Origin of the sequence: Actinacidiphila sp. DG2A-62 (assembly GCF_035825295.1) — a bacterium.
In the GTDB taxonomy this organism is placed as follows: Bacteria; Actinomycetota; Actinomycetes; order Streptomycetales; family Streptomycetaceae; genus Actinacidiphila.
In genome coordinates, this window is the sequence record NZ_JAYMGI010000002.1 from 1,204,780 (window position 1) to 1,262,450 (window position 57,671).

Annotated in this window: 41 protein-coding genes and 1 pseudogene (2 of these 42 only partly in view); 7 read left to right on the forward strand and 35 right to left on the reverse strand. The window is 74.6% G+C overall.

Going from position 1 to position 57,671, the window contains the following annotated elements; all coding sequences use genetic code 11:
- The 7 genes and pseudogenes from pheT to infC form a co-directional block, all read right to left on the reverse strand.
- Positions 1–1,137, reverse strand: the beginning of a protein-coding gene (gene pheT / locus VSR01_RS05610) for a phenylalanine--tRNA ligase subunit beta (RefSeq protein ID WP_326448168.1). 1,362 nt of this gene lie to the left of the window's left edge; only the first 1,137 of its 2,499 coding nucleotides appear in the window; its start codon is at positions 1,135–1,137; the stop codon falls past the left edge of the window.
- A pseudogene (pheS, locus tag VSR01_RS05615) lies at positions 1,137–2,281 on the reverse strand (phenylalanine--tRNA ligase subunit alpha). The gene pheT and the pseudogene pheS overlap by 1 nt, the downstream one beginning before the upstream one ends.
- Positions 2,282–2,464: 183 nt before the next feature.
- A complete protein-coding gene (locus VSR01_RS05620) occupies positions 2,465–3,619 on the reverse strand; it encodes a sensor histidine kinase (protein ID WP_326448169.1) in 1,155 nt (384 codons plus the stop codon).
- Between the two features lie 40 nt (positions 3,620–3,659).
- Entirely contained in the window at positions 3,660–4,517 is an 858-nt protein-coding gene (locus VSR01_RS05625; protein WP_326448170.1) for a TrmH family RNA methyltransferase, read from the reverse strand.
- A 210-nt stretch (positions 4,518–4,727) separates the two neighbouring features.
- Positions 4,728–5,111, reverse strand: a complete 384-nt coding sequence (gene rplT / locus VSR01_RS05630; protein WP_326448171.1) for a 50S ribosomal protein L20 — start codon at positions 5,109–5,111, stop codon at positions 4,728–4,730.
- Positions 5,112–5,194: 83 nt separating this feature from the next.
- On the reverse strand, positions 5,195–5,389 hold the full coding sequence (gene rpmI / locus VSR01_RS05635; protein WP_326448172.1) for a 50S ribosomal protein L35: 195 nt from the start codon (positions 5,387–5,389) through the stop codon (positions 5,195–5,197).
- Between the two features lie 127 nt (positions 5,390–5,516).
- Positions 5,517–6,143, reverse strand: coding sequence for a translation initiation factor IF-3 (infC, locus tag VSR01_RS05640; protein ID WP_326453505.1), 627 nt, complete (start codon positions 6,141–6,143; stop codon positions 5,517–5,519).
- A gap of 353 nt (positions 6,144–6,496) precedes the next feature.
- Between infC and VSR01_RS05645 the strand changes: the two genes are divergently transcribed.
- Positions 6,497–6,895 carry a DUF1844 domain-containing protein gene (locus VSR01_RS05645; RefSeq protein WP_326448173.1) on the forward strand — a complete coding sequence of 133 codons (399 nt, stop codon included), beginning with the start codon at positions 6,497–6,499 and terminating at the stop codon, positions 6,893–6,895.
- 128 nt (positions 6,896–7,023) lie between these two features.
- Here the strand turns inward: VSR01_RS05645 and VSR01_RS05650 are convergent, their stop codons facing one another.
- Complete coding sequence (locus tag VSR01_RS05650) at positions 7,024–7,809, reverse strand: MIP family channel protein (protein ID WP_326448174.1); 786 nt, start codon at positions 7,807–7,809, stop codon at positions 7,024–7,026.
- Between the two features lie 200 nt (positions 7,810–8,009).
- Positions 8,010–8,834 carry an SseB family protein gene (locus tag VSR01_RS05655; RefSeq protein WP_326448175.1) on the reverse strand — a complete coding sequence of 275 codons (825 nt, stop codon included), beginning with the start codon at positions 8,832–8,834 and terminating at the stop codon, positions 8,010–8,012.
- Positions 8,835–9,129: 295 nt separating this feature from the next.
- Here VSR01_RS05655 and VSR01_RS05660 point away from each other — a divergent pair, with 295 nt between their 5' ends.
- Complete coding sequence (locus VSR01_RS05660) at positions 9,130–9,978, forward strand: oxidoreductase (protein WP_326448176.1); 849 nt, start codon at positions 9,130–9,132, stop codon at positions 9,976–9,978.
- A gap of 212 nt (positions 9,979–10,190) precedes the next feature.
- Positions 10,191–10,748 (forward strand): TetR/AcrR family transcriptional regulator, encoded by a 558-nt coding sequence (locus VSR01_RS05665; RefSeq protein ID WP_326453506.1) that lies wholly within the window; start codon positions 10,191–10,193, stop codon positions 10,746–10,748.
- Positions 10,749–10,841: 93 nt separating this feature from the next.
- Here VSR01_RS05665 and mycP read toward each other — a convergent pair whose 3' ends face one another.
- Positions 10,842–12,272, reverse strand: a complete 1,431-nt coding sequence (mycP, locus tag VSR01_RS05670; RefSeq protein ID WP_326448177.1) for a type VII secretion-associated serine protease mycosin — start codon at positions 12,270–12,272, stop codon at positions 10,842–10,844.
- Entirely contained in the window at positions 12,269–13,105 is an 837-nt protein-coding gene (locus VSR01_RS05675) for a hypothetical protein (protein ID WP_326448178.1), read from the reverse strand. Before VSR01_RS05675 ends, mycP begins: the two co-directional genes overlap by 4 nt.
- Positions 13,106–14,040: 935 nt before the next feature.
- Between VSR01_RS05675 and VSR01_RS05680 the strand changes: the two genes are divergently transcribed.
- Entirely contained in the window at positions 14,041–15,264 is a 1,224-nt protein-coding gene (locus tag VSR01_RS05680) for an amino acid deaminase/aldolase (RefSeq protein ID WP_326448179.1), read from the forward strand.
- A 170-nt stretch (positions 15,265–15,434) separates the two neighbouring features.
- Here the strand turns inward: VSR01_RS05680 and VSR01_RS05685 are convergent, their stop codons facing one another.
- The 3 genes from VSR01_RS05685 to VSR01_RS05695 all read right to left on the reverse strand — a co-directional run bounded on the left by VSR01_RS05685 (position 15,435) and on the right by VSR01_RS05695 (position 18,038).
- On the reverse strand, positions 15,435–16,256 hold the full coding sequence (locus VSR01_RS05685) for a hypothetical protein (RefSeq protein WP_326448180.1): 822 nt from the start codon (positions 16,254–16,256) through the stop codon (positions 15,435–15,437).
- Between the two features lie 34 nt (positions 16,257–16,290).
- Positions 16,291–16,479, reverse strand: a complete 189-nt coding sequence (locus VSR01_RS05690) for a DUF2510 domain-containing protein (RefSeq protein ID WP_326448181.1) — start codon at positions 16,477–16,479, stop codon at positions 16,291–16,293.
- Between the two features lie 689 nt (positions 16,480–17,168).
- The gene (locus VSR01_RS05695; RefSeq protein WP_326453507.1) at positions 17,169–18,038 is read right to left on the reverse strand and encodes a LysR family transcriptional regulator; all 870 of its coding nucleotides are present in this window, start codon (positions 18,036–18,038) and stop codon (positions 17,169–17,171) included.
- A gap of 230 nt (positions 18,039–18,268) precedes the next feature.
- Between VSR01_RS05695 and VSR01_RS05700 the strand changes: the two genes are divergently transcribed.
- Positions 18,269–19,399 carry a TDT family transporter gene (locus tag VSR01_RS05700; protein ID WP_326448182.1) on the forward strand — a complete coding sequence of 377 codons (1,131 nt, stop codon included), beginning with the start codon at positions 18,269–18,271 and terminating at the stop codon, positions 19,397–19,399.
- A gap of 48 nt (positions 19,400–19,447) precedes the next feature.
- On the opposite strand, the gene VSR01_RS05705 is transcribed toward VSR01_RS05700, so the two are convergent.
- Positions 19,448–20,161, reverse strand: a complete 714-nt coding sequence (locus tag VSR01_RS05705) for a helical backbone metal receptor (RefSeq protein WP_326453508.1) — start codon at positions 20,159–20,161, stop codon at positions 19,448–19,450.
- A 407-nt stretch (positions 20,162–20,568) separates the two neighbouring features.
- Between VSR01_RS05705 and VSR01_RS05710 the strand changes: the two genes are divergently transcribed.
- Positions 20,569–21,468, forward strand: a complete 900-nt coding sequence (locus VSR01_RS05710; protein WP_326453509.1) for a 5'-3' exonuclease — start codon at positions 20,569–20,571, stop codon at positions 21,466–21,468.
- A gap of 117 nt (positions 21,469–21,585) precedes the next feature.
- Here VSR01_RS05710 and VSR01_RS05715 read toward each other — a convergent pair whose 3' ends face one another.
- Positions 21,586–23,052 carry an MFS transporter gene (locus VSR01_RS05715; protein ID WP_326448183.1) on the reverse strand — a complete coding sequence of 489 codons (1,467 nt, stop codon included), beginning with the start codon at positions 23,050–23,052 and terminating at the stop codon, positions 21,586–21,588.
- Between the two features lie 109 nt (positions 23,053–23,161).
- Here VSR01_RS05715 and VSR01_RS05720 point away from each other — a divergent pair, with 109 nt between their 5' ends.
- A complete protein-coding gene (locus tag VSR01_RS05720; RefSeq protein ID WP_326448184.1) occupies positions 23,162–23,704 on the forward strand; it encodes a winged helix-turn-helix transcriptional regulator in 543 nt (180 codons plus the stop codon).
- 23 nt (positions 23,705–23,727) lie between these two features.
- Here VSR01_RS05720 and VSR01_RS05725 read toward each other — a convergent pair whose 3' ends face one another.
- The 19 genes from VSR01_RS05725 to VSR01_RS05815 form a co-directional block, all read right to left on the reverse strand.
- Positions 23,728–24,117 (reverse strand): DUF742 domain-containing protein, encoded by a 390-nt coding sequence (locus tag VSR01_RS05725; protein WP_326448185.1) that lies wholly within the window; start codon positions 24,115–24,117, stop codon positions 23,728–23,730.
- A complete protein-coding gene (locus VSR01_RS05730) occupies positions 24,114–24,524 on the reverse strand; it encodes a roadblock/LC7 domain-containing protein (protein ID WP_326448186.1) in 411 nt (136 codons plus the stop codon). The genes VSR01_RS05725 and VSR01_RS05730 overlap by 4 nt, the downstream gene beginning before the upstream one ends.
- Positions 24,521–26,275, reverse strand: a complete 1,755-nt coding sequence (locus VSR01_RS05735; protein ID WP_326448187.1) for an ATP-binding protein — start codon at positions 26,273–26,275, stop codon at positions 24,521–24,523. The genes VSR01_RS05730 and VSR01_RS05735 overlap by 4 nt, the downstream gene beginning before the upstream one ends.
- A 228-nt stretch (positions 26,276–26,503) precedes the next feature.
- Complete coding sequence (locus VSR01_RS05740; protein WP_442785648.1) at positions 26,504–30,676, reverse strand: carboxypeptidase regulatory-like domain-containing protein; 4,173 nt, start codon at positions 30,674–30,676, stop codon at positions 26,504–26,506.
- A gap of 339 nt (positions 30,677–31,015) precedes the next feature.
- A complete protein-coding gene (locus tag VSR01_RS05745) occupies positions 31,016–31,948 on the reverse strand; it encodes a LuxR C-terminal-related transcriptional regulator (RefSeq protein WP_326448189.1) in 933 nt (310 codons plus the stop codon).
- A gap of 230 nt (positions 31,949–32,178) precedes the next feature.
- Positions 32,179–33,879, reverse strand: a complete 1,701-nt coding sequence (locus VSR01_RS05750; RefSeq protein WP_326448190.1) for an MFS transporter — start codon at positions 33,877–33,879, stop codon at positions 32,179–32,181.
- 269 nt (positions 33,880–34,148) lie between these two features.
- Positions 34,149–35,393 (reverse strand): RNA polymerase sigma factor, encoded by a 1,245-nt coding sequence (locus tag VSR01_RS05755; RefSeq protein WP_326448191.1) that lies wholly within the window; start codon positions 35,391–35,393, stop codon positions 34,149–34,151.
- Entirely contained in the window at positions 35,390–35,728 is a 339-nt protein-coding gene (locus VSR01_RS05760; protein ID WP_326448192.1) for a YciI family protein, read from the reverse strand. Before VSR01_RS05760 ends, VSR01_RS05755 begins: the two co-directional genes overlap by 4 nt.
- Before the next feature lie 222 nt (positions 35,729–35,950).
- Complete coding sequence (locus tag VSR01_RS05765; RefSeq protein WP_326448193.1) at positions 35,951–37,471, reverse strand: M28 family peptidase; 1,521 nt, start codon at positions 37,469–37,471, stop codon at positions 35,951–35,953.
- 163 nt (positions 37,472–37,634) lie between these two features.
- A complete protein-coding gene (locus tag VSR01_RS05770; RefSeq protein WP_326448194.1) occupies positions 37,635–39,419 on the reverse strand; it encodes an ABC transporter ATP-binding protein in 1,785 nt (594 codons plus the stop codon).
- On the reverse strand, positions 39,416–41,317 hold the full coding sequence (locus tag VSR01_RS05775) for an ABC transporter ATP-binding protein (RefSeq protein WP_326448195.1): 1,902 nt from the start codon (positions 41,315–41,317) through the stop codon (positions 39,416–39,418). Before VSR01_RS05775 ends, VSR01_RS05770 begins: the two co-directional genes overlap by 4 nt.
- A 314-nt stretch (positions 41,318–41,631) precedes the next feature.
- Complete coding sequence (locus VSR01_RS05780) at positions 41,632–42,606, reverse strand: NADP-dependent oxidoreductase (protein ID WP_326448196.1); 975 nt, start codon at positions 42,604–42,606, stop codon at positions 41,632–41,634.
- A 97-nt stretch (positions 42,607–42,703) separates the two neighbouring features.
- A complete protein-coding gene (locus VSR01_RS05785; RefSeq protein ID WP_326448197.1) occupies positions 42,704–44,083 on the reverse strand; it encodes a hypothetical protein in 1,380 nt (459 codons plus the stop codon).
- 75 nt (positions 44,084–44,158) lie between these two features.
- Entirely contained in the window at positions 44,159–44,557 is a 399-nt protein-coding gene (locus tag VSR01_RS05790; RefSeq protein ID WP_326448198.1) for a VOC family protein, read from the reverse strand.
- 122 nt (positions 44,558–44,679) lie between these two features.
- A complete protein-coding gene (locus tag VSR01_RS05795; protein ID WP_326448199.1) occupies positions 44,680–47,097 on the reverse strand; it encodes a lantibiotic dehydratase in 2,418 nt (805 codons plus the stop codon).
- Entirely contained in the window at positions 47,097–48,554 is a 1,458-nt protein-coding gene (locus VSR01_RS05800) for a beta-ketoacyl reductase (RefSeq protein ID WP_326448200.1), read from the reverse strand. Before VSR01_RS05800 ends, VSR01_RS05795 begins: the two co-directional genes overlap by 1 nt.
- Positions 48,481–51,480, reverse strand: a complete 3,000-nt coding sequence (locus VSR01_RS05805; protein WP_326448201.1) for a type I polyketide synthase — start codon at positions 51,478–51,480, stop codon at positions 48,481–48,483. The genes VSR01_RS05800 and VSR01_RS05805 overlap by 74 nt, the downstream gene beginning before the upstream one ends.
- Positions 51,477–56,831 carry a non-ribosomal peptide synthetase gene (locus tag VSR01_RS05810; protein WP_326448202.1) on the reverse strand — a complete coding sequence of 1,785 codons (5,355 nt, stop codon included), beginning with the start codon at positions 56,829–56,831 and terminating at the stop codon, positions 51,477–51,479. Before VSR01_RS05810 ends, VSR01_RS05805 begins: the two co-directional genes overlap by 4 nt.
- A 118-nt stretch (positions 56,832–56,949) precedes the next feature.
- Positions 56,950–57,671, reverse strand: the 3' portion of a protein-coding gene (locus tag VSR01_RS05815) for a phytanoyl-CoA dioxygenase family protein (RefSeq protein ID WP_326448203.1). It continues 121 nt past the right edge of the window; only the last 722 of its 843 coding nucleotides appear in the window; its start codon lies beyond the right edge, outside the window; its stop codon occupies positions 56,950–56,952.

Here is a 57,671-nt window from a genome sequence, read left to right on the forward strand (position 1 = left end):
CGGGTCGGTGCCGCGCTCGAACCTGCGGGACGCCTCGGAGGCCAGCTTGTGGCGGCGCGCCGCGCGGGCGATGGCGACCGGCGCGAAGTGCGCGGCCTCGATGACGATCTCGGTGGTGCCGGAGTCGGCGCCCTGCTCGGCGATCTCGGTGTGGGCGCCGCCCATCACGCCGGCCAGGCCGATCGGCCCGGACTCGTCGGTGATGACCAGGTCCTCGCCGTCGAGCACCCGCTCGGCGCCGTCGAGTGTGGTGAGCTTCTCGCCGGGCTCGGCGCGACGGACCCCGATCGGCCCGTTGAGTCGGGAGCGGTCGTAGGCGTGCAGCGGCTGGCCGATCTCGAACATCACGAAGTTGGTGATGTCCACGGCCAGCGAGATCGGGCGCATGCCGACCTTCTGCAGCCGGCGCTGGAGCCAGATCGGCGAGCGGGCCTCGGGGTTGACGCCGGTGACGGTGCGCGCGGTGAAGCGGTCGCAGCCGATCGGGTCGGCGATCCGCACCGGGTAGCCGCCGGCGTTGGGCCCCGGCACGTCGATCAGCGCCGGGTCGCTGAGCGGCAGACCGTAGGCGATGGCGGTCTCGCGGGCGACGCCGCGCAGCGACAGGCAGTAGCCGCGGTCGGGCGTGACCGCGATGTCGAGCACCTCGTCGACGAGTTCGAGCAGGCCGATGGCGTCGGTGCCGGCCTCGTGCTCCGGCGGCAGCACGACGATGCCTTCATGATCGTCGCCCATGCCCAGTTCGCGGGCCGAGCAGATCATGCCGTGCGAGACCCTGCCGTAGGTCTTGCGCGCGGAGATCTGGAAGTCGCCGGGCAGCACGCCGCCGGGCAGGATCACCACGACCTTGTCGCCGACCGCGAAGTTGCGGGCGCCGCAGACGATCTCCTGCGGTTCGCCGGTCCCGTTGGCGTCGCCGACGTCGACGGTGCAGAAGCGGATCGGCTTCTTGAAGCCCTCCAGCTCTTCGATGGTCAGGACCTCGCCGACGACCAGCGGGCCCTTGAGGCCGGTGCCGAGCTGCTCGACGGTCTCGACCTCCAGGCCGGCGGAAATGAGCTTGGCCTGGACGTCGCGGCCGGTGGTGCCGGCGGGCAGGTCGACGTACTCCCGCAGCCAAGAAAGCGGGACCCGCATCAGATCTCCATCCCGAACGGAAGGGTGAACCGCACGTCACCCTCGACGATGTCTCGCATGTCCTCGACGTTGTGCCGGAACATCAGCATCCGCTCGATGCCGAAGCCGAACGCGAAGCCGCTGTACTTCTGGGGGTCCACGCCGCAGGCGACCAGCACCTTGGGGTTGACCATGCCGCAGCCGCCCAGTTCGATCCAGCCCTCGGAGGAGCAGGTGCGGCAGGGGCGGTCGGGGTTGCCGACGGAGTCGCCGCGGCAGACGTAGCAGAGCATGTCCATCTCGGCGGACGGCTCGGTGAAAGGGAAGTGGTTGGGGCGCAGCCGGGTCTGCATGCCCTCGCCGAACAGCGAGACCACCATGTGGTCCAGCGTGCCCTTCAGGTCCGCCATGGTCAGGCCCTCGTCCACGGCGAGCAGCTCGACCTGCATGAAGACCGGGGTGTGGGTGGCGTCCAGCTCGTCGGAGCGGTAGACGCGGCCGGGCGCGATCACGTAGACCGGCAGCTCGCGTTCGAGCAGCGAGCGGATCTGCACGCCGGAGGTGTGGGTGCGCAGCACCAGCCCGCTGTCCTCGGCGGCGGAGGGGTCCGTGCCGTCGGCGCCGTCGCCGGGCCGTACGAAGAAGGTGTCCTGCTCGCTGCGGACCGGGTTGTCACGGGAGATGTTGAGCGCGTCGAAGTTGAACCACTCGGCCTCGACCTCGGGCCCCTCGGCGACCTCGTAGCCCATGCCGACGAAGATGTCCTCGATGCGCTCGGACAGCGTGGTCAGCGGGTGCCGGGCGCCGGCCGGCCGACGGTCGTAGGGCAGCGTGACGTCCACGGCCTCCTCGACCAGCACCCGGGCGTCGCGCTCGGCCTCCAGCTCGGCCTGGCGGGCGGCGAGGGCCTGGTTGACGGCGCCGCGGGCCTGGCCGACCCGCTTGCCCGCCTCGGCCTTGGCCTGCGGGGGAGCGCGCCGATCTCGCGGTTGGCCAGCGCCAGCGGCGAGCCGCCGCCGGTGTGCGCGGTCTTCGCGTGGGCGAGCGCGTCCAGGTCGGCGGCGGCCGCGATCGCGGCGAGCGCGTCGTCGCGCATCCGCTCGATCCGTTCCGGCTGCAACGCCTCGACCTCCACAGGGTCGTACGACTTGTTCGGTGCCGACATCTCTTCCCGTTCCGATTGGGTGCTGCTGCGGGGCGCCTCCCGGCGGCGTGGCCGGGGGTGGAGGCTCTGCCCGGCCGGACACATGCCACGCACATGCCGGGGCACGAGTCTACTTGCGCCATGGGGACCGACTGTGTGCGCCCGCCGGGCGGCCGGACCGCGGACCGGGCGGCGGTGGCCGCCTCAGGCCATGAACGCGGGGGCCCCGACGGGCAGGATAAATCGGAACTCGGCGCCGCCGCCGGGCGCGCGGCCGACGGTGATGGTCCCGCCGTGGGCTTCGACGATGCCCTTGACGATGTACAGGCCCAGCCCGGTGCCGCCGCGCTTGCTGCCCCGCCAGAAGCGGGTGAAGACGCGGCCGATCGACTCCTCGGGGATGCCGGGGCCTTCGTCGCTCACGGTGACTGCCGTGCCCTCCGTCGTACGGTCGCCGCCCGCGGCCGGGGCGGGGGCCACCTCGATGGTGACAGTTCCCTCGCCGTGCCGCACGGCGTTTTCCAGCAGGTTGCCGAGGATCTGGTCGACCTTGTCGGGATCGGCCCACAGCGCCGGCAGCGGGTGCGCGACCTGGACCCGGAACCGGGACGCCGGCCTGGCCGCCACGTGGCCGTCGACGTGCCGCTGCACGGCGGCGGCCATGTCGACCGGCTGGCGGCGCACCTCCAGCCGGCCGGAGTCGATCCGGGAGATGTCGAGCAGTTCGGCGATCAGCCGGGTCACCCGGTTGGCGTCGGCGTCGACGGTCTCCAGCATCAGCTTCTTCTGGTCCTCGGTGAAGCGTTCCCACTTGGCCAGCAGCGTCGCGGTGAAGCCCTTGACCGAGGTGAGCGGGGAGCGCAGTTCGTGCGCGACGGTGGCGATCAGCTCGGCGTGGCTGCGCTCGGTGCGGCGCCGGGCCTCGGTGCCGCGCAGCGTCACCACCAGCCGGCGCACCGGGCCGCCGGGCCGCTCGCGGACGTAGCGGGCCGCGACCAGCACCTCCCGGCCGCCGGGCAGCAGCAGGTTGCGCTCGGGCTGGCCGGTGCGCACGGCGAGGCCGGCGTAGGGGTCGGTGAGCTGCCACCAGCGGCGGCCCTCCAGGTCCTCCAGCGGCAGGGCCCGTTCCAGCGGGGCGCCGAGCGCCTCGGCGGCGGGGACGGCGGTGATGCGCGCGGCGGCGGCGTTGAAGCAGATCACCCGGCCGTGCTCGTCGGCGACGACCAGGCCGTCGGGCAGGTCGTCGGGGTCGATGCCGAGTCCGGCGGAGTCGCCGCCGGGGTCCCGGGGCGCGAGGGCCGGGCGCGCGGGCGGAACCGTACGCGTGCCGCGCGTGCCGTTCTGCGGCATGAGGTCCATGGCCGCCACCCCCTCTCAGGGCCCCCGGGCCGCCACCCTACTAGCTGGAGCGCGGCGCGCGGCACCCTGCGGGGGCGCGCTGGGCGCGCGCGGAGGCGTACAGGCACACCGCGGCGGCGGTGGCGAGGTTGAGGCTCTCGGCGCGTCCGTGCAGGGGGACGCGGACCACCGCGTCGGCCAGCGCCCTGGTCTCCTCGGGCAGGCCCCACGCCTCGTTGCCGAAGACCCAGGCGGTGGGGCCGCCCATCGCGCCGGCGTCGAGTTCGGCGTCCAGGTCGCGGTCGCCCGCGCCGTCCGCGGCCAGCACCCGCACGCCCGCGGCGCGCAGCCCCGCGACCGCGTCGGCGGCCGTGACGCCGACCGCGACCGGCAGGTGGAAGAGGCTGCCCGCCGAGGCGCGGACGGCCTTGGGGTTGTACGGGTCGACCGAGGCGTCGGTGAGCACCACCGCGTCCGCGCCGGCCGCGTCCGCGCAGCGCAGCACGGTGCCGGCGTTGCCGGGGTCGCGGACGTGGGCGAGCACCGCGACCAGCCGGGGCCGGGCGGCGAGCACCTGGTCGAAGGGGGTGTCGAGGAAGCGGCAGACGCCGGCCAGGCCCTGCGGGGTGACGGTGTCGCAGATCTCCGCGACCACCTCGGGGGTGGCGGTCAGCACGGGGACGCCGGCGGCGCGGGCCGCCCCCACGATGTCGGCGTGCCGCTCGGTCGCCTCGGGCGTGGCGTACAGCTCGATCAGGGTGCGGCCGGCCGGGCCGCCGGGGTGCGCGACGGCCTCCCGTACCGCCTGCGGGCCCTCGACCAGGAAGCGTCGCTCCTTGCCGCGGAAGCTGCGCCGGGCCAGCCGGTGCGCGGCGGTCACGCGCGCCGAGCGCAGCGACGTCAGCTCGGGGGTGGCCATCGCCTTCATCCTTCTTCCTCGACGGTGCCTCGACGGCGCCTCGGCGGTTCCTCAACGCTTCGTCGGCGGTTCCGCGACCGTTCGTCGACGGCTGCCGGGCGTGCCCGCCGTCCCGCGGGCGTCTCCCGGACGGGTCCCGCGCGTGCGCGGGCCCGCGGTGGGCAGTCCCACCGCGGGCCCGGGTGTCGAACGCAGCGCGTGACGGCGGGGTCAGGCCGCCTTGGGGGCGTTCACGTCGGACGGCAGCGCCTTCTGGGCCACCTCGACGAGCGCCGCGAAGGCGTTCGCGTCGTTGACCGCCAGCTCGGCCAGGATCTTGCGGTCCACCTCGACGTTGGCGGCCTTCAGACCCTGGATGAAGCGGTTGTAGGTGATGCCGTTGGCGCGGGCGGCGGCGTTGATCCGCTGGATCCACAGCTGCCGGAAGTCGCCCTTGCGCTTCTTGCGGTCGTTGTAGTTGTAGACCAGGGAGTGGGTGACCTGCTCCTTGGCCTTGCGGTACAGGCGCGAACGCTGACCGCGGTAGCCGCTGGCCTGCTCCAGGACCGCCCGGCGCTTCTTCTGGGCGTTGACTGCCCGCTTGACGCGTGCCACGTGATAACTCCTTCTAAGGGACCGCGGGGATGTTCACGCGGCCCGAAAGCGAATGGGTCCCGCCCCGGTCGGGGGCGCGCAGGTCACTTGCCGAGAAGCTTCTTGATCTTCTTGGCGTCGGCCGGGGCGACCTGGACGGTGCCGCTCAGGGAACGCGTCTTGCTGGACGGCTTGTGCTCCAGGTAGTGGCGGACACCGGCGCGCTCACGCAGCACCTTGCCGGAGCCGGTGATCTTGAAGCGCTTGCTGGTACCGCTGTGCGTCTTGTTCTTCGGCATGGCGCCGTGGTCTCCTCGTCGCTGGCCCTCCCGGGCGCCGGTGGGCGCACGGGGAGCGTCAGTGCTGCGTTCGGTTCGGGGCGGGCCCGGGTGCGGGCCCGCGGTGCTGCGTCTTCGGTGCTGAGGGTCAGCCGGCGTCGGCCGGTGCCTCCGCGTCCGCCTCCACGTCGGCCTGCGCGTCACCCTGCCGGCCGGCCTTGCGGGCGGCCTGGGCCTCGCGGGCCTCGGCCATCGCCTCGGTCTTCTTCTTGTGCGGACCGAGGACCATGATCATGTTCCGGCCGTCCTGCTTGGGGTTCGACTCGATGAAGCCGAGCTCCTGGACGTCCTCCGCGAGCCGCTGCAGCAGCCGGTAGCCGAGCTCCGGCCGGGACTGCTCACGTCCGCGGAACATGATCGTGATCTTGACCTTGTCGCCCTGCTTGAGGAACCGGACGACGTGACCCTTCTTGGTGTCGTAGTCGTGCGGGTCGATCTTCGGCCGGAGCTTCATCTCCTTGATGACCGTGTGCGCCTGGTTCTTGCGCGCCTCACGGGCCTTCATGGCCGACTCGTACTTGAACTTCCCGTAGTCCATGAGCTTGCACACGGGCGGACGGGCGTTCGCCGCGACCTCGACCAGGTCGAGGTCGTACTCCTGCGCAAGCTCCAGGGCCTTGGCAAGCGGCACGATGCCGACCTGCTCGCCGCTGGGACCGACAAGTCGCACCTCGGGAACGCGAATCCGGTCGTTGATGCGGGGCTCGGCGCTGATGGGGCCTCCTCGGTTGCACCACGCGACTGACTGGCCGACAGCCGCGCTCGATTCTTGGTCTTCCTCCGACTCCGCACCCGGAACGCACAAAACGCCCCATGCGGATACAGACGGGGCTCCTCACAACCGGGAGCACCGCCGCGATATTCCGCGGGGCGCATCGGACGGCGCCGCGCCGGGGGTGCCGACGCCTGCCGTCTGACCGGGACCCATCGGCCGCGTGGCCGATAAGGTGGGAGATCGGAGCCTCCACTTGCAGGCCGGGCACGCGGGTGTCCGGCCGGTCGTTCACCCAGCATACCAGCGCGGGCCCCGAGGCCGTAATCGGCCGGACGGGGCATATCGTGTGTCGCATGAGCGAGACTCCCGCCCCCGCCTCCGGCCCCGCCTCCCGCCAGGACGGCGGCGCCGGTGCCGCACCCGGCTACGACGACATCACCCGTGACATCGCGGACGTGCCCGCGGTCGAGGTGATCACCACCGTGGCCGTGCACCTGATGAGCGCGGCGGCGGTGAACCTCGGCCTGGCCGAGGAGGGCGAGCAGCACAAGGACCTCGACGAGGCGCGCAAGCTCATCCAGGCGCTGGCCGGACTGGTCACCGCGAGCGCCACCGAGATCAGCTCCTTCCACGCGGCGCCGCTGCGGGACGGCCTGAAGTCGCTGCAGCTGGCCTTCCGCGAGGCGTCGGTGGTGCCGGACGAGCCGGGCCAGGGTCCGGGCGAGAAGTTCACCGGGCCGGTCTACGCGTAGGCCGGTCCATGCATAGGCCGGTCCACGCGGAGGCGGGGCCGGTCCGCACGGGCAGGGCCGGCCGGTGCGCGGCGCACCGCGCACGAACAAGAGCCGCCGGACGCCGTCGCGCGCCGCCGTCCGGACCGTCAGGCGTCGCCCTCCGCGCGGGCGGCGGTCTCGGCCTCGGCGGCGGCCGCGCGGGCGGCCCTGGCCGCGGCCAGCGCGGGGTGGGTCGTCTGGTGCACCAGCGCCGCGAGCGCGCCGCCGACCAGCGGGGCGACGAGGAACAGCCACAGCTGGGTCAGCGCGGGGCTGCCGGCGAAGAGCGCCGGGCCCAGGCTGCGCGCCGGGTTCACACCGGTGCCGGTGAGCGGGATGCCGACCAGGTGGATCACCACCAGGGCCATGCCGATGGGCAGCCCGTCGAAGCCGACCACGGCGATCCGGTGGGTGACCGCGAGCACCACGAAGACCAGCAGGAAGGTCAGGATCATCTCGGCCACGAAGGCGCCGAAGATACTGATGCCGACCGCCGAGCGGTAGCCGTAGCCGTTGGTGCCGAACGCGCCGTGCGTCTTCAGGCCCGGCACCTGCTTGGCCACGAGCAGCAGCAGCGCCGCGCCGACGATGCCGCCGAGGATCTGCGCGATCCAGTACTCGACGGCGGTGCGCAGGGTGATCCGGCGGGCGAGCAGCATGCCCATCGTCACCGCGGGGTTGACATGGCTGCCGGAGATGGGCCCGATGGCGTACGCGATCGCCAGCAGCACCAGGCCGAAGCCGAAGGCGATGCCGAGCGAGCCGATGTACTGGCCGGAGACCACGGCCGCGCCGACGGCGAAGAAGACCAGCAGCAGGGTGCCCAGGAACTCGCAGACGAACGCCCGCTGGTCGTCGGCCGTCCGGTTGTCGGTGATCGTGCGCATGTCCATCCGGACCTCCACGATGATCGTTTCCTTGCACTGGTCATTGTGGGCCTTGCGGATGAACCGCACATCTCGGCTGATATACGGACGAAAAGCCGTCAGGCGGGCGCAGAGGGGCTCGTACGCGGGGTGAGGGGACGGCCAGAGGGCGAGGGGGCGCGGCGGCGCTGGTTCCCCCGGACGCCGGCGGGCGGGTCCGGGACGCGTCAGCGGGTGAAGAGCGGGGCGCCCGGGAGCACGGCGGCGGCCGGGAGGAGGGCGAGGTCCAGGCCCTGGACGAGGACGGCGCGCAGCGTCTCGTCGGCGGCGAGCGCGCGGGCCACCGCCTGGCCGGTGGCCGCCGGGTCCGCGTCGTCAGCGAGCACCAGGGCGAGCGTGCCGTCGTTGCCGGGCCGCGCGGGCCCGAGGTGGGCGCGCACCACGCCGGGCTGCGCGGCCAGCGCGGTGCGCAGCGCGACGGCGACGGCCTCGCGCACGGCGGGGTCGGCGAGCGGGTCGCGCCCGGCGCCGCCCCGAGCGGCGGCACGCAGGTCCGCGCCGGTCAGTTCGTACGGGACCGGTCCCGCGAGGTCGATCAGCAGCGTGTCGGCCCGCTCGTGCGCGACGGCCTGGAGCGCCTGGTGCAAGGGCACGGCGACCGGGCGGGCGTCGGCGCGCCAGCGGGCGAGCGCCGCGCTGGAGGTGAAGGCCGGCAGCGCGCGGCGGCCGTCCGGCGCCTCGATCACCGGGACGGCCATGTCGCTGGACTTCTCCCGGCGCAGCCCGTCGGCGCCGGTCTCGGCCTCGCCGAGCACCGCGACGACCGGGACGAGCAGCCGGGCCCCCGTGAGCGCGGCGGCGACCTCCGCGGCGGCCGTCTCCGTCGCGGTCGCGGTCTCGGTCGCACTTCCGGCCGCCGCGCCGACACCGGACCCGGCGCCGGTCTCGGCGGCGCGCGCCCGGGCGTACCGCGCGAGGGCCGCGGCGAGCGCGGGGTCGGCGGAGCCGTCGTCGTCGGAGTAGCCGGGGTCCGGGATGTTCTTCAGCGCCACCCCGGAACCCTATCCGGCGCCCCGCCGCGCCGCCCCGGCCGGCCCGGCGGGCCGCGCGAGGCGCGCGAGGCGCGCACCCGCCGAGGGGGGCGACCACAAAATCGACGTTACGACGATAAAAATCGACACTGTGTAGACTTTCTGTGGGAGCGGCGGTCCCGCTCCCGGCGCCGCGGCTCCCCCGGCCGCGCCAGCCCCGGAACCGCCCGGCGCGAACCGCCTGGCGGGACCGACCGCCATGAGGCGCCGGACACGGACCGCCGGACCCGACCCACCTGAACCACCTGGAGGAGCAGTGCAGCAGCAGACCTGGCTCGTCACCGGCGTCAGCTCGGGCCTCGGGCGCGCCTTCGCCCGGGCCGCCCTGGACGCCGGGCACACCGTCATCGGCACGGTCCGCTCGGAGCGGGACCTGCGGGAGTTCGAGGCGCTGGAGCCCGGGCGCGCGCACGGCCGCGTCCTCGACGTCACGGACGCCGACGCCACGGCCCGCGTGGTCGCGGACGCGGAGGCGGGCGTCGGCCCGCTGGACGTGGTGGTCGCCAACGCCGGCTACGGCCTGGAGGGCACCTTCGAGGAGACCCCGCTGGCCGAGGTGCGGCGGCAGTTCGAGGTGAACGTGTTCGGGGCGATGGCCACTTTGCAGGCCGCGCTCCCCCGCATGCGCGAGCGCCGCCGGGGCCACCTGATGGCCGTCACCTCCATGGGCGGGCTGATGGCCGTCCCCGGCATGTCCGCGTACTGCGGCAGCAAGTTCGCGCTGGAGGGCGTCCTGGAGGCCCTGGGCAAGGAGGTCGGGCAGTTCGGGATCCATGTGACGGCGATCGAGCCCGGCTCCTTCCGCACCGACTGGGCGGGCCGGTCGATGACCCGGGCCCCGCGGTCCGTCGACGACTACGACGCGCTGTTCGGCCCCATCCGCGAGGCCCGGCGCAAGGCCAGCGGGAACCAGCTTGGCAATCCGGTGAAGGCCGGGGAGGCGGTCGTGCACGTCGCGTCGCTGGACCGGCCGCCGGCCCAGCTGGTGCTGGGCTCGGACGCACTGCGGCTGATCGCCGCCGCGCGCACGGCCGTGGACGAGGACATCCGCGCGTGGGAGGCCCTGTCCCGCACCACCGACTTCGCCGAGGGCGCGCAGCTGTGACGCCCGACCGCCGAGCCGACCGCCAGGACGACCGCCGGAGCGACGGCGACACCGGCCCCCGGTCCGAACCCGCCGACCGCCGCGCCGACCGTGCCGATCACCCCGATCACGCCGCCCGCGCCGACCGCGCCGACCGGCGGCCCGACCACCCCGCGCGCCGGGCCGACCGCGGCCCGGCGCGTGGCCGGCGCCCGGCGGAGCGCAAGGGCGACCTGCGCGAGCGGGCCATCCTCGACGCCTGCGAGGCGCTGCTGGCGCGCAAGGGCTACGACGCCATGACCATCGGCGACATCGCCCAGGACGCCGGCATCACCCGCGGCGCGCTCTACTTCTACTTCGGCTCCAAGCAGGAGGTCGTCACCGCGCTCGTCGCCCGTACCGTCGAGCACCTGTGGGAACGCTCCCGGGCCACCGCCCGCAGCGACGACCCGCGCCGTGCCGTCGACGCCGCGATGCGGCGCACGGTCGAGCTGTGGACCGCGCACGGGCTGGTCATGCGCACCGCGATCGACCTGTCGTTGACGGTGCCGGAGATCGGCGAGCTGTGGAGCCGGACCGCGGACCTGTTCATCGCGGCCATCTCCGCCGTGCTGGAGAAGGCGGGCGTTCCGGCCGGCGCGGGTCCGGACCGGGCCCCGGCGATGGCGCGGGCGCTGTGCTGGATGATCGAGCGAAGCTTCTACCACGCCTCGCAGGGGTCACGCGCCGAGCTCCAGGAGGCGTCGGACGCCTGCGCGCACATCTGGCTGACCAGCGCGGGCCTCGGCTGAACCGGCCCGCCCTCGGGGCGCGCGGGGCCTTCCCCGCTCTGCTCGGTGGGCGCGTCCCGCTCTCGTGCGGGGCGCGCGCCCCGGCCCGCCCGCTCAGGGTGCGCGGCGGGGCGCCGGGCCGGGCGCGGGCCCGGGGGCCGCCGGGTGGAACTGCCCGGCGGGCGCGGCGGCGAGCGGGCGGGCGCGACGGCCCCGGGGCGGCCGGAACCACAGGACGGCGGCGAGGACGACGAGCAGCCCGCCCGCGGCGGCGCACCCGGCGGCGACGCCGTCGCCGAGGACCTGGGCGCGGTCCGGGGGACGCGGGGCAGGGGTGGGCCCGGGGGCGAAGTAGCGCTGCGGGTAGCCGACCGGCGCCGGCGCCGCGGGCCCTGGCTTGAGCCGGGCCGCGGCGGCGAGCGCCGCCGCCGGGTCGATCATGCCGGTGCCGAGGTCGTCGCTGCGGCCGCCCGCGGGCTTGAACCGCGTCGTGTCCTGGAGCACCTGCTTGACCTGCAGCGGGCTCAGCCTCGGGTACGCCGAGCGGATCAGCGCGGCGGCGCCGGAGGCGTACGCGGACGCGGCGCTGGTGCCCCAGCCGGTGTAGTAGCGGCGGTTGGGGTCGGCGATCACCACGTCGTCGCCGGGCGCGGACACCGAGGTGTACCAGCGGCTGGTGGAGAAGGGCGCGTGCCGCCCGTAGCGGTCCACGGCGGCGACCGCGATCACGCCCGGGTAGGCGGCCGGGTAGGACGAGCGGTCGGCCTCGTCGCCGCCGTTGCCCGCGGAGGCGACGACCACGACGCCCTTGCTCAGCGCGTACTGAATCGCGTCGTCCTCGGCGGCCACCGGCGCGGCGGTCGCGCTGTCGTCGCCGAGCGAGAGGTTGATGACGTCCGCGCCGTGGTCGACGGCCCAGCGGATGCCCTGCGGCAGTGCGTCGCCGCGGCTGCTCCTGGCCTTGGCCCGCTGCGGGTCCTTGTCCTCCAATATCACCCGCACCGGGAGGATCTTGGCCTTCGGCGCGATGCCGAGGACGCCGGAGCCGCCGTCCGCGCCGTGCCCGTGGCCGGCGATGATCGCGGCCATCCCGGTGCCGTGGCGCGCCCACGCCGCGTCGCCGCGCACGGCGCCGAAGCCGACCTCGTCCTTGCCGGGCAGCACCTGGCCGGTGAGGTCGGGGTGGCTGGCGTCGACGCCGGTGTCCAGCACCGCGACGACGACGCCGGCGCCGCGCGAGGTCTGCCACGCCTGCTGCGCGTGCAGCGCGCCGAGCGCCCAGTCCAGGCTGCGGGCGGCGTCCGCGTGGGCCGGCGCCGCGCCGGCCGTCGCGATCACGGCGGCGGCGGCCAGCGCTCCCGCGGCGCGGCGGAGCCACCGGGCCGCGGCGGCAGGCCGGGCCGCGTCGGTGGAGCCGGACCGGGCCGCGGAGCCGGACCGGGCCGCGGAGCCGGACCGGGCCGCGGTTCCGGCGCCGGTGTCCGTGCCGGGTGCGCGGGCGGGATCGGGCGCGTCGGCCGAGCCGGTGGAGTCGGGGGGCGTCATGAGTGCTTCTTCGCGGGGGACGGGTTCGACGAGGCGGAGGGGGGCGCCTGGCGGGAGGGACCGGGAGTGCCGGACGGGCTCTGCGCGGGCGCGGGGTGCGCCGAGGGGTTCAACTGCGCCTGCGCGGCGGCCTGCACGCGGTCGTCGACCGCGGAGGCGAGGTCGATCGCGTCGTAGCCGAGGCCCGCCTGCGCGGTGGCGGTGGTGGAGTCCGGCGCCTCGGCCTTCTGCGCGGCCTGCGGCGTCGGCACCGTGCGGCCGTCGGCGAACCCGCTCACCGCGTAGACGACGATCGGCAGGTCGTCGGAGATCTGCACGGTCCAGCTGCCGCGCTGGCGGTCCCCGAACCGCGCGGCCGCGGTCCCGGGGAAGGCGACCGGCCTGGGCAGCAGGTCCGCGCGCCCGCCGAGGTTCTCGGCGGACCACCGCCGGCCCAGCGCGGCCATGTCGGCGGCCTCGCCCGAGGTGATGAGCAGGCCCACCGTGGTCACGGTGGTGGAGGTGGTGTCGACGTAGGTGGCCCGCAGCAGCCGGGCGCAGCCGACGGGCGCCAGGACGCGTTGCAGCAGCGGGTCGAAGGCGCCGGCGCAGCCCGCGGGCGGCGCGACACCGACGCGGGACCAGGCGCGGTCCGCGCCGCCCGGGCCGCCGCCGTGGTCGGTCAGCGTGGGCGGGAACAGCTGGTCCACGGGGGCGTTGCGCCACACCGTGCGCACCTTGGCGAACGCCTCCGGGCTGCCCGCGGCCACCGGCGGCTCGGGGCGCGGCCCGTGGTTGATGACCGCGCCCGCCGTCGCGCCGCCGATCAGGCCCAGCCCGAGAACGACGGCCACGGTGGCGGCGACCCGGGCGCGTATCCGCGCGCGGTCCGGCTCACCGGCTGGACCGGGGTCGGGCGCGGTCGCTCCGGTGGGATCGGGATACGGCGGCGCGGGGTACGGGTACGGGCCCGCGGGCGGCTGCCCGCTTCCCGCGGGCCGGGGCGCGGCCGGTGGCTGCGGTGGGGCCTGCGGCAGGGCGTGCGGCGCGACGTGCGGCGGCGCCTGTGTCGGGGCGATGGGCGCTGCACCGGGCGGCGGCGTGGCGGGCCTCGGCGGCACGGCGGCGCTCCGGGCGGGCGGTACCGGCGGACGCGGCGGGACCGGCGGGGTCCCGGGCCGGCGCGGCGGCACGGGCGCGTGGGCGGGCATCGGTTCGGCCCGGGGTATCGGCGGCACGCCGGAGCCCTCCCCCGGCCGACGCGACGGCCGAACCCCGGGCCGAGCCGGCGCGCCGCGCGGCGGTACGGGCGTCGCGGCCGGACCGGGCTGGGCGGGCCGCCCGTCCGGTCCGGGCCCGGCGGGCGGCCCCTGCGGCGCCGGCGCTCCCCGGGGCGGGACGGACGGCTTCGGCGGCGCCCCCTCGCCAGGCCTGCCTCGCCGCCGCCAGGGCCGCCCGGACGACCGTGACCGCCGTGACCGCCGGGGCCGCCGTGACCGCCCGGTCCGGGCGCGGACGCGGCCGGTGTCGCGGACGACCGGGCGGAAGGCTCGGCGGGCGGCCCGTGCTGCGGGCGCGGCGGCGGGGCCGCGTCGCGGGGGCGGAGCGTGGGGAACGGACCCGCCGGGGTCTGTCCGTCGTCCACTCCGGTGCTCACCCGGCGCCCCCTCGTGACCAGTACGTGCGCGGCTTGCGCGTCACTCTACGGTGTTCCCGCGGGCCCCCGCTGCCACGGGCGGCGCGCCTCTCCCCTACCGCCCGGTACGCCCGGTCTGGCAGGCTGCCGGACATGGCCGTTCGCGTAGCCCCCGCCCCCTCCCCCGCCGCCGACCGGGCCCGGTACGACCGGGCCACCGCCCATCTCGACGCGCCCGTGGCGATCGTCGACCTCGACGCGTTCGACGCGAACGCCGACGATCTGGTCAGGCGCGCCGGCGGCAAACCGGTCCGGATCGCGTCGAAGTCCGTGCGCTGCCGCGCGCTGCTGGAACGCGCGCTGGAGCGGGACGGCTTCGCCGGCCTGATGTCCTTCACGCTCGCCGAGTCGCTCTGGCTGGCCAGGGCCGGCTTCTCCGACGTGCTGCTCGCGTACCCGTCGGCGGACCGGGCCGGGTACGCGGAGCTGGCCGCCGATCCCAAGCTGGCCCGCGCGGTGACGGTGATGGTGGACGACGTCGCGCATCTGGACCTGATCGACGCGGCCCGCGCCGGCGGCGCCGAGACCGTCCGGGTCTGCCTCGAACTGGACACCTCGCTGCGGAAGCTGGGCGGCCGGCTGCGGATCGGGGCGCTGCGCTCGCCGCTGCACGCGCCGGAGCGGATGGCCGAGCTGGCCCGCGCGGTCGCCGCGCGGCCGGGCTTCCGGGTGGTGGGGATCATGGCGTACGAGGGCCACGTCGCGGGCGTCGGCGACCGGCTGGCCGGGCGCCCCGCGCGGTCGGCGGCGATACGGCTGATGCAGTCCGCGGCGCGCCGGGAGCTGGCCGCGCGCCGGGCCGAGGCGGTGCGGGCGGTGCGCGAGGTGGTGCCGGACCTGGAGTTCGTCAACGGCGGCGGCACCGGCAGTGTGCAGACCACGGCCGCGGAGAACGCGGTGACCGAGATCGCGGCGGGCTCGGGGCTGTACGTACCGCGGCTGTTCGACAACTACCGCTCCTTCCACGGCCGTCCGGCCGCCCTCTTCGCGCAGCCGGTGGTCCGCCGGCCGGGCGTCGGCGTGGTGACGGTGCTCGGCGGCGGTTACCCGGCGTCCGGCGCGCCCGGCGCGGACCGGCTGCCCGAGCCGTACCTGCCCCAGGGGCTGCGCTACGACCCGCAGGAGGGCGCCGGCGAGGTGCAGACGCCGCTGCTCGGGTCGGCGGCGGACGATCTGCTGATCGGCGACAAGGTGTGGTTCCGGCACGCGAAGGCCGGCGAACTGTGCGAGCGCTTCGCGCGGTTGGAGCTGGTGGAGGGGGACAGGGTGACGGCGTCGGTGCCGACGTACCGGGGCGAGGGCAAGACGTTCCTGTGACCGGGGAGCCGGTGGCGCGGTGAGCGGTCGGCGGCTGAGCCGGCCCGGCCGGCTCAGCCGCCGGGCGCGCCGGATAGGCCGGATCGCCGAGTCCGTGGAGGCCGCGGTGGTGGGACCGCGCCCGGTCGGGCGGGCGCGGCCCCTGCGGTCACGGCGCGGGCGGCGGCGGGTCAGACGCCGGTGCCAGACTGGCCGCCGCTGCTGTCGGCCTTGATGCCCTGGGTGATCTGGTCCATGACGGAGAGAGCGGGCGCCTTGGGGCCGATGTCGAAGCCGAAGCGGACCACGACGAGCTTGCCGCTGTCGGACGGCGACGGGAAGACCAGCGACTCGACGTAGCCGCCGGTGCCCGACTTGGTCATGATCTGCCAGCGGACCAGGTAGCCCTTCTGGCCCGCGACGGTGACCGCCTTGGACGCGACCTGCTGGTGCGAGGTCGTCGCACCGTAGATGTCGGTGCTGTAGGAGTCGGCGGCGTTCGGCGCGATGTCCGCCTTGGCGGCGGCCTCGGGGTCGGTGGCGGTGATCTTCAGCGCCGCGGCGGGCTGGGCGAACGCGCCGCCGCGCACACAGCTCTTGGAGGCGTCGCCCGGGCAGGCGTACTCGCCGGTGACGACGCTGGAGCCGATGCCCTGGGTGCCGGAGGTGCCCTGCCAGCCGTCCAGCACGGGGAGGCTGATGCCGTCGTAGGCGTCGACGGCCTTGGTGCTGTCGGTGCTGCCGCCGGTGCCGCCGGCTCCGTTGTCGGTGCCGCCGTCGCCTCCCGTGCCGGGGTTCTGCGGCTGGGCGGGGTCGCTCGGGATCTGGCCGGGGTTGTCCTGGCGCTGGTGCGGGGCGGTGGCGGAGGGGCCGCCGGCCTTGGCGTCGTCGCCGCCGTCGTCCTTGCCCAGGGCGACGATGCCGGCCACGACGCCGCCGATGAGGACGAGGGCGGCGATGATCGCGACGACCACGGTCGTGTTCTTGCGGCGGGGGCCGCCGCCGCTGCTCATCACTTCGGCGCCGGGGTAGCCGTAGCCGCCGCCGTCAGCCGGCCGGACCGGGTTGTCCGGGCTGCCCGGGTATGCCCGGCTGCGCGCCGGGGGCGGAAGCCGGCGCCGGCGCGGTGCGCGTGTACTCGGTCCACGCGCTGCCGTCCCACCAGCGTTCCATGGCCGGGGCGTTGCCTGTGTGCCCGGGTTCTGGGTACCAGCCGGGCGGGGTCGTCGTCGTCACGGGCGTCACCCTATGGCCCCAGCATGAGAATCCCGTAAGGACGGCGGATTCTTCCGGATACGTCACGCCCACACGGCTGCTTGCTTGCCTGCCTGTCCGCCCGCCTGCCCGCCTGCCCGCCCGCAGTGGTGTGTTGCGGTAAGTTGCCGGACCTTCCGCCGGTGGTGGGCTGGTCGCGCCGTTCCCCGCGCCCCTTTCCGCCCGGGGGTGGGCTTCCGGCCGGTTCCGGACCTTCCCTTGGCGAGTGGCTGGTCGCGCAGTTCCCCGCGCCCCTGAGCTGCCACGTCGGCCGTTCGCGCGGACAACTTCCGCAAGAAAAGCACAGCCCGACCACGGCGCCCAGCCACACCAGGGGCGCGAGGAACTGCGCGACCAACCACCCACCGGCGGACGATCCGGCACCCAGGGCACGGAACACCCCCGAACGGAAAAGGGGCGCGAGGAACGGCGCGACCAACCACCCACCGGCGGACGATCCGGCAACCCGAGACCGCGGCACCCCCGAGCGGAAAAAGGGGCGCGGGGAACGGCGCGACCAACCACCCACCGGCGGACGATCCGGCAACCCGAGACCGCGGCACCCCCGAGCGGAAAAAAGGGGCGCGGGGAACGGCGCGACCGGCCACCTGCCGGGGGAAGGTCCGGCAGCCGGGCGCAGTGCGCCGCGCACGGGCGGGCCGGGGCAGAAGCTACGCGGAGAGCGTCAACGCGAGGAGCTCGCGGGCCGGGCCCGCGGGCTGCGGCCCGGCGGGCCAGACGGCGCGCAGCGCACGGGTGAGCGGCAGCCCCGGAGCGAGCGGGATCTCCGCGAGACGCCCCGCGGCGACCTCCTCCGCGACCGCCAACTCGCTGAGCACCGCGGGCCCCGCCCCACTGACCGTCGCCGCCTTCACCGCCGTCGTGGACGCGAGTTCGAGCAGCGGCGCGGCCGGCCCGCCGTACGGCGCGAGTGCCGCGTCCAGGACCTGCCGGGTCCCGGACCCGGCCTCGCGCAGGATCAGCGCGGCGGCCGCCAGCTCGGCGGGCGGCAGCGGCCGGCGCCGCCGTGCCCAGGGATGGCCGGGCGCGGTGACGACGAGCAGCCGGTCGCGGGCGACCACCGCGGAGCCCAGCCCGGGCGGCACGTCGAGGCCCTCCACGAACCCGAGGTCGGCCTCGCCCTCGGTGACGAGCCGGGCGACCGTCACCGAGTTGCCCGCGGCGAGCGACACCGCGGTGCCGGGCCGCCGGGCGTGCAGCGCGATCAGCCAGTTGGGCAGCAGGTACTCCGCGACGGTCATGCTGGCCGCGACCCGCAGCCGCGAGTCCCGCCTGCCGCGCAGCGCCCGCGCTCCCGCGTCGAACGCCTCCGCGGCCTCCAGCACCCGCCGCGCCCACTCGCTGACCAGCGCGCCCTCGTCGGTCAGCCGCGAGCCGCCCGGGGAGCGGCGCACCAGCGCGACGCCGAGCCGGGTCTCCAGCGCGCGCAGCCGGCCGCTGGCGGCGGGCTGGCTGATGCCCAGTTCGCGCGCGGCCCGCCCGAGGCTCCCCAGCCGGGCGACGGCGAGCAGCAGCTCCATCGCCCCGAGATCCGGCACCCGGTACGCCAACGACCCCCCGGTGGCAGGGGCACCCGCCCCGGACGGGTCCCCGCGGCCGCTCCCCCACTCGCGGCCGGCGCCGCGCCCCGGAGGCCGCCCGGACTCACCGGGCTCACCGGAGGCCGCCTCGTTGCTCATAAGCGCAGCTTATGCCCCGATCGGGACGCGACGCCTACCGGGGCGTGCGGGGCGGCAGGAGGGTCGTAGGCATGACAGCGCTGAGCACCGCACCCCCGCGTACCGCCTCCCGACCGGCCGGGGCCGCCCTGCTGCGGTACGTGGGGCCGAACTGGTACGCCGCGGTGATGGGCACCGCCATCACCGGGAACGCGGGAGCCGCGCTGCCGGGGTGTCCGGCGTGGGCGCGGGACGTGTGCACCGGCGTGTGGGGGCTGGCCGCGGTGCTGCTCGGCGCGGTGCTCGCGGCGCGGGCCGGGCACTGGGCTCGGCACGGCGACCAGGCGCGGCGACACCTGCTGGACCCCGCGGTCGCGCCGTTCTACGGGTGCCTGCCGATGGCGCTGCTCGCGGTGGGCTCCGGCGCGCTCGCGCTGGGCCCTCGGGTGGTCGGCGAGCGCGCGGCGGTCGCCGCCGCGGTCGTGCTGTGGGCGGCGGGCGCGGCGTCGGGCCTGGTGGTCGCGGCGGCGGTGCCGTATCTGATGATGGCCAGGCACCCGATCGGCGACGCGGACGCCTCGCCGGTCTGGCTGCTGCCGGTGGTCGCGCCGATGGTCGCCGCCTCGACCGGCCCCGCACTGGTGCCGCACCTGGCGGCCGGGAACGCCCAGGGGCGTGCGGCGCTGCTGCTCGGCTGCCTGGCGATGTTCGGCGTGAGCCTGCTGGCGACGCTGGCGATCCTGCCGCTGGTGTGGGGGCGGCTGCTCCGCCACGGGCCGCTGCCGGTGGCGGTCACTCCGGCGTTGTTCCTGGTGCTGGGTCCGCTCGGGCAGTCGACCACCGCCGCGGGCACGATCGCCGACGCCGCCCCCGCCGCGTCCCTGCCCTCGCCGTACGCCGCCGCGCTGGACGGCTTCGCCGTGCTCTACGGGGTTCCGGTGATCGGCTTCGCGCTGCTGTGGCTGGCGCTCGCGGAGGCGATGGTGCTGCGTGCGTTCCGCGCGGGACTGCGGTTCTCGATGACGTGGTGGGCGTTCACCTTCCCGGTCGGCACTTGCGCCACCGGCGCGACGTCCCTGGCCCGCCACACCCACCTGCACGCGCTGACGTGGCTGGCGGTCGGCCTCTACGCGCTCCTGGTCGCGGGCTGGCTCGCGGCGGCTTCGGGGACCGTCCGCGGCACGCTCGCCGGCCGACTCCTCGCGCCGCCCCGGGCCGCGTGACGCCGCGCCGGCCCGGGCCGCGTGACGCCGGGCCGCCGCGAACGGGGGTCACGGTCGCGGCGTCGCCCCGGCCAGTGCGCGGGCGAGCGCCTGCGGGGCCTCGACCAGGGAGGGTCCGTACCAGGTGAGCAGACGGCCGCTGACCAGCGCCGCGGGCAGCCCCGGGAACGCCTCGGGCCCGTCGTCCGGGGCGAACGCGTAGGGCTCGTCGGGGAGCACCGCCAGGTCCGCGGGCGGCAGGGCGGCCGGGTCGAAGCGCGGGTAGCGGTCCTGGTGGCCGGCGAGGACGTTGTCGACGCCGAGCCGGGCGAGCAGGTCCCCGGCGAAGGTGTCGCGGCCGAGCGCCATCCAGGGCCGCCGCCAGATCGGGACGACGGCCCGGCGGCGGCGCGACGGCGGGCGTACCCCGAGCCAGGCGTCGCGCGCCGCGGCCAGCCAGTCGGGGGCGGCGAGCCCGCAGCCCTCGGTCAGTACGCGCTCCAGTTCGGTGAACGCCTGCGGCAGCGACCGGACTTCGGTGACCAGCACGCGCAGCCCGGCGGCGCGCAGCGCGTCGAGGTCGGGTGCGCGGTTCTCCTCCTCGTTGGCCACGACGAGGTCCGGGGCGAGCGCGGTGACCGCGGCGACGTCGGGGTTCTTGGTGCCGCCGATCCTGGCGGCGTCGAGCCCGGCGGGGTGCGTGCACCAGTCCGTGACGCCGACCAGGAGCCCGGGAGCGGTCACGGCGACGGCCTCGGTCAGCGACGGCACGAGCGACACCACCCGGCGCACGCGCCCGCCGCGGCCCGACCGCCCGCGCCCGCGCGAGCCGCTCGGCCCGGGCAGCACAGTCGGTCCGCTCGGCCCGGGTAGCACGGGCGGTCCCGACACGCCACGCGGTCCCGCTTCCTGCCGCGCCTGTCCCCCGCCCTCCGCGCCACTCGCCTCGCTCCCGGTCACGCCACCCACGGTACGGACCCGGCCGGCGCCCGGCGGCCCGCGGGGCGGCGCCGACGCGCGTGCGGCCGGGTGTCGGTGGGCCGTGCGATGCTGGCGCCGTGAGCGACGAGGCGACTGAGGCGAACGGCCGGACGGCGGCGGCCAGCGGGCGGGCCGGCGGCGGTCCGGGGACGGAAGCAGGGGCGGCTGGCGCGGCGGGAGGCGGCGGGGACGACCGGCGCGGCGGACTGCTGCTGCTCGACACCGCGAGCCTGTACTTCCGCGCCTACTTCGGCGTGCCCGAGTCGGTGAAGGCGCCGGACGGCACGCCGGTCAACGCGGTGCGCGGGCTGCTGGACTTCATCGCCCGGCTGGTCGCCGACCACTCCCCCGACGCGCTGGTGGCGTGCATGGACGCCGACTGGCGGCCCCAGTGGCGGGTGGACCTGATCCCCTCGTACAAGGCGCACCGCGTCGCCGACCCGGCCGGCGCGGAGGAGGTGCCGGACACGCTGTCGCCGCAGGTGCCGGTGATCGAGGCGGTGCTCGACGCGATCGGCATCGCCCGGATCGGCGTGCCCGGCTACGAGGCCGACGACGTGATCGGCACGCTCGCCGCCGCGTCGGCCACGCCGGTCACCGTGGTCACCGGCGACCGCGACCTCTTCCAGCTGGTGGACGACGCGCGCGGCGTGCGGGTGCTCTACCCGCGCAAGGGCGTCGGGGACTGCGACGTGATCGACGAGGAGGCGATCGCGGTCCGCTACGGCGTGCGGGCCGGGCAGTACGCCGACTTCGCGGCGCTGCGCGGCGACCCGAGCGACGGGCTGCCCGGCGTGAAGGGCATCGGCGAGAAGACCGCCGCCGAACTGGTCACCGCCTACGGGGACCTGGCCGGCGTCCGGGCCGCGGCGGCCGACCCGTTCTCCCGACTGACCCCGGCCCGGCGGCGCAACCTCACGGCGGCGGCCGCGTATCTGGACGTCGCGCCGAAGGTGGTCCGGGTGGCGCTGGACGTGCCGGTGCCGGAGGTCGACGCGGCGGTGCCGGCCGCGCCCGCGGACCCGGCGGCACTGGAGGAGCTGGCCGCGCGCTGGGGCCTGGGCGGTTCGCTGTCCCGGCTGCTGGCCGCGCTCGCCGCGGCGCGCTGACCGTCCGGCGGACGCCGAGCGGCGCGAGGAGGTGGAAGCCTCCGCCCGTGCGGTACGGGGGGCCCGCACAGACGGAGGCGTTCGGGGGGCGGCGGAGGCCGCCTCGGTGGCGCGCGGTCAGGTGCCGGCCGGCGGGTCCGCGGCCTCGGGCGGCCCGGTTCGCGCCACGGCGCCCACCGGCCGGTGCGGCACGTACAGCGCGAGCACGGACACCAGTCCCAGCACCGCGAACGTCCACCACACCCGGTGGAAGGCCGCCGTCGCGCCGCCGGCTCCCGGGGTGCCCAGCACGGCGACGAAGAGGCTGATCCCGAGGACCGCGCCGAGCTGCCGGAAGCTGGAGTTGATCGCCGAGCCGATCGCGAACCGGCCGGGCGGCAGCGACTGGACCGCCGCCGCGGACTGCACCGGCAGGGTCAGGCCGATGCCGAGGCCGGTGAGCAGGGACGCCGGCAGCAGGTGCGTCGCCCAGTGCGGGTGCGCGCCGACCCGCAGCGCCAGCAGTTCCGCGCCGGCGAACCACAGCAGCGCGCCCGCGGTCAGGACGGTCTTGGCGCCGTGGGCCATGGCGAGTCTGCTGCCGGCGCGGGCGACGAGGGCGACCACGAGCGGTCCCGGCGCGGTGGCCAGGGCGGCGCGCAGCACGGAGTAGTGCCAGACCGTCTGCAGGAAGATGATGTTGGCCAGCAGCAGTCCGTAGAACGCGGCGGAGAAGACCAGCGACGCCACGTTGACCAGGGTGAACTGGCGGACCCTGAACAGTGCGAGGTCGACGACCGGCCGGGCGGCGGCGCGGGTGCGCAGCACGAACACCGGCAGCAGCACGGCGGCCACCGCGAAGCCGGCGATCACCCTGGGGTCGGCCCAGCCCCAGCTCGGGCCCTCGATGACGGCAAGGCTCAGCGCGGCGGGGACGACCGCGACCAGGAGCGCGCCCAGCGGGTCGGGCAGCCCGCCGGCCTGCGGGTCGCGGGTCTCGCGCAGCAGTCGGGCGCCGAGGGCGACGACCGCGACGCACACCGGCACGTTGACCAGGAACACCCAGCGCCAGGACGCGTACTGGGTGAGCAGCGCGCCGGTGGTCGGGCCGAGCGCCGCCGCGGCGGCGCCCATCATGCCCCAGGTGCCGATGGCCACCGGCCGCCGCTCGGGCGGGAACTCCGGCAGCACCAGGGCCAGCGAGGTCGGCGTGACCAGCGCGGCGAACGCGGCCTGCAGGGCACGCGCGCCGATCAGCACGTTCACGTCCGGGGCGGCGCCGCACAGCGCGCTCATCGCGGCGAAGCCGGTGAGGCCGATGATAAAGACGCGCTTGCGGCCGTAGCGGTCGGCCAGCCGTCCGGCCGGGACGAGCATCGCGGCGAAGACCAGGCTGTAGGCGTTGAGCACCCACGACAGGTGGCCCGCGCCGGTGCCGAAGCTGCGGCTGATGGTCTCGAAGGCGGTGTTGACGATGGTGGTGTCGAGGAACATCACGAAGGCGCCGAAGCTGCTCAGCGCCAGCACCAGGCGGGCCCGGCGCGGGTCGAACGCCGGGGCCGGCGCGTGCTGCGCCGGGGGCGTGACCTGCTCGGGTGCGCTCATGGTGTGCCGGTCCCCGTCGAGTGTGTTGTGATTCACTACTAACTCGTCCGCCGGGACGGTAGCAGTCGTGGGTAGGGAAAGGCAACAGACTCGGGATTACGCTGGTGGCATGCACTCGGAGACGGCGGTGGGAACAGCGATGACGGATACCGCGGACCAGGGCGCCGCCGAGCCGCCCGGCCCCGCGGCGGAGCTCTGGCCCGCGGCGTCGGACACGATGGTGCGGGCGCCGGTCGAGGTGCGCCCCTGCTCGATCGCGGCGGCGCTGGAGGTCCTCGGCGAGCGCTGGTCGCTGCTCGCGGTGCGCGAGATGGCGTACGGCGTGCACCGGTTCGCGCGGATCGCGGGCTTCACCGGCGCCTCCCGCGACATCCTCGCGGACCGGCTGCGCAAGCTGGAGGCGGCGGGCGTGGTGGAGCGCCGCCAGTACAGCGAGCACCCGCCGCGCCACGAGTACCACCTGACGCACGCGGGGCACGAGCTGTTCCCGCTGATGATGGCGCTGCGCGAGTGGGGCGACCGCTGGGCGGTCGACGAGCCGGCGGTGGAGTTCCGGCACACCTGCGGCGAGCAGGTCGTGCTGGACCTGCGCTGCGCGCACTGCGGCGAGAAGGTCACCCGGGAGTCGCTCACACCGAGCCGGACCCGCTGAGGGCCCGGGCGCGGCCGTGCCGGCTACGGCCGCTGCGCGCGCAGACCGTCGACGACCCGCCTGAGCAGGCCGGGGTCGGCCGGCTCCGCCGCGGGGACCGGCTGGCGGGCGCGGACCAGCCCGCGGTCGAGCAGGTCGCAGGCCAGCACGCGCACCGCGGAGACCGGCAGGTCGAGGTGGTCCGCCGCCTCCTCGACGCTGAGCGCGCCGCCCTGCAGGGCGTCCAGGAGGGCGAGGTGGGCCGGCGGCAGGTCGTCGTCGGCAGCCCCGCCGTCCGCGCGCGGCTCGTCGGCCAGGGAGAGGACGGACGGGCGGCGCAGGCCGTCCCGGCCGTCGCGGCGGGTGCGGGCGGCGCCCCCGGTGGCCAGGTAGGCGGGGACCAGCGAGCCGCCGGCGCGGCGGCCTCCCGTCATGCCCCGGCGCCGCGGACCCCCGCGGCCGTCGCCTTCTCGCCGAGCCTGGCGACCTGCGAGTGCACCCGGTGGGCCAGCAGGTCGAGTCGGACCTCGGGAGCGCCGAAGGCCGCGACGCAGGTGCCGTCCGCGGCCGGCGCGACCAGGATGTAGCCGTGCTCCGACTCGATCACCACCTGCCGCACCTGCGCGTCCTCGGCGTCGGCGAAGGCCGCGGCGGCGGTCCGGCAGGCGCCCTGCACGGTGCTGACGATGGCCGCGGTGCGCTCGGCCGCGGCCGGCGACAGCGCCTGGGAGGAGGCCGAGACCAGGCCGTCGCCGGTGAGCAGCACGGCGGCCTCCACATGCGGGACCTCAAGGATCGGATCGAGCACCCACGCGGTCTCCCCGGTCTCGCGCTCGCTCATCGTGCATCGTTCCCTTCGCTTCGTGCGGCGGCGTCGGCGGTCGTTCCGGCGCCGTGGTCTGCGGAGGAGGTCTGCGGCTCGGTGCTCGCGGCGCGGTCCCCCACCGCGTCCGCGCCCGCGTCCGCGCCGCCGCCGTCGGCGGCGCCGGCGACACCGGCATCGGCGGCATCGGCATCCGCGGCCTCGCGGGCCTGCCCGGCTGCCCCGGCCTCGCGGGACGCCCCGGCCTCGCGGGACGCCCCGGCGCCGGCCCCGTCCGCGCCGCCCGGCCCGGCGTCCCCGTCGGGCACAGGTACCGGCACGGTCGCCGCGCCCGCGCGGGCCGCCGCCGTGCCGGCCTGGAGCGCGCCCAGCGCCGTCGCCGCGTCCTCGGGCGTACGGGCGCGGGGCACCGCGACGGCGGCGTCGTCCGGCCCGCGCCCGCGCGCCCGGCGCTGCGGCAGCCCGTCGTCGGCGCCGCCGCCCCCGGCGTTCGCGCTGCCGCGGCCGTTCCGGTCGCCGCTCCCGCGGCCGTTCCCGCGGCCGTTCCGCTCGCCGCTCCCGCTGTCGTCCCGGTCCTCGCCCTCCGTAACTCCGGCCGCCCCCGCGGCGGCCGGTCGGACGGAGCGCGGCGCGCTCGCCGAGGGTGGGTGCTCGACCGGGTCGATCCGGCTGAGCAGTCCCTCCCCGATCAGCAGCACCGCGCGCACACCGCCCCGCGGGGACGGCGAGGACAGGTCGACGGACAGGTCGAAGCGTCTGGTGAGGCGGCCGATCGCGGCCAGTCCCATCCGCGGCGGATCGCCCAGCTCCGACAGCAGGACCGGGTCGTGGCCGGCCACCCGGCGCTGCGCGCGGGCGCGCTGCTCGTCGGTCATCCCGGCGCCCGCGTCGTCCACCGTGACGCTCACGCCGCCGGGGACGCGGGCGACCTCGACGGTCACCTCGGACTCCGGCGGGGAGTGCCGCAGCGCGTTGTCGACGAGTTCGGCGACGACGATCGCGACCGGCTCGACGCACTGCGCGACCAGCGCGGTGCCGGCGGCCAGGTGGTTGCGGGTGCGCACCCGGCGGTAGTCGGCCAGCCGGGACAGACCCCCCGCGACCGCGTCGACCAGGTGCGACTCCTCGCGGTCGGGTCCGGCCCAGTCGCCGCAGACCACCGCGGTGATCTGGGCGCGGCGCAGCGACTGCGCGGCGCCGTGGTCGAGGGCGTACAGCGCCTCGGCGAGCGCCGGGTCGTCGTAGCTCCTCTGCAGGGCGCGCAGCCGCTCCTGGAAGCGGTGCAGGGCGGTGCGCACGTCACGGGTGGCGCCGCGTACGGCGGCGCGGGCGGCGGCGTCGACCCGGGCGCGTTCTTGGGCCATCACGGCCGGCACGGTGGCCAGCGCCAGCTCCAGGCAGTCGCCGAGCGGGGTGCCGGCCACGTCGGGGTCGAGCGGTCCGGGGACCGTGACCTCCGGGTGCAGCGCCCGGGACGCGGCGGCCGGGATGCGGGCCTTGGCGAGGTGGTCGACCTCCTCCGCGACCAGCCGCGCGGCCCGGCCCGAGTCCTCCCAGGCGCCGTCGAGTTCGCGTCCGGCGGCCTCGGACTCCTCGTGCGCGGCGGCGAGTTCGTCGTCCATGGAGTCCAGGCGGGACTCCAGGCCGGTGATCTCCTCGCGGGTGACTGAGAGTTGACGGCGGGAGCGCCATAATCCGCCGGCGAGGACGAAGGCCGACAGGGTCCCGGCGGCCAGGCCGGCGAAGGCCAGGTCCGGTGTCTCGATCATCGATGAGCCTCGCGAGGATCAGGGCGTGACGGAGTGGCGCCCGCCCGCGCAGGAGGGGACCAGCCAAGTACACACCGCCGCGGACCGCGCGCGCACTGTTTTGCGGATCACCGTGTGGATTTCATTGCGTTCATGACCGCTTCCGTGCGAACTGTCCCGTGCGGGGGCTGATCCGGCCACGGCGTGGGCCGTGGCCGGATCGGCCCGGTCACCGGGACAGCGCCCGGATCAGTCCTTGAGCAGGGTGAAGTTGCTGGTGGTGGTCGCCCCCTTCACGATCTTCACCGTGGCGGTGGTCGGCTGGTAGCCGTCCTTGGCCACGATCAGCTGGAGCGGGTTGTTGCGGACGTCCAGCCACAGACCGTAGGAGCCGTCGGCGCCGGTCTTCAGGGTGTAGTGGGTCGCCCAGGTGTTGATCTGGACGGTGGCCCCGGCGATCGGCGCACCGCCGGACGCGGAGACCTTGCCGGTGATCTTGCCCCAGGTGGCCGGCGGCTTGACGGTCAGCGAGACGTCGATCGGGGTGAGCCGGTACGGCGTGTCGCTGCCCAGCCCCAGCGAGGCGGTGTACGTGCCGGGCTGGCTGATCTCCGGCGCCGAGGCGTCGAGGGTCACGGTCAGCGTGGTGCTGGCCCCCGGCTGGACGGTGACGGTGTCGGTGCTCTCCGACAGCCAGGTGACGTCGGCGGACTCCGTCTGGTCGTAGCCCGGCAGCACCTCGGAGGTCTTGGCGGGAGTCTGTCCCGCCAGGCCGCCGACCGCGTAGAAGCCGCTGGCGCCGCCGCCGCGGTAGAGCGAGGCGCTCGCGTTGGGCAGCGCCGTCCAGGTGTTGTCGTTCGGCTGGTAGGCCCAGGTCTGGTTGGTCAGCGCCGCGCCGGAGTTGATGGCGCCGCCCTTGACCAGCAGCAGGCCGTTGGCCGCGGTGTAGGCCGAACCCCACGCGTCGGTGGGCTGGTCGGCGATCGGCGACCAGGAGTCGGACGCCGGGTCGTAGACGTAGGCGTGGGTCACGCTGCCCGCGTCGGTGGTGCCGCCGGAGCAGTACAGCTTGCCGGCGATGCCGCCGCAGGACTCCCAGGAGATGGGCTCCGGGTAGGCGGCGACGGAGGACCAGGCGTCGGCGGACGGGTCGTACACGGTCACGTCGGTGGTGCCGCAGGCGGTCGCGGTGCAGCCGCCGACCGAGTACAGCTTGCCGTCCAGGACCGCGCTGCCCGAGCCGGCGTACGGCTTGGGCGTGCTGGCGCCGGTGCTCCAGGTGTTGGAGGCGATGTCGTAGATCTCCAGCTTGGCGTCGGGGCTGCCGCTGGAGCCCCAGCCGCCGGCCGCGTAGAACTTGCCGTCGATGATGCCGTGGGCCGGGGCCTCACGGGTGTCGGCGGCCGAGGCCAGCTTGGTCCAGGCGCCGCTGTCCGCGCTGTACGCGTACAGGTCGCTGGTGTCGTTCACGCCGGTGAAGCCGAAGGCCGAGTAGACGGTGCCCTCGTAGCTGGCCACCGCGTTGTCTCCGGTCGCGGTCGGCAGGTCGGGCACCGGCTGCCAGGCGTCGCCCGCGGCGGTCTGGGCGCTGCCGGAGACGTCGGTGGTGGCCTTGCCCGCCGCGGACTTGCCGGGCTTGGCGCCGGAGGCGGCGCCGTGCGCGGCGAGGGAGTGCGGCGAGAAGGCGCCCTTGACGAGGTTCAGCGGGGCGCCGGCCTTCTGGACGACGACGCCGCCGGGGTTCTCACCGAGGGTGAGGGTGGCCGGCTCGCCGCCGGTGTTCTTCACCGTCACCGTCTGCGAGGCGCTCTTGCCCCAGGCGACGGTCTTGGCGATGGACGCCGGGGTGACCTTCAACTGCCCCGCCTTGAGCGCGACGTTGCGCGCCACGGCGCTGTCCGGGGCGATGTTGACGGTCGCGGTGCCGGTGGTGTATTTCGACGCGCCGACCGACACCGGGTGCTTGCCGGTCAGGTGCGAGAAGAACCAGTAGAAGCCGTCGCCCAGGTCCGGGTCGTCCGGGGTGGCCGCGGTGGTGGCGTGGTCGGCGGTGTTGTCGGTGCTGGTCACCGTCGCGCCGTTAACGCCGGCCTTGGTGTTGGCGTCGGTGACGTTGCCGACCACCAGGCCGCCGGTCACCGGCAGGTAGGCGCGCTCGCCGACGAACACGTTGTCCACCTCCCACCAGTAGGCCCAGGAGCCGGTGTAGTGGAAGCGCAGCCGCACGTCGCTCTTGCCGGCGCAGTCGGCCAGCGAGACGTCGACGTGGCTGGGACCGGTGACGGAGGTGGTGGTCTTGTGCCAGACGGTGGTCCAGGTGGTGCCGCCGTCGGCGGAGACGTCCACGTCCGCCACGGAGTTGGAGTACTCCTTGTAGTCGGTGTCGAAGCTGACCACCGGGTTGGTGGCGTCGGTCAGGTCGTAGGACGGGGACAGCAGCGAGGTGTCCTGGCTGTTGCCCTGGCCGAGGTGGTCGCTGTCGATCATCGCGAACGCGCCCGTGCCGCCGGTGTGGTTGCCCCGGTTGCCGGAGTCGTCGAACTCCCAGCCGCCGGTGGTGCCGTCGGCGTTGCTCACCGTCCAGCCGGTCGGCGGGGCGGTGGTGCTGTCGAACGGCTCGGTGGTGCCGGTCAGCTTCACCTCGTAGCCGGGGGCCTGGGTGGAGTTGCCGTCGACCTTGACGGCCGCGTTGACGGTCTTCGCCGAGGTGCCGACCTGCACGGTCTTGTCGAGGGTCTGGTAGCCGGGGTAGTTGGAGGTGAAGTGCAGCGTGTAGGAGCTGTTCTGGGGCAGCGTCAGGTTGTACGCGCCGGTGGTCGGGTCGGTGTAGACCGGCCCGCCGGGCACGCCGTCGACGCTGACCTTGGCGTACAGCGGCCAGCCGTGGCCGGAGCCGTCGGTGACCTTGCCGGTGACGGTCTGCCGCGGCACCGCGTCGAGCGCGAAGGACTCGGTGACGGTCGCACCGTCCTCCAGCGAGACGCCCGGCATGCTGTCGGTGGTGTAGCCGTAGGCGCTGGCGGTCACGTCGTAGCTGCCCGGCGGGATGTCGAGCTTGTAGGTGCCGTCGGCGCCGGTGGTGGCGCTGTAGTCACCCGCCTTGACGGTGGCGCCGGCGATCGCGGAGCCGGTGGCGTGGTCGGTGATCGTGCCGGTGATCACGCCGTGCGGGCCGCTGCGGAAGGCGGCGAGGCCGTTCGGCGTGCCCAGGCCGGTGGGCCCGTCGTAACCCGTGCCGGCCGTGCACAGCCCGGCGGGCGTGCAGGAGCCGTTGTTGCCCTGGGTCACGTCGTTGAGCGCGCCGCGCTGCGCGTACGGGTAGGAGTTCGGGTACGAACCGGCCGTCGGGGTGCCCGCCGCGGCATAGGTCGCCGCGATGATCGGGGACGAGGCGCTGGTGCCGCCGTAGACCGCCCAGCCGTTGCCGCCGTAGGTCTGGTAGACCGAGACGCCGGTGACCGGGTCGGCGACCGCGGAGACGTCGGCGACGGTCCGCTTGCCGCAGAGCGTGTCGGTCTGGAAGGCCGGCTTGGGCTCGTACAGCGAGCAGCCCGAGCCGGGGCCGCCGTAGGCGTTGTTCCACACCGACTCGGACCAGCCGCGGGGGTTGCTGCTGTCCCGGGTCAGCGCGGTGCCGCCGACCGAGGTGACGTACTGCGACGCGGCCGGGTAGCTGACGCCGTAGTCGCCGTCGCCCGAGGAGGCGACGACCGCGACGCCCGGGTGGTTGTAGTACGGGTCCATGGCGGTGGCCTCGGACGGGTCCTCGCCGCTGCCCGGGGTGCTGTCGTAGCCGGTGCCGTAGGAGTTGGAGACGTACTTCGCGCCGAGCGCGACCGCCTCGTCCACCGCGGCGCCGAGGTCCTCGAAGTTCGCCGAGTCCGCCTCGACCAGCAGGATGTGGGCGGCCGGGGCGGCGGCGGAGACCATGTCGACGTCGAGCGATATCTCGCCGGCCCAGCCCGAGTCGGGCGAGGGCAGGTCGTTGGTGTTGCCGCGCTGGCTGACCTTGCTGAAGCAGCCGTTGGCGGTGGTGCACGCCGGAAGGCCGAACTGCTGGCGGTAGACGGCCAGGTCGGCTTCGGCGTTGGGGTCGTCGTAGGCGTCGACGATGGCGACCGTCTGGCCGGCGCCTCCGTCGGCGGGAAGCGAGTAGGCGCTCTGCAGGTCTGCGGGACCGAAGCCGTCCGGGGTGGCGGCGAGCGGCTGGACGCCCTTGTGGGCGGTCACGTCGGTCCGGCGCAGGGCGAAGCAGGCGAACTCGCCGGGTCCGGGATCGGCGCACTGCCGGACCACGTCCGGCCGGTCCGACCGGTCGGCGGGCGCGGCGTGCGCCTGGCTGCCCGCCACAGCGGCGAGCGGCAGTTGCAGGGCCAGCGCGGCGAGCGCCGTCAGTGTGGCGGCGCGCCGTCTGGTGAACATGGGTCTGCGCAAGGTGGTCTCCCTTGGGCTTTCGGAAACGGTTCGATCGAACCGCTGGCGTATACCTGTGCACCACATGCACCATCGGAATCCCCAGGACCTTGACGGGAACGCGACACATTTTCGGAGGTTGCCCCGCGGCGGCAATCCGCCAGGCGGATGTCCGGTCGTCTCGGCGGGGCCGCGCGGGGCGTCAACTCGCCGATCATTCGCGCGAGTTGACGCCCCGCCTGGACGTTGCCACGCCGTGCGCGGGACAGCGGGCCGGCGCGGTCACGGCGTCCGTGACGGCGCCGTGACGGCGTCCGTGACGGCGCCCGTGACGACGCCGCCCGCGGGTCAGCCGTCGAGCCAGCCGTGCCGGGCGGCGTGCCAGACCAGCTGGACCCGGTTGTCCGCGCCCACCGACCGCTCCATCGCCGCGATGTGCCGCTGCACGGTGCGCACCGCGACGCCGAGCGCCCGCGCCATCGCCGCGTCGGTGCTGCCGCCGACCAGCATGCTCAGGATCCGCAGCCGCACGTCGTCCTGCGGCGGGCCCAGCGGCACCCCGCGGGCCCACAGCGACTCGAAGAGCGACACCAGCGCGTCCAGCAGCCCGCTGGGGCCGATGACCAGCAGCACCGGGTCCGGCGGCGCGCCGTCGGCGGCCAGCGGCAGCATCGCGGTGCGGCGGTCGGCGATGCACAGCCGCACCGGCAGCCGCTCCACCACCCGCACCTGGGTGCCGCTGGGCGCCTGCACCCCGCCGAACGCGAACTCCGCCTCCACCTCGGCGCGTTCCAGCAGCACCCGGCGGCGCACGTGCGGGTCGGCCGCCGACGGCAGGTCCTCGGCCGCGCCCGGCCCGCGGGCGAAGAACAGCAACTCCTCACGGGCCGCGCCGTGCACCTCCGCGGTGTGCCGGGCGATCGCTTCCGCCCCCTGCACGGTCCTGACGATCTCCTCGGCGCGGTGCCCCTCGTGCACCCGCTGGTAGACCACGCCCAGGTGGTCCAACAGTTCCCTTCCCTTGCGTAGTTGCTCCTCGACGCGCGACATCATGGGCAGCAGCCCCGCCTGCGGCGGCAGCGGGTACCACAACCCGTCGGCCCCCTGCTCGGCCAGGCCCCGTGCGGCGAGTTCCCCGCACGCGGCCTCGGCCAGTCTCCCCGGCACCCCCAGAATCCGGGCCAGCTCCGCCGTGGCCACTCCCCTCGTGGCGATCAGCAGCGGATAGGCCCGGTCCGCGTCGGCGCTCAACCCCAGTGCCTCAAACGGACGTTCGGTCATGATCGGGGACTGTAGTCGTCAACGGCGGGTCAATTCCCGGGAATCACACAGGTCACCGGCGACCGGATGACAACGCTGCCATCACGGACGCCGGTGACCCGCGGGTAAGCGAACCGGTTCAGCGCGGCCGGTGGGCGGTCCGTGGCGCGGATCCGCCGACCGGTTCCGCCCGCCGCCCGGTCCGCGCGGCCGAGCCCGTTCAGCTCGTTCGGTCCGCGCCACCGGCCCGTTCAGCTCCGTTCGGCGGCGAGCAGCGCCAGCTCCTGTTCCACCGCCTGCCGGTGCAGCTCGGCGTCCTCCCGCGCCCGCTTGGGACTCCAGCGCCCGGCCATCAGGAAGACGAACGGCAGGAAGACCACCTGGCCGGCGATGCAGATCCACCACCAGTCACGCCACTGGCCCGGCCCGTCGTGGGACGCCTTCTGCACCTTCGTGCCGTACTTCTGCAACAGCGCGAGCTGCGGCTGCGCCTTCCGCACCACCGCCAGGTCCGCCGGCCCCACTTCCCGCACCGCCCGCGCGGTGAGCGCCGCGGGCGCCTTGCCCGGCGGGTACGCGCCGAGTTCGGCGAACAACCGCGGGTGCGCGCCGACGACGCGGAGCGCCGGTCCGGCCTGCCGCTGCGCTGCGGCGACCTGCGTGCCGTGGTCCACCAGCGGGGTGACCGAGGTGACCAGCACCGGGATGAACGCGGTGGAGACCGCGACCACGATCCGTATCGTCCAGCCCCACACCGCGAGTCCCGTCGCGGTCGCCGCCGGGTTGTGCTTCTCCACGGTCTCGGTGAACGAGGCCATCCACGGCCCGTACGCGACACCGCTGAAGACGCCGATGCACACGAACAGCCAGGCGAAGGTGTAGTAGTCGGTGCCCGGGTGGGTGGCCCGGGTGGCGAAGACCGCGGTGGCCGCGATCGACCCGACCGCGCCCACGATCATGAACGGCTTGCGCACCCGCAGCCGGTCCGACAGCACTCCGACGGCCACCAGCGCGACGGCGTTGGCCGCCCAGTACCAGTTGGCGACCGCGTTGGCGCGCTGCTCGGTGTAGCCGTAGGTGGTGGCGAAGAAGACCACGAAGTTGCCGACGGCCGCGAAGTACAACAGCAGGTAGAGCGAGATGGCCAGCGCCGAGCCGGTGATGTCGGGGCGCATCATCTGCCGCCACTCGCCGCGCCGGCCGGCGGCCGGGTCGAGCCCCTTGGCGCGGGCCTCGACCAGCGCCCGGTCCCGCAGCGTCACCATGATCTGGTCGCGCAGCGCCGGCGACAGCTCGCGCAGCGCGAACAGGGCGACCACGAAGACCACGAGCCCCGCGGCGCCGGAGTAGCGGACCTCGTCCTGCCAGCTGGAGGTGTCCAGCGTGGTGCTGGTGACGGTGGTGACGACCAGGCTGCCGACCACCGGGCCCATCGTCCACGCGCCCATCGCGGTGGCCCGTCCGAGCTGCGGCGAGAAGTCCCTGATCAGTGCGGGCGTCGCCACGAGCACGACGCCCTCGATCAGGCTGACCGCCGCGAACATCACCAGGTACGCGGCCTTGCCGCCGGCGTTGGGCAGCCCGAAGAAGACCAGCAGCGAGGCGGCCAGCAGTCCGTAGACCACCATGTTGGCCCGGCCCCAGCGGTCGGCGAGCCCGGCGGCCAGCGAGGCGAAGGCGCCGACCGCGTTGCCGACGACCGACACCCACACGAAGTAGCGGTAGGTCATGCCGAAGTGGGTGATGATCGAGGTGGCCACGGCGTACTGGACGTAGAGCATGTAGTACAGCACGACGGTGGTGACCACCACGATGGCCAGATACGACATCCGGCGCCCGGTGGGGGGATACGCGCCCAGGTCGCGCCGGTAGAGCCGGCCGAGCACGGAGACGGCGCCGGCCGGGGCCGGCCCCGGTCTGCCGTCGTCGAAGGACGTCGGGGTGGCGGACATACGGCTCCTCCTGGAATGTCGGAATTCCGGGGGTGACTGGTGGGCAGAGGGTAGTACCGACCAGTCGGTATGCCTAGGGGGTGCGCACACCTCGCCGCGGCGCCGGGAGAGCGGCCGACGGCCCGGGCGTCGCTGCGCGCCCTCGCTCCGGCGGCGCTGGACCGCACGCCCGGCCGCACCGAGCTCAAGGGGTGAAGGCAGCGGACGCAGGGTTCCGCACGAGAACGCTTTCTGCTTCAGGCATCGGAAAGCGACCGGTCAGCGACCGGTCAGCGGGCGGTCGCGCCGATCTCGGCCAGGCGACGTGCGAGGTACTTGCGCTCGGTGTCGGTCGCGGCGAGGTCAAGAGCGTTCCGGTACGCCTGGGCGGCCTCGTTCCAGCGGCTCAGCCGGCGCAGCAGATCCGCGCGGACCGCGGGCAGCAGGTGGTAGCCGTCGAGCTTGCAGGCGGCGGACAGCTCGTCGACGAGGGCGAGGCCGACCGCCGGACCCTCCGCCATGGCGATGGCCACCGCGCGGTTCAGCTCCACCACCGGCGACGGCATGACCTCGGCCAGCCTGCGGTAGAGATGGGCGATCGCCGCCCAGTCGGTGTCCGCCTCCGAAGTGGCGGTGGCGTGGCAGGCCGCGATGGTGGCCTGGAGCTGGTACGGGCCGACGTCGGCGCGGTCCAGTGCGGACTCCAGGACGGCGATGCCCTCCTCGATCTCGTCGCGCTGCCAGGACGAGCGGTCCTGGTCGGCGAGCGGGACGAGCTCCCCGGCGCCGTTGATCCGGGCGTCGCGCCGGGCGTGGTGCAGCAGCATGAGCGCGTTCAGGCCCAGCACTTCGGGCTGGTCGGGCATGAGCCGGGCGAGCAGCCGCACCAGCCGGATCGCCTCGGCGCACAGGTCGGGCCGCAGCAGATCGGCGCCGGTGGTCGCGGTGTAGCCCTCGTTGAACAGCAGGTAGAGCACCGCGAGCACGCCGGGCAGCCGTTCGGGCAGCAGATCGGCCGGCGGCACCCGGAAGGGGATCTGGCTGTGTCGGATCTTCTCCTTGCCGCGCACCAGGCGCTTGGCCATGGTCTGTTCGGAGACCAGGCTCGCGCGGGCGATCTCCGCGGTGGTCAGCCCGGCGAGTGTGCGCAGCGTCAGCGCCACCCGGGAGGGCAGCGGCAGCGCGGGGTGGCAGCAGGTGAACATCAGCCGGAGACGGTCGTCCTCGATGTCCTCGGGGTCGTCCGGCAGCACCTCTTGGTCGTGCCGCAGGTCCAGCGCGATCTGACGGAGCTTGGCCGTCTCGACGCTGCGCCGCCGCAGCTTGTCGATCGCCCGGTTGCGGGCGGTCGTGACGATCCAGGCGCCCGGCCGGGCCGGCACGCCGTCTCCCGGCCACCGGGCCAGGGCCTGGGTGAACGCGTCCTGCGTACACTCCTCGGCCAGGTCCCAGTCGCCGGTGGTGCGGATCAGCGTCGCCACCACCCGGGCCCACTCGGTCCGGAAGGTGTCCGCGACGGCCGCCTCGACGTTCACCCGCGGAACGGGCGGATCTCGATCCGGCCGGTGAGGGCCACCGGGTGCCGGGCGGCGATCTCGATCGCCTCCTTGACGTCGGCGCAGTCGATGATGTCGTAGCCCGCGATGACTTCCTTGGTCTCCGCGAACGGCCCGTCGGCGAGCAGCACTTCGCCGCCGCGGACGCGTACCGTGGTGGCGTCCCGGTACGGTCGCAGCTCGTCCCCGTGCAGCCGGATGCCGGCGGCGTCCAGTTCGTCGGCCCACGGCATCGGTTCGTCGGGCTCGACCGGCTCCTGGGGCTCGCGGTCGTAGACAGCTTTGTCCACGCAGACGAAGAGCATGAACTTCATCGCTTCGTACCTCCAGTCGGGCCCGTGCACGGCAGTGCTGATCCTACGGTGCGGCGCCCGTCGTCGTCCGGTGATGACGTGAAACCCGGCGGCCCGGTGGGACCCGTTCCGTATCCGCCTGACAGCACGACGAACGGGCCGTCGTGGAAAGGACATCACGGACCGGACGGGCCGCGCCGGGCCGCCGGGCATCGGCCGCCGGGGGCCACCGGCGACGGGTGGCTAGGGCGCGGTGGGGCCGGTCGGCGGCAGGCCCTCGGCGGCGAGCCGCCAGATGACGTCGGCCGCCGCGGTGCTGAACTCCGAGAGCGCCTTGGGGTTCAGGTTGTGGATGTCGTCGCACGCCGCGTGGAAGCAGGCGTCATAGGACACCCCCGCGGTTCCCCCGTATGTGGCGGCCTCCTGCGGTGTCTTGAGGTCGGCGGCGCCGCCGAACAGGCCGCCGGTCGGCACGCCGGCGTCGATCAGCGGACCGAGCGAGGCGCCGTCGAACGTGGTCGGCTCGATCGGCTCGGTCGCCAGTCCCCGTGCCTGGAACCAGTCGTTGAACAGCTGCTGGATCTGCACCGATCCGGGAGGGCCGTCGCCGTTGAAGACGAACCGGACGTAGTTCGGCGAGCCGATCGAGTCCAGGTCGATGCCCGCGTAGATGCGGCCCAGGTCGGCCGCGCTGAGCGACTGCGCGTAGTGGTACGACCCCTGGAGCCCGATCTGGCCGGTGTCGGGGTCGCGCACCGCCCGGGTCTCCTCGGCGCCGAAGAAGACGAACCGGATCTTGTACCGCGGGTTCAGGTGCAGCCGGTGGATCTGCTCGGCGATCTCCAGGGCGGCCGCGACCCCGCTGCCGTCCTCGTTGATGCCGGGGCCGGTCGGCAGGGCGTCCAGCGGGGCGTGCACCAGCAGCACGTGCCGCGGGTCGCCGCCCTTGCTCTCGGCGATGATGTTCTCGGTGGTCGCGTTCGGGTTGTTCCGCGTGCTGGTCCGCACGTGCAGGGTGACCGGCCCGGACTTGGCCGCGTTGTACAGCGCGGCCCCGTCGGCGTAGCTGAGCATCCCCACGACCGGGACGGCGGCGGTCTCGCCGACGGTCCCGCCCTCGGCCTGGTCGCGGCCCGGCTGACCCTCGTTGAAGATGACCACCGCGGCATAACCGGCCGCTTGGGCGTTGAGCACCTTGGTCTCGAAGGCGCAGGTGCCGCGCTGCACGAGCGCGATCGGCCGCTCCCCGCTGCCGACCGGCGGGAAGTCCGCCACGTCGCACCCGGAACTGGAGCTGGGCGTCGGCGCGGGCGGGACCATGACGTTGGTGGTCGGGACCAGCGGACCGGTCACGTCACCGCTGCCGGAGTACGCGAACGTCGTGGTGGTGAAGGCGACCGGCGCCGGGGACACCTCGTCGACCACCGGCGGGGCGAGCTCGTCGTAGAACGGGAAGGTGAAGCCCTGCTCCTTCACCGAGTACCCCGCGTCGCGCAGCGTCCCCTCCACGTAGCGGGCCGCGGCCTCGAATCCGGGCGTGCCGGAGGCGCGCACCTCGTCGTTGTGGTCGGCTATGCGTGCCAGCGCCCGCTCGTGAGCCATGACTGCGCGGGAGGTGACGCTCCTGGCCAGTGCCTTTGCGGCGACGAAGGCCGGCACGCCGTGGGCGTGCGCGGCGGTGGCCGCGGTGGCGGCGGGCTGTGCGGTCATTGCGACCGCGGCAACGGTAGCCGTGGTGACGAGCATCGCGAAGCGTCTTCGCATGGTCCCCTCTTTCGTCTTCTGGCATCTGGTGCAACATGGGCCCTACAGCCGGACGGCGCGCACCCCGCCGTGAGGCGGAATGCGCGCCGTGTGGTGCGGTCGTGCGGTGGAGTGGTCCCCCGGTGGTGCGGTGGTGCGAGCGGGTCCTTCCGGCCGCGCCGGTCTACTTGTAGGCGAGGGCCTGGAGCTCGAAAAGCTCCGCGTACAGGCCGCCGCTCTGGACGAGGGTCTGGTGGTCGCCGGTCTCCACGATCCGGCCGTCCTTGACGACGACGATCACGTCGGCCATGCGGACCGTGGAGAAGCGGTGCGAGACGAACAGGGTGATCGCGCCGGTGGTCTCGCGGACCTGGCGGGCCTGCTCCGCATACCGCTCGAACAGGTGGTGCTCGGCCTCCGGGTCCAGCGCCGAGGTCGGCTCGTCGAGCACCAGCAGCAGCGGCGTCTCGCGCATCAGGGCGCGGCCGAGGGCCAGCTTCTGCCACTGGCCGCCGGATAGTTCCGCGCCCTCGGTGTAACTGGTACCGAGCTGGGTGTCGAGGCCCGACTCCAACTGCTCGATGAGGTCGGTGGCATGGGCGCGTTCCAGCGCGGTGGTCACGGCAGGCGCGTCGTCGATGCGCGGCAGGTCGCCGAGCCCGACGGTGCTGCCCGCGGTCAGCTCGTAGCGCACGAAGTCCTGGAAGCCCGCCGCGATCCGCTGTCGCCACTGCTCGGCGGGCAGCCGGCGCAGGTCGGCGCCGTCGACCAGAATGCGGCCCGCGGACGGCCGGTAGAGCCCGCACAGCAACTTGACCAGGGTGCTCTTGCCGGCGCCGTTCTCCCCCACGATGGCGACCGTGGCGCCGGCCGGCAGGGTGAGCGAGACGTCACTGAGCACCTGGGTGGTGGTGCCGGGGTAGGTGAAGGCGACGTTCTGCAGCTCGATGCCCTGCGACAGCCGCTCCTCGGGGGTGCGGTCCACCGGCAGCGTCTCCTCGACGGCCACCAGGTCGCGCACGGTGTCCATGCGGCGGAGCGTGCCCGCCATCCGCTGAAGGTCGCTCAGCAGGCTGACCGCGGAGGCGACCTGCCGGTTGACCTGGGTGGCCAGCGAGATCACCAGCACCACGTCGCCGACGCTGTGGTGGCCGGTGATGGCCTCGCGGATCACCAGGATCATCGCGCCCATGTACGCCAGGCCGAAGATCATCTGCCCGCCGGCCCTGACCAGGGCGGCCTTGTTGTTGGCCCGCCACAGCCCGCGGCTGGTGTCGGCCCACAGCTCGGCGTGGCGGCGGCGCAGCTCGCCGCTCATCTGGAACACCCGCAGTTCGCCCGCGTAGCGCGCGGAGGAGGCCAGCCGGAAGAGGTTCAGCGCGATCCGGGTGGACTCCGCGGTGTCGGTCCTCGCCTGATCGTTGATCTGCTCGGCCTTGCGTCCGGCCAGCAGCGGGGGTACCGCGGCAACCGGGAGCAGCAGCAGGAGCGGGTCCAGCCGGGCCAGCAGCACCGCGGTGAAGATCACCGCGAGGATCAGCCCGAAGGTGGCGAACAGCGCCTGGAAGGCGTTGGGGAAGCGCCTGCTCTCCGGGCCGAGCACGGTCACCATGTCGGCGTAGTCGGACCGCTCGTGGTGCTCGATGCCCTCCGAACCGTTGGACAGGGTCATCAGGTCCTCGACGAAGTCGAGTTCGGCGAGTTCGGCGAGTTCGAAGTAGGCGACGTGGGCGAAGTTCCCGAAGGACAGGGTGACGATCGCCAGCACGGCGACCACCACGCCGTACCCGGCCGCGTCGCCGGAGTGGCCGTCGACGACCGCGTCGGTCATCAGGCCGAGGAACGCGGCGAGCAGCGGTGCCGCCACCGCGCCGGCCATCATCAGCACGATCGCGGTCAGCGCCTTGCGCCAGTCGACCTTCCAGGCGATCTTCAGCAGCCGCCACGAGCCGTTCAGCGTCTCCTTCACAGCGCCCTCTCCACGGTCTCTTCGTTCTGTGCTGGCGCGCCGTCCGCGCCGCCCTCGGGATCGTCGCCGGAGTCGGTGAAGCGGTCCGCCTGGAGCCTGAACAGGTGGGCGTAGCGGCCCTCGGCGGCCAGCAGTTCCTCGTGGCTGCCGTGCTCGGTGACCTTGCCGTTCTCCAGCACGACGATCAGGTCGGCCTGCCGGACGGTGGAGAACCGGTGCGAGATCAGCAGCGTCGTGGCGCCGCGGGCGATGTCGGTGAACTCCTTGAAGAACCCGGCCTCGGCGCGGACGTCCAGGCTCGCGGTCGGCTCGTCCAGCACCAGCACCGGCGATCCGTGGCGCAGCGCGAACAGGGCGCGGGCCAGCGCGATCCGCTGCCACTGGCCGCCGGACAGGTCCGCGCCGCCGTCCAGGTGGCGGGCCAGCGGGGTGTCCATGCCGCGCGGCAGGCCGTCGAGCACCTCGTCGAGGCCGACCGCCTCGATGACCGCACGCACGCCCTCGCGGTCGTCGACGTGGGCCACCGACCCGAAGGCGACGTTGTCGGCGGCGGACACCTCGTATCGGGCGAAGTCCTGGAAGATCACCCCGAGTTTGGCCCGCCACGCCTCGACCGGATACGTGCGGATGTCGACACCGTCGAGCAGGATCGCGCCGGAGGTCGGCTCGTGGAGCCGGGCGAGCAGCTTCACCAGCGTCGTCTTGCCCGCGCCGTTCACCCCGACCAGGGCCGTGCACCGGCCGATCGGCAGGGTGAGGTCCAGCTCGTCGAGGATCATCCGCTGCTGGCCCGGGTAGTGGAAGCTGACCTTGTCGAAGCGGATGGTCCCCGTCGGCTCCGGCACCTCGGTGTCGGCGCCGTCCTGCGCGGCTCCGCGGGAGTCCTCCACGGTCCGCGCAGCGTCCGGCTCGCCGCCGGCCATACCGGAGAAGAAGCGGCGCACCGCGTCGTAGGCGTGCATGCCGACCGCGGTCGGCAGGTCGGACTCGCGGTAGAACTCGCCGAGGCTCAGCGCGCTGAGCGCGGCGGTGATCACCATGACGAAGTCGGTGAGGGTGAGGTCCGAGCCGCTGTCGGCGGCGGCGTGGCCGACGAGCGCCATCACCGACGCGGTGACGGCCATGCCCCAGGCGGTGAACCACACGAACGGCCACAGGTAGATGCGCCTGCGGGCCGCCCACAGCGGTTCCAGCCACTCCAGATAGTTCCGCCGCCACAGCTCGCGGAGCCAGTCGATCAGGCCGAAGACCCTGATCTCCTTGGCGGCTTCGGCGTCGATGGTCAGCGCCCTCAGGTAGTCGTTCTTCAGCTCGGCGCCGTCGAGTTGGAAGCGGACGTCGGCGTACTTGCGCAGGCCGCCGCGCAGGCCGTAACGGAAGAGCATCACCGCGACGACGAGCCCGGCCGCGGCCAGCCAGGAGAACACCGCACCGACCACGCCCGCGTACCCGGCGAGCTGGGTGTAGCGGCCGAGGAGCGCGAGCTGTCCCGCGCACGCCTGGCCGGGGCTCTGCACCCAGGTCTCCAGCTCGCGGGCCGCGGTGCGCAGGTCCTCGATGACCCGCGGGTCCTCCAGCGGCCCGACGCCGGTGGTGCTGGTCGCCGCGGCCATCACGTCGTCGATCACCCGGCCGTCGACCTGCCGGGCGACCAGTTCGCCGACCGACTCGCGGACCGGCGCGACGATCTGCTGGCCGATGAAGGCCCCCGCGGCGACGAAGAAGGCGTGCAGCAGCGAGTCCCAGGCGTGCGAACCCAGTCCCCCGTCGACGGCGGCGGGTACCCGGCCGAGCACCACGGCCGCGGCGACGACGAACACCACGGGCAGCGCGCCCAGCAGGACGTTCACGAACACGTCGAGGGCGATCAGCGGGGCGCCGGCGCGCCGGGTGAGCACGGTGATGTCGACGCGTGCCAGGGCCAGTTGGGCCTGGCACGCTGCGTTCCTCGCGGGGCGTCACCGCACACGTCCTTCGGGCCCGCGCCCACGGTCGCGGTCCGGGCGGCGGCCGGGGTCGCGGTACGGGGCGGCTCCGCCGCGTTCCAGATCGTGTGTCATCGGTCCTCCGTGCCTCCGCATCACCGTCATGGTCACTGCACCACCGCGTCGTCGCAGGGTCGTTCGGGTTCGCGGAGCCGGCCGTGGCGGCGGCCGGACCGCTTGCGTTGCTGCATCGACGAACCGCGGTCCGCCGGATGGACACCGGACGGTCAGATGCGGAGCACAACCTTCCCGGTGTAGACGCCGTTGAGCAGGTTCACCGCGGCCGTGACGCCGTTCTCCAGCCCGTCGACGATGGTCTCGGCGACGACCACCTCGCCGGAGCGGACCCAGCGGGGGAACTGCTCATCGAACTCCGGGAACAGGTCGGTGTGGTCGAACGTGTAGAAGCCGAGCAGGCTCAGCCGCTTGCCGATCACGGCCAGGATGTTGGCGGGTCCCCGCGGCACGCCGGTCCTGATCTCCTGCATGCCGCCGCCCATGACGATCCGGCCGTGCGGCTTCAGCGCGTCGATGGCCGCCTCCAGGTGGGAGCCGCCGACGTTGTCGAAGTACACGTCGAGGCCGTCCAGGTGCTGTCGGATGCCGTCGTGGTAGTCGAACGCCACGTCGAAGCCGAGCGTGTCGCGCAGATAGGCGGCCTTCTCGGGTGTGCCCGCCGAGCCGATCACCCGGGTGGCGCCGCGCAGCCGGGCGATCTGCCCGGCCATGGTGCCCACTCCCCCGGCCGCGCTCGACACCCAGAAGGTGTCGCCCTGCTGGATCTGCGCGACGTGCGTACCGACGTACGCGGTCAGCCCGAAGCACAGGTGGTGGGTCAGCGAGGGGTAGCGGTCGGGGTCGACGCGGCGGAACTCCGCGGCCGCTTCGACCGCGTAGTCGCGGAAGCCGAAGCGGTGCCACACGATGTCGCCGACGTCCAGACCGTCGTCCGCCGTCTCGACGACCTCGCCGATCGCGTCGCACCACATCGGCTCGCCCGGCTGGTAGTCGGGGATGTCGACCTTGCTGAGGTCGTTCATCCGCAGCAGCAGACCGGGGTCGATGGACATGAACAGGTTGCGCACGACGACCTGGCCGGGGCGCGGGGCCGGCACCGGCACCTCGACCATCTTCGTGTCGCCCGGCGCGGGCAGCTTCCCGGTCGGGCGCGACACCAGGTGCACTTCACGACTACGTCTCACGGCAACGTCTCCTTCGCGGCGGTGCGTTCTACGCGGTGCGCTGTTCGCGGTGCGTCATGCGTCCTGCGTGGTACGTGTCTGCCTGCTGCGGCGGGCCTCAGGCGCCGCTGGGCACCGGCACCTCGACGGGCTCGGGAGCGCCGCCGGCGAAGGGGTGCTTGGGGGACGGCGCCCCGGCCAGCTCGTGGATGCCCTGCTGGATCCCGGCCACGATCTGCCGGGCCTCCTCGGCGGTCGGCGCCGCCGCGATCACCGCGATGATCGGGTCGGGCCACGGCAGCGCCCGCACGCTGGTCGGGTACGCCCGCACCCCGGACTTCCACAGCCGCTCGAACACCGGCCGGATGTGGTCCTCGTACGTGGTCCCGTCCGCGACCGGCATCATGAAGTGCGCGGACAGGGTGAGTTCCTTCTCCGCGCCCCACATCCGCAGCAGGCCGCCCGCGTGCAGCGAGCCGCTGCGGCGGGCGTTGATCTCGGTGACGTAGAGCTGGTCGTCGGCGCCGGCCACGCAGTCGCAGCACATCCAGCCGCGGTAGCCCAGCTTGTGCGCCGCCTCGCCCAGTTCGCGCGCCGTCTTGGTGAGCCGCTCGCCCCACACTGGGGGCAGCGCGCCCTGGCCGACGTCCACGCTGCGGAAGGAGTAGCCGTGCTCGACGGTCAGCGTGCACCACACGACGTCCTCGACGCCGTCCTCGCCGACCAGGATGTCCGCGGCCGGGCAGCCGATGCCCTCGGCGTGCTCGACGAACTGCTGGATGAGGATGGGGAAGGCGAAGAAGGAGTCACGGGAGGCGTTGTCGAGGAACTCCTCGACGCTGCCGGGGGTGTCGGAGACGACCGCGGAGCCGTCGCCCGCGACGCCGAACAGGGTGCGGGCGATCACCCGGCCGTGCCGGGCGGTCATCGCCCGCAGGGCGCCGCGCAGTTCGACCCAGTTGCCGACCACCATGCCCTGCGCGACCCGGATGTCCGGCAGCTGCCGGGCCAGGTCGAGGGCGCTGACCTTGGAGTCCAGGTAGAGGCTGGCCCAGTAGTCGTCCTCAGGGAGGTGGTCGAGCTCGACCGTCAGACCCCAGCCGCGCAGCATCGCCGCGAGCAGATAGGTCTCCGGGGTCGGGCCGACGATCAGCAGCCGCACGGTGTCGTGGCCGGACAGGTGGTTGCGCAGCTCGTACTGCGCCTCGCCGTCCTTGAGCAGGTCCTCCACCAGCAGGCCGGTGCGCATGGCCGGCGACACCACCGGGGCGGGGGTCAGACCCAGCTCCCGGTGGATGTCGGCGTACCACTGCTCGTTCCAGCCGAGGGGCAGAACCATCACCCGCGGATTGTCGGTCCAGAAGACCGCGTGCTCGCACTCGTACGTGCCGCTGAAGCGCACCACGCGCTCCCGCTCGTCACCGGTGAGGTTCAGCGCCGGGTTGCGCAGGTGGTATTCGGCGCTGTTGGGAACGATGAGCTCGACAACTTCAGACATCTGCGGGGTCCTCGATCTCTCGGGAGACTGCGGGCGGCTAAAGGCTTGCGTCGGATCGGCCGACTGCGGGGCGGATCAGTCCTGCGCGATCTCCTGCGCGATCTCCCAGACGTTGCCCGCCGGGTCGGCGAAGGCCGCGGTGCGCCGGCCCCAGGGCTGGTCCACGGGGCCGTTGATCAGCTTCACGCCGTGCTGCTCCAGCTCCGCGGCGACGGCGTTCGCGTCCTTCACGTTGATCGTCAGCAGAGCGCGGGCGCCCGTCCCCGGTCCGGCGACGCTGGCCGGCGCGATGAGCCCGTGCGCCTCCGACACATCCAGCAGATTGATCATCAGGTTGTTCAGCTTCACGACCGCGGACTCGTCGTCCTCGTAGACCACCTCCAGGCCGAAGACCTCCGTGTAGAAGGTCTTCGTCGCGGGGAGGTCCTCGACGAACAGGGTGATGACCTCGATCTCGCTCAGTGCCTTGATCACGTGCGCTCCTCCGATGTGCTGTGCTTGTGCCTGCTTGTGCCTGCTTGCCCTACGACCCCTACGACGAACGGGGACCCGCGCGCTGGACACCCCGCTGCCAACTCGTCCGCCCGGTCGGCGGATCAGGCTTCCTCCGCCGCCCGGTCGACGGTCAGGATCCGCAGCTCGGAGGTGTAGCGGGCGCCCTCTGCGTCCTTCAGCCACAGTTCGTCACGGTCGGGGAGCATCTCTGTGAGGCTCACCGAGCCGTTCTCCTCCGCTGACCGGCGGATCGACTTGGCCACGATGTTCACGTAGACCAGGCTGCCGAAGTCCACAAAGGTCGGCTTGTCCTCCACCGGGACCTTGTAGAAGGCGCGTTCCGGCAAGCCGTGCTCGATGCGCCAGCTCCGGGCCGCGAGGAAGCGCTCGGACTCGTCCTTGACCGCTGCCCAGACGACCTCCGCGGCCGGGAAGCTCCACGACTCGCGGGCGATCACCAGCCGGTCGACGGTGATCCGCGGGCTGTGCGCGCCACGGGAGACCGGCTTGAACGCGTTGACCGCCGCGGCCGCCAGCGGTTCGCCGAACATCTTCGACAGCGGCGCGCGGAACGAGCCGGTGCGGGACCGGGCGATCAGCCGATCGCCCTCGCGGAGCACCTCCAGGTCGGCGGCCGGCATGATCGGCCCGGGCGGCAGCACGGACTCCGGGTGGATCGTCCAGTAGGTGTACCCGGGCGACAGCAGCGCGGACGGCGGCGAGACCCGCGAGCTGACGCCGGGCGTCTCGCGGGACGGGATGCCGTAGATCCGCCGGTCGCCGAGGTCGGTCTCGGCCGCGGCGAGCATCGACGGCGGATCGTCGTGCTGCTGCACGAAGACCCGGCTTTCCATGGTGTTGAAGGACAGGTGCAGCTCGCCCAGGACGAGCAGGAAGTCGCCGCGGGCGACGGCCGCCTCGTCCGCGGCGGCGAGCATGAAGTCCGGCGAGTGGTGGATGGCGGTGACCCACGGGACCGGCCGCGGCGGGAAGAACTCCGCGACCCGGTCGGCGAGTTCGGCGCTGCTCCGCTGCACCTCCCGGGCGTCCTGATGAGGGAGTTGCAGGACCGCGGCCCAGCGGCGCTGGAACTCGTCGACGGCGCGCCGCACCGGTTTGGACAGCGCCCGCGTGTTGAAGAACAGGTGCGGGGTGGCCAGGCTGAGGATCGCGGCGAGCGGCACGACCGGGTTGCCGGACTGGGCGACCCGGCGCTCGTAGAGTTCGCGGAACAGCCGGTCGTACTCCTCGCCGATCTCGGCGACCAGCCAGCGGGCGCTGTCCAGCAGCAGGGCGAGCGGGCGGCCGAGTTCCTCGCGCAACTCCGGGCCGAGGTCGACTCGGACGCCGCGGACGGTGTCCTCGTACACCAGCGTGCGGCCGGCGTAGGTGAGCCCGGCGCGGCGTTCCGCGTCCAGGCCGGTGATGTCGTGGAAGGTCTCGGCCAGCGCGGACAGCGCGGCCTCCAGCGCCACGTCGTCGCCCGCCGAGGCGGCGACCCGGTCCCTGGCGTCGACCAGTCGGCCGACGACGCCGAGGGCCCGTTCGCGGGCCTCGGGGTCCTTGATCCGCTCCAGTCGCCTGATCAGGGTCCGCTCGGGGAACGCCTCGATGGCGCCGACCAGGTCCAGCCGCAGCAGCCCGCGCCCGACCAGGTCGTCGTACGTCGCCAGCAGGGCGGCGGGCTCGCCGAGTTCGGGAAACTCCGACCAGGTCATCTCGGCGGCCACGTCCTGGACGCAGCGGACGCCGTCGACCAGCGAGAGCACCTCGGCCTCCGCGGGCGTCAGCGCCACCGGCGCCCGCCCGGGGATCTGGAGGGTGGAGCCCTCCAGCTGGTGTGCGGCGAACAGCCGGGGCACCAGCCAGGGTCGCACCTCGGGGTCGGCGGACAGCGTACGGGCGACCGCGTCGATCGCCCAGATCTCGAAGTAGACGGTGCGGCGGGCCAGGAACTCGTCCCCGACCCGTAGCTCCAGCGGGCTGCCCTCGTCGGTCCAGCGGGCCCAGCCGACCGGTCCGACGAAGCCGATGGTGTCGTTCTTCAGACTGTAGCGCTGGAGGTAGCTGGCGGCCGTCAGCTCGTGGTTGCGGCCGCGGACGTTGCGCGGCTCGCCCGCGGCGAGCTTGTCGAGGCACAGCTTGACCAGCTTCGGGTTCTGCCAGGCGACCGCCTCGCGGAACCGGGGGTCCTGCGCCACGGTCCGCACGGCCGCGGAGAGCCGGCCGGTGGCGGCCGCGTACTCCTCCCGGTAGGCGTCCAGCAGCGCGGGGTCGCCGGCCGCGGCGTCGGCGGCCGCTGCCAGCGCGGGGTCGGTCAGCACCTGGACGCGCTCGGCGGGGAAGCCGGTGCCGCGCAGCACCACGTCCCGCCAGGTCGCCCAGCCGGTTCCGGTCAGCGGGACCAGATGGGCGCCCTGCTCCCGTTCACCGCCGCGGGGCCCGGGTCTGTCCGGGCCCGGCCGGGCGTCCGGTGCCGGGGCCCGCTCCGCCTGTGCGTCCGTCTCCTGCGTGCCCATCACGCCTCCCGCCGGTCGATCTGGTCGGCCAGGGCCTCCAGAGTGGGGTGGTCGAAGAGCACGACGATGCCGAGGTCGACCCCGAACTCGTCGCGCACCCGGGACATCAGCTCCACCGCGGTCAGCGAGTTGCCGCCCAGGTCGAAGAAGTCCGCGTCGTGCGTGATCTCGGTGCGCCCGAGCAGCGCCGTCCACAGCGCGCCGAGGCGGTCCGCGGTGGTCGCGGGCCCGGCGCCGCCGTGCGCGGCGGCCACCGGGGCGGGGCGCGGCGCGGGTGCTGTCCGGGCGCGCGCGGCCGGGTGCGCCGCAGTGGGGCGCCCGTCGGCGAAGTGCCGGACGGCGACCTGCCGGGGCGTGCGGGCGGCGAGCAGTTCCAGCAGCAGGGCTCCGCCGCGCTCGGGGTCGAGGCCCGCGCCCGGGTCGACGGGCACGCCCATGCCGACGTCCTTCCAGCGCGGCCAGTCCACGGTGAGCAGCCGCTCCGCGGTCGGCACGCCGGAGCGGACCAGCGCGTCGAGCACCGCGTTGGCAGCGGCGTAGTCGGCGCCACCGGCCACGCCCTCCAGGACGGAGCGGCTGGAGAAGGCGACGAACAGGTCGAGCGGCGGGCGGCCGGCGAACGCGCGGGCCAGCGCGACCGCGCCGTGCGCCTTGGGCTCGAAGGCCGCGGCGGCCTTGGCGGTCGAGGTGAACGCGACCATGCCGCTGCCCGCCACGCCGGCCAGGTGGAAGACGCCGTTCACCGGGCCGTGCCGGCGGGTCACGTCGTCGAGGAGGGCGGTCAGCGCCGTCCGGTCGACGACGTCGCATGCGGCGATCTCCGCCGTCGCGCCCGACTCGGCCAGTTCGGCGAGGAGTTCGGGGTGCGGCGTGGCCTTGCGGCCGGTGAGGATCAGCACCGGCCGCTGCCCGGTCCCCGCCAGCGCCTTCGCCACGACGCCGCCGAGACCTCCGGTGCCGCCGGTGACGAGGTAGACGCCGCCCTCGCGCAGCGGGGCGTCGGTGCCAGGCGTGAGGGCGAGCGGGCGTTCCACGGGCACCCAGCGCCGGTCGCCGCGCAGCGCGACGAGCGGATCGCCGGCGCGGTCGCGCACTTCCTCGGCGAGGTCGCGGGCGGCCACGAAGTCCCCCAGGTCGACCAGCCGGGCGTGCGCCACCACGTCCTCCGCCGGCAGCGTCCTGACCAGCGCGGTCAGCGCGGAGTTGGCGGGCCGCAGCGGGTCGTGCCCGCTGACGTCGACGGCCCGCTCGGAGATCACCAGCAGGTCGGGGCGCGGTCCGCCGGCCGAGGCGCGGGACGCCTGGCGGACCAGCTCGGAGGCGGCCGCGAAGCCGGCCGCCAGTTGCCCCGCCAGATCGTCGCCCGCCGGGGTGTCGCCGTCGTCAGGGCCGGTCAGCGTGCCCGCGTGGACGAGCAGCGCGGGCGCGTCGCCGCGTTCCCTCAGCGTCCTGAACACCCGTGCCAGATCCCACGGTTCGCCGGTGCGGACGGTGAAGCCGGCCTCGCCCTCCGCGTACTGTGCTCCGGGCCGCAGGGCGACCACGCCGAACCCTGCCTCGGCCAGCGCGTCGGTGACGGTCCGCGCCCGGTCCTCGTCCTGCGGGAGCAGGGCGACGGCGAGCGCGCCGCCGTCCGCGGCCGGCGCCGGGCGGCGGTGCCGCTCCTGCCAGCCGAGCACGCTGTACGGCGAGGAGGCGGCGCCCGAGGTGTCGCCCTCCTCGCCGGGGAGAGCCGCGTCGACCCAGTGGCGGTCGCGCTCGAACGGGTAGCCGGGGACCGGCGTGCGCTCGACCTCGGCGAGGTCCTCGACCACGGCCCAGTCCACCGTGTGGCCCTCGGTCCACAACGCGGCGACCGCGGCCAGCGCGGAGCGTACGTCGGCCAGCGGGTCGGTCCTGCGCTGGGCGAGCGTCGGCAGCACCACGTGCCAGGCCCTCGGCGACCGTCGGGTGCTGGCGCGCGACCACGGTCAGCGCCCGACCGGGGCCCGCCTCGACCAGCACGTGCCGTTCCTCGGCGGCGGTGAGCGCGTCGAGGGCGTCCGCGAAGGCCACCGGCTCCACAAGCTGGCGCGACCAGAAGCCCGGATCGGTGACCTCCGCGGCGCCGACCTTGCGGCCGCGGGCCGCCGAGTAGAAGTCGACGGTGGGTGCGGACAGCCGCATGCCGCGCAGTACCTCCTGGAACACCGGTACCGCGGAGCCCGCGACGGGCGCGTGGGAGGCGTGGGTGGTGCGCAGCGGGCGGCTTGCGAGCCCGGCGCGCCGCAACTCCGCGACGGTTTCGTCGAGTTCGTCCGCGGGACCGGCGACGACGACCTGGCGGGGGCCGTTGACCACCGCGAGGCGTACGCCGCCGGTGAGGAACGGCTCGACGTCACCGGCGGACGCGGCGACCGCGAGCATGCCGCCCGGCGGGGTGTTCTGGAGCGCGCGGGACCGCGTGGCGACCGCGCGGACCGCGTCCTCCAGGGTGAAGACCCCGGCGACGGTGGCCGCGGTGATCTCGCCGAGGCTGTGGCCGAGCACCGCCGAAGGCGTGATCCCCCATGACTGCCAGGTCTGGGCCAGCGCGTGCTCGACGGCGAAGATCAGCGGCTGGGAGGCGCCGGGGGCGTTGATCCGCTCCTCGTCGCCGTCCCGCCACAGCGCGCGCAGCGGCACGCCCTGCGCCTCGAAGAGGTCGAGGCACGCGTCGAAGGCGGCGGCGTAGGCGGGCGAGCGCTCGTACAGGTCGAGGGCCACCCCGACCTGCTGGACGCCCATGCCGGGGAAGAGGAACGCGATCCGGCTCCGCTCGCCGGGGGCCGGGGTGCTGAAGTGTGCGGCGGACCTCGGGTCCTGGAGCAGCGACACGGCCTCCTGCGGCCCCAACGCGACGACAGCGCCGCGGTGCTCGTACGGGGTGCGGCCGCGCTGCAAGGTGGCGACGCTGCCGGTGAAGGTCCGCGCGCCGGGCCCGGCGAAGTGCTCGGCCAGGCTCTCGCGGTAGCGGTCGGCGGCCTGCGGGGTGCGCGCCGACCACACCACCACGCGCGGCCGGTCCTGAGCCGGGGCGGCGGGCACGGGGGCGGGCGCCGCCTCGACGACGGCGTGCGCGTTGGTGCCGCCGACGCCGTAGGAGTTCACCGCGGCGATCCGGGAGCGCCCTGCGGTGCGGGGCCACGGGGTGGCCACGGTAGGCACCCGGAACGGCGAGTCCTCGATGCCGAGGGCGGGATTGGCGTCCTGGTAGCCGACGTTCGGCGGGATGACCTCGTTCTCCAGCGACAGCACGACCTTGATGAGGGAGGCCACGCCGGAGGCGTGCACGGTGTGCCCGATGTTGCCCTTGACCGAGGTGAGCGCGGTGCCGCCGGGCTCGCCCCCGCCGAGGTATGCGTAGGCCGCCTTGAGCGCGGCCACCTCGATCGGGTCGCCGAGCACCGTGCCGGTGGCGTGCGCCTCCAGCATGGCCACGTCGCGCGGTGTCACGTCGGCCAGGGCCATGGCCTCGGCGACCGCGGCGGACTGGCCGGAGACGCTGGGCGCGGCGAAACCGGCCTTCTCCCCACCGTCGTTGTTCACCGCGGTGGCGCGGATCACCGCGCGGACGCGGTCGCCGTCGGCCAGGGCGTCGGACAGCCTCTTGAGGGCGACCATCCCGACCCCGGTGGAGTACACGGTGCCGGAGGCGGCCTTGTCGAAGGGGCGGCAGTGCCCATCGCGGCTGAGCGTGCCGCCCGGCTCCCACCAGTAGCCGTGGCCGAGCGGCAACTCGACCTCCACCCCCCCGGCCAGGGCGAGTTCGCACTCACCGGCGCGCAGCGACGCGGCGGCGAGGTGCACAGCCACCAGCGAACTGGAGCAGGCCGTCGCGACATTGAGGCTGGGGCCGTTCAGCCCCAGTTTGTAGGAGACCAGGGAGGTCAGGTAGTCGGTGGAGTTCCACGTGGTCAGCGACATCCCCGACTTGCTGAGCGGACCGAGACCCTCGCTGCGCCGTACCAGGTCGAGATAGCGCCCGGCGCCCGACGAGCCGAACACCCCGACGTCGGTGAGCTGTTCCACGTCGTAGCCGGCGTTCTCCAGCGTCGCGTGGGCGCATTCGAGGAACAGCCGGATCTGCGGGTCGCAGATCCGTGCCTCGCGCGGCGTCAGGCCGAAGAACTCCGCGTCGAAGGCGTCGACGTCGGGTGCGGTGGCCAGTGCCTTGACGTAGTGGTCGTCGGCGAGCGCGGCGGCCGGGACGCCGGCGGCCCGCAGTTCGTCGTCCGAGGGGAACGAGATGGATGCGACGCCGTCGTGCAGATTGGCCCAGTAGCGGCCGAGGTCGGCGGCGCCGGGGAAACGGCCGGCCATCCCGATGACGGCGATGGGTTCATGCCCTGCCAGATTGCTCATGCCTGCCCTCGATCGAGATCTCGTCGGATGCGTTGGCGCAACTGCCGCCGCTGGTGTGCTCCTTCGCCGGCCTGCGGCTGGTACCTGACCTCCCGTGGCGGAACCGGGGGCGGCCCGTCCGCCAGGAAGCGGGCCAGCGCCGTCAGGTTGGGGTGCTCGAACATCGCGGTGACCGGGAAGTCGGTGGCCAGCCGCTCGGACAGCAGCGCGTGCAGCCGGACCAGGGTCATCGAGGTCAGTCCCGCGTCGAAGAAGTTCTCTCCGCGCGGCACGTCGGCGCCCGTGACCGAGCGCAGCAACCCCGCGATCTGGTCGGCCAGTTGCTCCGCGCGGGACGCGTCGCGAGGGGCGCGCGGGGACGGGATCGCCGGGTGCGGTCCGGCCGCCTTGCGCCGCCGGCCGGGCTCGACGTCGTCGACCACCCGCAGTTCGGTCGGGACCGCCCAGCGCGGCAGGTGGCGGCGCAGATGGCCGCGCAGGTCGGCGATGTCGAGCGGGTCCCCGCCGGGCCGTGCGACGACCGACAGCGAGAGCGCGGAGCCCGCCGGGGTCGGGATCAGCCGGGCCAGCGCCCGGTGGACGCCGGGGTGCCCGAGCGCCGCGCGCTCGACCTGTTCGGGGTCCAGGCGGTGGCCGTCCAGCGAGACCTGGCGGTCCAGCCGACCGTCGGGCACCACGGCGCCCGACGGGTCGCGCCGGCCGCGGTCCCCGGTTCGGAACGCGCCGTCGACGGTGAAACCACCGGTCCTGCCACTGCCGTCCAGGTACCCGGCGGCCAGGTGCGGTGAGCGCACCACGATCTCACCGGCGTGCCCCACGGGCGCGGGCGTCCCGTCCGGACGCAGCACCAGGAGTTCGGCGTCGCCCGCCCCCGTGCCGACGGGCAGCGCCGCGGCGTCCGGCAGGCCGGCCGGCGGTGACCCGCCCGCGGCGGCCGCCTCGTGGACGGAGGCGAGCTGCGGGGTCTCGGTCGCGCCGTACGCGTTGACCACGCGCGCGGCGGTGACCGTGCGCAGCTCCCGCACCAGCCCCGCGGTCAGCGGGGCGCCGCCGCTCACGACCAGGCGGAGGTCGTCCAGCCGGTCCGTGCCGGGCCCGCCGCCCGGGGCTTCACCGGGGCCACGACCGGATCCGCCGCCGGTGCCGCCACTCGGCAAGGAGTCCGGCCGGGGGCGGCCCGCGAGGATCAGCTCCAGCAGAGCGGGGGTGGCGTGCAGGACCGTGACGCGCTCGTCGCGCAGCAGCGCGAACAGCCGGTCGGGCGCGGAGAAGACGTCCTCGGGCGGCACGACGACCCTGCCGCCCACCGTCAGCGGGGCGAGGATGTCGCGCAGCAGCGGGTCGTGTCCGAGGCCGCCCGCCATCACGACCCGGTCCGCCGCGGAGAAACCGTACGTCCGCACGTACCAGTCCAAAGTGCCGGCCAGCGCCTCGGGCGGCACCTTCACCGCGGCCGGGCGGCCCGAGGTGCCTGAGGTGAACAGCACGTGCCCGACGCCGGGCAGCGGGCGCGGCACCGGATCGGTCACCGGGGCGGGCGGCTCACCGCGGCCGGTCGTCAGGACGACGGCGGGCCGGAGCAACCGCCGCTGCTCGTCGAGCACCGCGGGCGGCAGCCCGCCGTCGGTGACCGCGACGGCGGCTCCCGCCGCCCAGGCGCCCAGCAGCGCGGCCGGCAGGTCCGCGGTCCGCCCGGCCCGCAGCTCCACCACGTCCTGCGGCCCGGCTCCGGCCGCCGCCAGCGCGCCGGCCGTCCGCGCGACGTCCGCTAGGAGCTGGGCGTAGGTGCGGACGCGACCTGCCCGGCCCGCGCCCTGGGTGGACACGGCGCCCGCGACGGACACCGCGACGGCGTCCGGTCGGCGCGCCGCGGCCGCGCGGACCATGGCGAGGACCGCGGGCACCGGTGCGGGGGCGGGTACGGGGGCAGGTACGGGGGTGGCCGCGAACCCGGGCTCGGCCGCTGCCGTCGTCCGGGCCGCCGCGGACGCGGCGCCGGCCAGGCCGGACAGCGGCAGCCCGGGCGCCTCGGTCTCGTCGGCGAACGCCGCGGCGGTGTCCGCGACCTGGCGCAGCAGTTCCCGGGCGACCGCGTCGTCGTAGAGATCGTCACGGCACACCAGTTCCAGGCGCAGACCGTCGTCGCCCTCGCGGAGGTAGAAGTTGAGGTCGAACAGCGCGGCGGGCGGGGCCACGTCGAGCCATCGCGCGGGGACGCCGACGAAGGCGGGGGGAGGACCGATCCGGCTCAGGTCGTTCACCCACACCTGGAACAGCGGGTTGTCCCGCGGGGACGGCGGCAGGCCCAACTGGCGCACGATCGCCTGGAAGGTGGGCGTGAGATGGTCGAGCGCCTCCAGCGCGCGATCCCGCACATGCCGCAACAGGGCGTCCCGGTCGGACTGTTCGCCCGCGGTGAGCCACAACGGGACGGTGCCGAGCACGAGCCCGGCGAGTTCGGCCTCCTGCGGCCGTACCCGCCGGCTCACCGGCATCCCGATGGCGACGGTCTGCTCACCGGACCACGCGGCGATCACCGAGGCCACGCAGGCGAGGAAGTAGGTGGCCCGGGTGTGGCCGTCGCGGGCGAGCAGGGCGTCGATCCGCCGACTCGTCCTCGCGCCGAGCGCCGCTGTGAAGCGGCGCCCCGCCAGCGTGGGGGCTTGCGGGCCGCTCAGCCGGAACGGAAGCGCCGTGCGGACCGGTGCGTCGTCCAGCAGCTCCTGCCAGTGGGCCAGGTCCGCCTGCCAGGCCGGCGACCCGACGGCGGCCGCGCGCCCGTGCGCGAAGTCGGCGAAGCTGGGCGCTTCGGCGGGCCACTTGGGGACCGCGCCGGCCGAACGGGCGGTGTACGCGAAGGCGATGTCGGCGAGGACGAGTTCCAGGCCGCGCTGGTCGGCGACCAGGTGGTGCAGCGACAGCGCGAGCACCGACTCCCCCGCGCCGCGCAGCAGTCCGGCGGTCATCAGCGGCGGCCGGTCCAGCGGGACGGGTGTCCGCGCGATCTCCGCGACGAAGCCGCCGGACATGTCCTGGTCCAGCGCTCCCACGGCCTGCCGGCTCACCAGGCGGCCCGCGGCGTGCGGGGCGTAGGACCAGTGCGGCGTCCCGTCCTGGACGCGGACGGCGGCCCGCAGCAGGTCGTGCCGGGCCAGCACGTCGTCAAGGGCGGAGCGCAGCGCCGCGGGGGCGAGTGCGGCGGGCACGGCCAGCGCCCCGACGACGTTGCTGCCCGAGTCGTCGGCCAGGGCGCGGTTGAGCAGCCACAGCGGTTCCTGGGCGGGCGTCAGCGGGCTGCGGTCGCGCGGCGTGCGGGGCGAGGCAGCCACGGGCGTCGCGGCCGACCCGGCGGGTGCGCCGTCCTGCGCGCGGTCATGCGCGACGCCGCCGCCCCCGCCACCGGCCGCGCCCCTCGCCCTCACGCCCTCCGTCACCAACGAACGCAGCCCCGCCAGGGAGACGTTGTCGCGCAGCAGGGCGGCGAGCGGGATGTCGACGGTGTGGAGTTCCGCGACCCTGGCCAGCAGTGTGGCGGCGGCCAGCGAGTGGCCGCCGAGGCTCAGGAAGCCGAGGTCGTCGCGGCGCGCGCCGGGCGCGGTGGGCAGCACGCGCCACCAGGCGCGCGCCAGCTCGTCCGGCGCCCGGTCGTCGGCGTCCGCGCGGTCGGGGGCCGCCGCACCGGTCGGGGCGTCGGCCGAGCCGTGGTCGGTCGCGTCGGCGTCGCGCAAGGCCGTCGACTCCCACCACTGCGCGGCCAGTTGGGCGATCCGCCGCCGGTCCGCCTTGCCGGAGGAGGTCAGCGGCAGCCGGTCGACCCAGCACAGGGCCCGCGGCACGTACGTCCGCGGCAGGCGCTCCCCGACGAAGCCGAGGACCTCGTGGTCGGCCGCCTCGGACCCGGCGTCCCCGGACCCGATACCGGCCTCCCCCGGCTCCGTGCGGCCGGGCGCGTCCCCCTCATCCGCCGCTCGCACCGTGACCGCGACCAGCTCCGGGCCCGAGCCGTCCGGTGACGGGACCGGGACGACGGTGGCGCGGCCGACCGCGGGGTGGGTTTCCAGGACTGCCTCGACCTCGCCGGGCTCGATCCGCACGCCGCGGATCTTCAACTGGGCGTCGGCGCGGCCGAGGTAGTGGAGCAGGCCGTCCCGGACGGTGACGAGATCGCCGGTGCGGTACCAGCGCACGCCGTCGCGCACCGTGAACGCGGCTTCGGTCAGATCGGGGCGGGACACGTACCCCAGGGCCGCCTGGACGCCGCCGATCCACAGTTCCCCGGCCTGTCCCTCGGCCACCGGCTCGCCGTCGCCGCCGAGGACGCGCAGGTCGACGTTGTCGATGGGCCTGCCGATGGCCATGGGGTCGTGGGGTGCGATGTCCCGCGGCACCGGCCAGTGGGTGACGTCGATGGCCGCCTCGGTGGGCCCGTAGAGGTTGTGCAGCTCGGCGCCGAGCCGTGCGGAGAACCGGGCGGCGAGCGCCGAGGGGAGCTGTTCCCCGCTGCAGAACACCAGCCGCAGCGAGGTGTTGCGCTCGACCGGGGCGAGCCGCAGGTACGACTCCAGCATGGTCGGCACGAAATGGCAGACGGAGATCTGCTCCCCGCTGATCACCGAGGCGATCTCGCGGGCGTCGTAGTGGGCGTCGACCGGCGCGAAGACGCACCGCGCGCCGGTGACCAGCGGCAGGAAGAACTCCCAGCCCGCGACGTCGAAGGTGTAGGGGGTCTTCTGCAGCACCCGGTCCCCCGCGTCGAGACCGAACTCCCGCGCCATCCACAGGATCCGGTTGCTGAGGGCGGCCGCGCCGACCAGCACGGCCTTGGGGGTGCCGGTGGAGCCCGAGGTGAACAGCGCGTACACCGGGTCGTCCGCCGCCACCGGCCGCAGCGGCCCGACGTCCGGCTCGCGGTCTCCTCTCGCCACGTCTCGCGGCACCACGACCACCGGCAGACCGGCCGGCGCCGCCGCCTTCTGATCCGCGGTCACGACGGCGCACAGCGGCCGGACCACGTCCATCATCACCGCGACCCGGGAGTCCGGCTCGTCGGTGGCGACAGGCACGTAGTGGCAACCGGCCTTGAGCACCCCGAGCAGGGCGACCAGCAGGTCGCTCTGCTGGGGCATCCGTAACACCACCGCGCCGCGGCGGCCACCGGTGGCGCGCAGGATCGAGGCAGCCGCGGCGTCGCTGAGCAGGTCGAGTTCGGCGTAGGTCAGGGACCGGTGCGGGTCGGAGCACGCCACCGCGCCGGGGGTCCGCAGCCGCTGGACGCGGACCAGTCCGGGGATGCCGTGCGGCGCCGGGTGGGAGACGCGGGGTCCGCGCAGCGGCGCGGCCCCGCCGGTCATGCCTCCCCCCGTGCGGCCGGGGCCGTCTGCGTGGATGCGGGCATGTTCGGCTTCCCCCTGTCCCGTCGTCCAGTGCTTCTGACGTGCTGTGGTTCCTGCCGCGCGTGCGCGGACCCGGTCAGAGGGGCTGGAGCGCGACCGCCTCCGGATCGGAGAGGAACACCGGCCGGGGCTCGGCGACGTCCTGGGGACTGTTGCTGACGCTGTTGTAGACGAACATCAGCATCGCCCGCCGGAACGGCGAGATGTTGGCGGCCGAGGAGTGCAGGATGTTCGGGTGGAACATGAGGATCGAGCCGGCGGGTCCCTTGGGGCTGACCAGCCCCTTGGCGCGGGCGAGTTCCTCGATGATCGACGGGCGGACCTGGAACTTCTCGTCGGCGGTCAGCGTCGCGACCCAGGCCGGCGCGTCCTCGTAGCCCAGCGGCATCCCGTCGACGTCCGTGCCGGCCAGCAGGCCCTCGGCGTGCGAGCCGGGGACGAAGGTCAACGGGCCGTTGAACTCGGTGACCTCGTCCAGGAAGACCGCCACGTTGACCAGGTCGGGTTTCTGGATGCCGTCGCCCTGGAGCCAGTAGACGTAGTCCTGGTGCCACTCCCACTGGTCGCCGGCGAACGGCGCCTTGATGTTGATCTTCGACTGGTGCACATACACGTCGTCGCCGAGCAGCTGGCGGACCGCGCCGAGCAGGGCGGGCAGCCGGGTCAGCGCGGCGATCTCGGGCTGGGTGCGGTGCAGGCCGTAGACCGAGCGGACGGTGCTGCCGTCGCGCTCCAGGATCCGCGCCGGGCTGTCCTCGGCGAGCACCGAAGGCATCACGCGCGCCACGGTGCCGAGCA

Excerpts from the sequence above, each read along its gene's own strand:
- VSR01_RS05620 (WP_326448169.1), bottom strand. The coding sequence starts at position 3,619 with ATGGACCTCATGCCGCAGAACGGCACGCGCGGCACGCGTACGGTTCCG.
- VSR01_RS05625 (WP_326448170.1), bottom strand. The coding sequence starts at position 4,517 with ATGGCCACCCCCGAGCTGACGTCGCTGCGCTCGGCGCGCGTGACCGCC.
- rpmI (WP_326448172.1), bottom strand. The coding sequence starts at position 5,389 with ATGCCGAAGAACAAGACGCACAGCGGTACCAGCAAGCGCTTCAAGATC.
- VSR01_RS05645 (WP_326448173.1), top strand. The coding sequence starts at position 6,497 with ATGAGCGAGACTCCCGCCCCCGCCTCCGGCCCCGCCTCCCGCCAGGAC.
- VSR01_RS05650 (WP_326448174.1), bottom strand. The coding sequence starts at position 7,809 with ATGGACATGCGCACGATCACCGACAACCGGACGGCCGACGACCAGCGG.
- mycP (WP_326448177.1), bottom strand. The coding sequence starts at position 12,272 with ATGACGCCCCCCGACTCCACCGGCTCGGCCGACGCGCCCGATCCCGCC.
- VSR01_RS05680 (WP_326448179.1), top strand. The coding sequence starts at position 14,041 with ATGGCCGTTCGCGTAGCCCCCGCCCCCTCCCCCGCCGCCGACCGGGCC.
- VSR01_RS05685 (WP_326448180.1), bottom strand. The coding sequence starts at position 16,256 with ATGAGCAGCGGCGGCGGCCCCCGCCGCAAGAACACGACCGTGGTCGTC.
- VSR01_RS05695 (WP_326453507.1), bottom strand. The coding sequence starts at position 18,038 with ATGGAGCTGCTGCTCGCCGTCGCCCGGCTGGGGAGCCTCGGGCGGGCC.
- VSR01_RS05700 (WP_326448182.1), top strand. The coding sequence starts at position 18,269 with ATGACAGCGCTGAGCACCGCACCCCCGCGTACCGCCTCCCGACCGGCC.
- VSR01_RS05715 (WP_326448183.1), bottom strand. The coding sequence starts at position 23,052 with ATGAGCGCACCCGAGCAGGTCACGCCCCCGGCGCAGCACGCGCCGGCC.
- VSR01_RS05720 (WP_326448184.1), top strand. The coding sequence starts at position 23,162 with ATGCACTCGGAGACGGCGGTGGGAACAGCGATGACGGATACCGCGGAC.
- VSR01_RS05725 (WP_326448185.1), bottom strand. The coding sequence starts at position 24,117 with ATGACGGGAGGCCGCCGCGCCGGCGGCTCGCTGGTCCCCGCCTACCTG.
- VSR01_RS05730 (WP_326448186.1), bottom strand. The coding sequence starts at position 24,524 with ATGAGCGAGCGCGAGACCGGGGAGACCGCGTGGGTGCTCGATCCGATC.
- VSR01_RS05735 (WP_326448187.1), bottom strand. The coding sequence starts at position 26,275 with ATGATCGAGACACCGGACCTGGCCTTCGCCGGCCTGGCCGCCGGGACC.
- VSR01_RS05740 (WP_442785648.1), bottom strand. The coding sequence starts at position 30,676 with ATGTTCACCAGACGGCGCGCCGCCACACTGACGGCGCTCGCCGCGCTG.
- VSR01_RS05745 (WP_326448189.1), bottom strand. The coding sequence starts at position 31,948 with ATGACCGAACGTCCGTTTGAGGCACTGGGGTTGAGCGCCGACGCGGAC.
- VSR01_RS05750 (WP_326448190.1), bottom strand. The coding sequence starts at position 33,879 with ATGTCCGCCACCCCGACGTCCTTCGACGACGGCAGACCGGGGCCGGCC.
- VSR01_RS05760 (WP_326448192.1), bottom strand. The coding sequence starts at position 35,728 with ATGAAGTTCATGCTCTTCGTCTGCGTGGACAAAGCTGTCTACGACCGC.
- VSR01_RS05765 (WP_326448193.1), bottom strand. The coding sequence starts at position 37,471 with ATGCGAAGACGCTTCGCGATGCTCGTCACCACGGCTACCGTTGCCGCG.
- VSR01_RS05785 (WP_326448197.1), bottom strand. The coding sequence starts at position 44,083 with ATGTCTGAAGTTGTCGAGCTCATCGTTCCCAACAGCGCCGAATACCAC.
- VSR01_RS05795 (WP_326448199.1), bottom strand. The coding sequence starts at position 47,097 with ATGGGCACGCAGGAGACGGACGCACAGGCGGAGCGGGCCCCGGCACCG.
- VSR01_RS05805 (WP_326448201.1), bottom strand. The coding sequence starts at position 51,480 with ATGAGCAATCTGGCAGGGCATGAACCCATCGCCGTCATCGGGATGGCC.
- VSR01_RS05810 (WP_326448202.1), bottom strand. The coding sequence starts at position 56,831 with ATGACCGGCGGGGCCGCGCCGCTGCGCGGACCCCGCGTCTCCCACCCG.